The following is a 57,671-nucleotide window of genomic DNA, read 5'->3' on the forward strand; positions in this document are numbered from 1 at the left end:
GAACGCAAGCCTTGATAAAGCTTCAGAACATAATGAACGTAATGAAGTCCGCCTCACTCTTCCAGATGGCCGGAACATTGGGGTTGTTCAAATTGCAGGCCTCATTGCCCGTCGTATTCTATGTTTTGTGAAGGAAGATGACCGCTTAGAAGCAGGTGAGCGTTTTGGGTTGATACGCTTTGGCTCCAGAACAGATGTTTACCTTCCACCGGGCGTGGAACCTCTGGTTACCGAAGGTCAAACCATGATCGCTGGCGAAACTATTCTCGCAAAACTCTGAACCTATCATGACACATCCCGACAGTACCGGTCTTCTTCGCTCCGGGAAACGGCGCAAAATAAGACGTAGATTACGTAAAATAGGACGCTCTCCTCGCACACGTGTGCGAGGGCCTTCTTTTAATCGCCTTATCCCCAATATCCTGACCATGCTTGGCTTATGCTCTGGGCTCAGCAGTATGCGTTTTGCATTAAATCATTATTTTGCACATGCTGCTGTCGCACTCGTTATTGCCGCGTGTATTGATGGTTTAGATGGACGCATTGCACGGATGTTAAAAGGCACCTCCCGTTTTGGAGCCGAATTCGACAGTCTGTCAGACTTTGTTTGTTTTGGAGTTGTCCCTCCGTTTATCCTGCTTCTTTGGTGCTTACAAAATGCGGGGCGTTACGCCTTTATTCCATGCATCATGTTTACCGTTTGTATGGCCTTGCGGTTAGCCCGTTTTAACGCAAGCCTTGATGATGATACCAAACCTGATTATTCAGCCAATTTTTTTACTGGGGTTCCAGCACCAGCGGGAGCGGGTATCGTTCTTTTCCCAGTTTTTTTAGGCTTGGAAGCGAAACGTCTTCATATAAGCGCTTTATCAAATTTTGCTCATTCACCCTTTCTCGCCAGTACATGTCTGATTTTAACAGCGTTTTTACTGGTTTCTACCTTCCCCGTTTGGTCTTTTAAAAATTTCAAAGTCCCCTCTCGGTTTGTTCTGCCTCTTATGCTGGGGATTTGCTTCTTTACTGCTGTCCTTGTTGCTGACCCATGGGGAGCCTTAGCCGCAGCAAGCCTTTTTTACCTAGTACTTTTACCTTTCTCTCGCCTCTCCTACCATCGTTTAAAAAGAGCGGCTGAAGAAATGTCAGAGGCCGTTGAAGAAACTGCCTAGTTACAAAAAAGCCGCTGAAAAATATCAGCGGCTTTTTTATATATAAATTTTATTCAAAAATTATTCTGTTACATCCCATAGCCATGCAGCCCCACGAACTCCAGAACTGTCGCCATGCTTATTTTTTACAATAGCGGTATTGCATACAGGTGTAATTACATTACGGCTTAAGAGAGGTGGTACGCGTTTATAAAGTGTCTCTAAGTTGGACACTCCACCGCCCAAAACAATCACATCCGGATCTAAGAAGTTAATAACCAAAGAGCATGCACGTGCAAAACGCTCTACATATCGATTCAAGGCATCAATCGCAGCCTGATCTCCATTAGCAGCCGCTTCTTCAATTCCTGCGGTGTTACGGTTCCCTGCCCCTTTCCAATCTTCAGCCAAAGCAGGCCCACACAAATAGCGTTCCATACAGCCAGAATTACCACAGAAGCACTTACGCGGTTCTCCATCTCCTGGAATCATCCATGGCAATGGAATATGCCCCCATTCGCCAGCAACATGGTGCCTTCCTTCCATAACACGGCCATTATTAACAATCCCGGCGCCCATGCCCGTTCCGATAATAACACCAAAAACAGTGGTCGCTCCTTTCCCGGCACCATCCGCCGCTTCAGAAAGAGCAAAGCAATTTGCATCATTTTCAATACGAACGGGGCGAGACATGGCTGATTCCAAGTCACGTCCGAAAGGATTGTTATTTAACCATGTCGCATTGGCATTTTTAATTAGGCCAGTCTCTGGAGAAATCGAGCCCGGAATACCAATCCCCAATGTAGACGTTTTTTGTCCGGCAGAAACTCTATGGCTAGAGACAGAACCCAAACGTTGATCAATCTGCGTTACAAAATCACGAACTGCTTTTACAGCTTCGTCATACACTCCCGGATTAGGAATTCGTTCTCTTAGAACCAATTCACCTACACGATTAAGTGCTGCAATCTCGATCTTTGTGCCGCCGAGATCAATACCAAGCCGATAGTCAGCCATTTCATATCCTGTGTATTCGACGATACCCCCAAAGGAGCATCCCTAAAAAAGATAGTGCACTGTATGCGACCGTAAACTTGCGACGGGAAGCCCCCTTCCCGATAAGTTGTAAATTATCAATAACTTCGTTCAGAAACCATCGCTCAAAAATGGCTAATTCTCTAAGAAAAATTAATTCTCTATAATATTCCTTAATCCATTAAGAATTTCGTGAGGTGATGGTGGACACCCGGGAATCATTCTTTTCACCGCTGTCAATTTATCAAGACCACCCAATGTCGCGTAAGAATTCCCAAATATTCCACCATCAATCGCGCACTGACCAACCGCAATCAAGCTTTTGCCTTGTGGCATCGTATTCCACACACGCTCCAACATATTTACACAAGAGCGGCTCATGGCTCCCGTTACTAATAACCAATCCGCTTCCACAGGATCCGTAACCTTTTTAAAGCCGTATTTTTCAAGAGCAAAAGCACTCCCCGCTAACGTCTCTACTTCCATATGGCAGCCTTCACACCCTCCCGTTTCCAACACATATACATGAACCGTTTTTTGAGGGATTTTCCCTTTTTCCTCACGTACGGATCGCCAACGAGAGGCGTCAAGAAAAGCGTGTAATATACTGACCGCTCCAGAATGTTTTAAAATACTCACATCGCTATTCCCGCAGGAGACAGAGCAAAAGACTGAAGAGCCACAGAAAGCTGTTCAGGCGCCATACCACCTAAAACATTGGGTAAGACAGATAAAACAGACACAGAAGGATCCCGTGCTTGAAGGGCTCTAATCTTACCATCCTTTAAACGCAACCAATACCATATATCACCACGAGCCCCTTCTGCTGCACCAATTCCCTCATCCGTTGCTCTCGAAACTGGCTCATCATCTTGTGTGCCAAAATTCCCTAAAATACGCTGGAGAACAGTTAAAGAATCCCTTATTTCCAACACTCTCAAATTATCCCGTGCCGCCGCATCCCCTTGGCTTGAGCCCGTTGAACGTAATGCCTCTAAACGCATCCCAGCCTCTCGCCGACGCACATCCAAATGACGCCCACTGGCACGACCGACCAAACCGCCAATGGCAAACTTTGTTGCGAGTTCTGGCCGTAAAACCGCAATCCCCTTCAGACGGGAAGCAAATACAGACTGTAGTTCCAAAAGTGCCGATAACCGTGGCTCCAGAACAGCTATGACAGCTTGTGCTAACGGGATAATCTCTACACCTTCCCGCACACCGTCACACGTCACAATATCAGTTAAACGCCGTGACCCGAGCAGTTCATAACACACACGAGCTATCCCTTCACGCGCATGGTCACAATGCGTAGCCAACAAGCCTGCATCCACTGAACGAGCAGTCCGTGCCAAGTCAAATAAATGAACAGAAATGCGCTCAATCTCAAGTAAGATCATCCAGGCATCACGAATATCAGAGCTAATCTCTCGTCCTTGTGCCTGAGCCAGAGCACGACAAAAGGCTAATGAATGAGCAACAAACCCACCTGCCGTCATTCTTGATATAAAGGACAACGCTTTCTCTGGAGATTGACCGACAGCACGAGACAACACACCACGATGCGCTAATCCTGCTTTCATTGTTAGGGTCTGCGCCTTCCCTCTTAATAGATGATAGGAAAGCTCTAACGGCCCCGACAAGCCACTTTCTTCAGGCTTCAACCGCTCGCCTGCTGGAGACGGAAAAGGCTGGCTCCCTCCAACATTGGGAGTTGTAGATAACGGCCATGTCTCTTCCCACGCTCCTTCATCTAAGGCAGGGTACCCATCACTTTGGGCATTCATTGCTTCCACACCCCAAAGGTCAAAAGCAACCTTTTCCCCCCAATCCGCTCCAGCAAACCTTGATGAAGGTGCTAAATACCGCCGATCTTCTATAGGTGTGCTCGCTAAAAGTGGGCGGTCACGCTCCAATAAAAGAATATAAACCCGCGTTTCATCTGCCCAGCATGAAAGTAGTGGCAAGGTTGACCCCGCTGACACGAGCATTGCCTGCCATTGCGCTGTATCTAATCCATAATGAGAGAGAGAAATTCTTTCTCCACTGCGGATAATATCTCCCATCTCTGTCATGGCGTCCAACCTGAGACAGGATGCCAAGCCAGCATAAGTGGCCCACACAAACCAACAATGAGCAACAGACTTTCAATCACGGGCACCCAGCCAAACTCTTTATAAGGCCCGGCAGGAAATAAACGGATCGACTTTATTTTCTTTAATTCTGGGATCAAACACATAACCATTAGAATTAACAAAAAAGAATTTAAAGAACGCCCAATGGCAATAAGCACACAGAATATTGGCCATGGAGCCATTCCCACTGCTATCATATCGTAATTTGTGACTTTTATACGTTGATCTAAAGCGGCTAATGCGAAAGAAACAAAGAGCAGTACGATTAAAGCCGCTCCTTCCCCTACACCTGCGGCAATAGCCCCGAGTGCCGTCAAAATAGGAAGAAAAGCTTTACGCCCTTGATGAGGCCCCCACACCGTCATCATCAACGTACCAAAGCCGGCTATTAAAATGAAAAAATGAACCCAAACATACGAGCTTAAACGCAGCATTAACAGTAGCGCAGCAAAACGTAACCCCGTGTCAAGCAACGTTGCTTCTACACCTGGAAAAGATGATGGCCCTAATCCAGCCATCATACATAACCCTACTGTTAACAACACCGATCCAATGGGGGATTGCTCAACAGATAAAAGAGATACACCTAAAATAGCAATAATCACGCCACCTAAGCGTAAGCGTGCCATATCCCATATCAACGTCGCTTGCTGAGCTTTGCGCCCCTCACGCCATGCCAGTAAAACAGTCCCTGCAGCACATAGAACGATGATCACAAAAGCTGAATGAACATTCATGGCCATCAAGACACAGCCTGTTACCAAGAAAGGCAAAATATATCCCACTCGATCTTGCTGAACATTCGGTAAAAGCAAAGGCATGGCCGCTACAATACACGAACAGCAAGCTGCCAAAGCGTCAGACCGCGGGAGTAACCAAGCTGCAATGAACGTGATGATGGCGCCTGCAATTGCAAATGTTAAACTACTCGCTTTTTGGCGGCTTTGTGGTGTAATTAACAGCAATAATGCCGCAAGCAATGGCCAGACAGTTACAGCGAACAATGTAATAATAGGAGCAAATGGATGCATTTACATTTCCTCCACACGTCGCCACGCTAACCGCGGGAGAAGCGTTACTCCCAAGATTGCCAGCACACCCCATAAGACGACAGAGACTGTAAAAAGAGCCCAAGAATGTAAAACACAAGCCATAACAATTAGCCCATCAGCCGACATTAATAGGCTTGTAAACTGCACGAGGCTCGGCCCAAAAGCGGCACCACACAAACCAATTAACACAAGCCCCGAAGCCAGCACAGGTGCCAAGCCCAAGCTTGCTCCGGCCACACCAAGTGCAAGCAATAACAACAGAGCTCCAATCACAGGAAGAGCAGCCCCTTTATCTGGTGCATGAGGAGCAAACCGTTTCAACCAAGCCCAAGCCGCAATATTAAAGCTGATTAGTGCAAGCGATGTCACTAATGCAAATAAGCCATTGCATAATGTTGCTCCTGTAAAAGCAGCCATTACGCCATACAAAGGTAAGCCACGCCCATCACGCCCCAGACCGGCTAAAGCTAACAGCAATAATATCCCAAAGCCAACGATCACGCCGCATACCTTCCGGCTAAAGCCAGCACGAGAGCAACACCTGAGAACAAAGCTGTTAAACGCTCACTGCGCTCCTGCCCCGAAATCTTTAAAACCGTTACAAACATCAACATCAGAGCAACACGCCCTAAAAAGCCTGCGGCTCCTTCAAGCCACCCTCTCCAATCAGCACTTACCGTTCCAATTGAAATGGGTAACGCCAGATCGGATAAGAAAAAGATCCACGCACAATTTAACACATCAACAGTCGCGTATAGCATTCTTCGTTGATGACGAACGTTAATCTCAGACAACCGTTTCCTAAGGTCGTTCTCTCGCAGAGGAGGACAACAAATGCCCAAAGCCAATGCACAGGCGCCTAATGCACCCTCCAGCCCTGGAGATGGCTCAATGTGCAGCACTTGACTTAAGCCCGCTAATCCATTGGCTTCAGGTGCAGCCAGTGCGATTAAAGCCTCAACTAAACACAATACCAAAATAGCAGGGATAGAACGCCGTATTTCCTCTGGCACATTTGTTCTTCCAAGAAGGAAACGAGCAGACAAGAGCAAGAGGCCAATTAATAACGGGTCTGCCAAATTGGCAAAATATACTGAAACAATAATACTCGGCAGCACTGCGATAACAACAAGAGCAATCGCTATACAAAAAGCAGTCTGAGGTTCAATAGCCTCAGAATACAACGTCCGCCAGAAAGACTTCATGTCTTGAAAAGAAATGACCGCTCCAGAAACGGCCTCGCCATTCAACCATCGGGGGAAACGCGTCAGTATCCAAACCATAAAAGGGGTTATCAACAAGCAGAAAGCGATTTGAATGACTTCCTGCAGAAAGCCCCAAAGGAAGCCCAACATCATGATGCAAATCCAAGAACAGCCAATACGATGGCCAAAAGGAACAACCATATCCCAACGGCCATACGCCGCATATCAGGAAGTTCACCTTTCCATAATAAAGAAAGAGCGCTTAAACGCTTCCGATTTTCGACAATCAATCGCCTTATGAGCCATGGGAAATTCGGGATCTTCTCAAATATCACGTCATAATATTGAAATTTATTTAGCGTCGGCAAAAACGATATCAGCGCTTTTTCCAACCCTTTTTCATAACGCCAAGTTTTTACTAAAAACAACCAAACGACAAACAGCACCAAAATTAATGCAGGTATTTTTAAATATGACCCGTCCCCTGCCTCCAAAGACCAAAACGGCCAAACCCAAGCCCCACCAATAAAATGGATGACAGGACTGCATACTCCCCACACAACCATCGGCAGAAGCACAGTAGCACTTCCTACGGCCAGCACCTCCAATAAAGGCTTTTGCCGAGACACAACCTGGCTTTGACGGAACCCCAGCTTCGCGATATCCAAGATAGAGAAAAGACCAAAAATCAGAGCTGACAAAACGCCTAATACGCTCCACTCGGACGCCCCAACTGCAAGCCCTAATGCGCTATGAATTCCAAGCCAAAGAACAATAAACCCCGGTAATGGAGGGAAAGGATAGCGCAAAATGAGCAATCCTTGAAAACGATTCATAGCTGGTACAGATATAATTAACAGCACCAGATCCAAAAGTAATGCCTCGATGGCTCCTCGTGCGCTTGAAATAATCCCTTCGTGCTCAGCCGCAATCATCAAGATGATCAAGAACAAAGGCCTTATAACTCCAAAGTCTTTGGGAGGCGTTCTTTGCAAAAGATTTTTTCCAAGGACGAAAAAGACAAACCCCACCAGAATGCACGCACATAAAACCGGACTGATCACATTGGCGGCATGCCACATCATCGCGACAGATAAAATAACGGATAACGCCGGGAACAACGCACCCTGATTTTTTTGAAACTCACTCCAAAAAAGAACAGGGAACAACCCGACCCAAAGCAATGGTGTATGCGGGAATAAGGCATAAAAAAGCAGCGTGGGTAACGTCCACCATAAGGGACATATTGCGCGTTCTTGCGTTGCAAAAACACCCAATGCAACTGCACACACGGGCAAAGATGTTGATAAAACCACAACTAGGGCTGCCAATAATGCAACAGCACTATGACCAGCAGTATTACTTCTCTCTACTTTGAATGATGCCGGAATGGTTAACCCAGCCAGACATATCGAAACAGGATCTAAATAAAAGGAATGTGAGAGTATAAACAGAGTGCACGACCCATAATTAATTAAAGTTACTTATGGGCCGCAACACACTTCCCATACTAGATAACGGCCAGTGATACTTTACTACTTGGCGGCGGAAAAGCATTATCCAGAATTTTAAGGTCTTCTTCTGTCAAAGAAATGGCCTGACTTGCCACATTCGCCAACAAATGATCCGGCGTTCCTGCTTTAGGAATAGCAAGCACATTCTCTTGACGCATCACCCATGCCAGAGCGATCTGTGCAGGCTGGGCAGGTCCTAGATCCGTCTCATAACGTTGAGCTATTTCTTTAAGCACAGGGTTCTGGAGTAAATCCCCTCCCTGCCCCAAAGGAGAATAAGCCATCGTTACGGCAGAAGCTTTTTGATTATACGCTAGCAAATCAAACTCAGTGCCACGATGTTCCAGACTATAAAGAATTTGATTGACTTGGCATTCATCTGAAGCCGCTTTCAACTCTTCCATATCCGATACGTCAAAGTTGGAAACACCCCATCCTCTGATCATGCCATCTGCTTCAAGAGTTTTGAAAGCCCGTATCGTCTCTTCAAGAGGTGTAGTCCCTCTCCAATGAAGAAGATACATATCAAGCCAATCCGTATCCAAACGCTTAAGCGTCCGTCTACAAGACCTTAAAACACTATCATAAGATGCATTGGATGGAAGAACTTTACTCACCAAAAAAACATCATCCCGGATGTCAGAAATGGCTTCACCAACCAAACTTTCCGAGCGACCATCCCCGTACATTTCAGCAGTATCAATAACTCTTAAACCGACTTCTACCCCTAAGCGCAAGCTGTCTATTTCATCAGAACGACGAACAGAACTATCACCCATATTCCATGTTCCCATGCCGAGAGCTGGAACTGTTCTGCCGTTACGGAATGTGACGGTTTTCATATTATTTACTCCTGATTGGGAGAGACAAAGTAAAAGCACTCCCAAAACAATTTTTAGATCGTTTCATTATCCAGCTTTTTTCCAGCCATGCGCCTGCTGCTGCCAATATACAAGTGTATGACCCATAGATTTCAATAACTTCCAACGTTCCCGTGCACGTTGCACGCTATTAGAATTACGTCCATCAAATAAATCAAAAACCCTTGTGAATAACGAAAATTCACTCTCACCTGCTCCGTCAATACGGAACAAAAACTTTGCACCATTAGGAGCATCATTGTTGGCTGTTAACCATATCGGTTGAAACGGCGCATGCCCCATTTTCTCTGTTCCATGGGGCAGCCAAACAGGATCACGCACGTTCCACAACGCCTCATCTAGCTGCGCAACAGATGCTTCGTCAGGACAGCGGACAAGAGCCCGCTCTCCTGCATCAAGCGTTTTGCCTAGTAAAGCTGGTAAAGCTTCATCCAAAGGCGTTCGAGTTAAATGATAAAATCCAACATCCACCCTTAGGATTTTACCTCGTAAGACTGAATAAAACAATCCAGCAATCGAACACCGAAACCACTTGCTCCTTTTGGGCCAAGTGAAGACGCTTTGCTTCTCCATGCCGTGCCAGCAATATCAAGATGAGCCCAGTCTGTATCTCCAACAAAGCGCTTCAGAAATTCAGCCGCCAAAATGGCACCACCAGCACGGCCCCCAATATTTTTGACATCTGCAATGGGAGAATCAAGTTCACGATTATATGCCTCTCCCATTGGCATCCGCCAAACACCTTCACCCACCTGTTGACCAGCCTGAGTTATAGCCAAAGCCAGATTATCGTTATTGCTGAACAAACCAGCGTTTTCTTCGCCAAGGCTCACCACAATTGCTCCGGTCAACGTAGCCAAGTCTACCATCAATTTAGGCGCAAAACGGTCTTTCGTATAAGATAAAATATCAGCAAGAACCAATCGGCCTTCAGCATCAGTATTCAACACTTCGATCGTCTGACCACTATAGCTCTTTACAATATCTCCTGGACGCTGCGCACGGTCAGAAACCATGTTTTCAACCAAGCCGACCACTCCAATCGCATTAACGGCAGCCTTTCTACGGGCCAGAGCACTCATCAAACCGATAACGGTTGCAGCTCCCCCCATGTCCATTTTCATTTCATCCATACCAGCTGCAGGCTTAATTGAGATACCGCCGCTATCAAACGTGACACCCTTGCCGATAAAGGCCAAAGGTGCCTCTTCACCTCCGCCATTGTGGCGGACAATGACCGTCCGTGGACGATTAGCGCTCCCTTGAGCCACGCCCAACAAAGCGCCAAAACCAAGCTTGGTCATTTCCTCTTCGTCTAAAACCTCAACCTCTAGCCCCAGCTCTTTTAACGCTTCAATACGGGACGAAAAAGTTTCTGGGTTAAGAACGTTAGCAGGCTCACTCACCAAATCACGCGTTAGGAAAACACCGTGCGAAACCGCGTCCAGAGCCTTCCAACGATTCTGATGGTCATCGTTTTTTTGTAGGTTAGAAGCAACAATGACTGACTTAAGGCCTATTTCGGCTTCTTTTTTCTGAGTTTTATAAAGGTCAAAACTATAGCGCGCCAAACGAGCTCCCAAAGCAACTTCAGGCGCGAAAGAAGAAATATCTGCTGTTAATGCAATAAGACCTTCCTCAACGTGGTCAAAAGCTTTCGCGGCAATACCTCCTGCCTTCTCTAAAGCAACTGATGTTGCAGAAGCACTCCCTTTTTCGGCCGCCCCAACTAAAACTAACAAAGATAAAGAAGCATTCGGAGCAATCAGGGTAACTTTTTGCCCAGCTTCACCTTTGAAGTTTTTGAACTTTACGGCTCGGCCTAAAGCACCATCTGTCAGCTTATCCAACACGCTATAGGTCTCATCTTGCAAGAAAGATGACCCATGGCAGATTAATGCCACAGCCTGAAACTGCTCCTTCGAGAAATCAGGAAGTGCTTTAAAAGATATGTTAAGCATTCTATGCCTTTATAATGAAATCAGAAATCCTTCCCCTTGTTATCGGCAAGCTTCACGTCTGATACAAGACACCATCCAGTCATTTTGAAATTTTCTGCTCAGGAAAACGCCTCAACCCAGAACGCAACCTTAACCCTTAATAATAATTTAGTTTGTAAAGTGTGCTCATTGAGTAAAATCTTCGTTGCATAGACGATTTTTCTTTATTTTAGGCATAGCCAAACTTTCTCAATTCAGTAAGTTTAACGCATGATTTCTTCTGACTCTTCCCCCTCGACCGAAGACGACAATAATCTCCTTGCCTTAGCTTTTCGCTTAGCTGAAGAAGCTTCCCATATTATCAACGGCATTCGTCTTCGAGGATTTCGAACCGAAATCAAAAAAGATTTTTCGCCTGTAACAGAAGCCGATCGTGCTTCTGAAGCACATATTCTTTCTAATTTACGATTACACTACCCTTCTATTCCAGCTATTGGCGAGGAAGAGATGTCCGCTGGTATAAACATCCCGGCAGACGACACCTATTGGCTGATTGACCCTCTAGATGGAACACGAGGTTTTGCCTCCGGTGGAGAGGATTTTACCGTCAATATTGGTCTCATCCGCGGGGGGGAGCCTGTTCTTGGAGTTGTCGCTCTACCAGCATATGGGCTCATTTACTCTGGAGGGGTAAACTTAGGCGCCCATCGGTATGATGGAAAAGAGAATATCCCCATTCATACCGCCGTACCCTCTCCTGATGGCTTACGCGTACTCGCTTCGAGTCATCATAATAACAAAGAGCTTCTTGAACGCTGGTTATGTGGACGCAAGGTTCTCTCTGTTCAGCAAATTTCCTCTTCCGTAAAGTTTATGCGTGTTGCCGAAGGAGATGCTGATTTTTACCCTCGCTTCGGCCCAACCATGGAATGGGATACAGCTGCCCCACAAGCCATTTTAGAAGCGGCGGGCGGTGCTATTCTGGATCAACATGGAGAGCGTCTACGCTATGGCAAAGCAGATCGGTTAAACCCACCTTTTTACTGCACGGGCAGTAAATCATGAGGGTTACGGAGTATCTGACAGCCACTCCGGAAGGGATAGACAAAGCAGCCTTTCTCCTCAAAGAAGGCAAGCTTGTCTCTTTTGGAACAGAAACTGTTTATGGTTTAGGAGCACTCGCTTCATCTGACAAAGCCGTCGCTGGTATTTTTGCGGCTAAAGGGCGCCCACAATTCAACCCGCTCATTAGTCACTTCGCAACGGCAGAACAAGCACTTGTACATGCAAGCCTATCAGGAAAAATGAAAGAAACAGCATGGACATTAGCCGAAGCCTTCTGGCCGGGGCCTCTCACTCTTATTCTACCTCGTGCGGCTTGCTCTTCCATTTCAGACCTTGCTTCAGCCGGCCTCCCCACATTGGCACTGCGCGTTCCCAAAAGTGAGACCACTCTCACCCTTCTGCGCAAAGTAAACGCACCAATTGCCGCTCCTTCCGCTAACCGTTCTGGTGCTGTTAGCCCTTCCACTGCGGCACATGTCCTCGCCTCTTTAGATGGCCGCATTGATGCTGTGCTCGATTCTGGACCGTGTCTTGTGGGTGTAGAAAGCACTGTTCTTGACCTTACACAGGACATTCCAATTATTTTGCGCCCTGGTGGTATTACACTCGAAGCACTCACGTCTGTTTGCGGTATCGTACATCAAGCTCAAACTTTGCAAGAAGCACTTCCTTCCTCCCCTGGAATGCTGGCCTCTCACTATGCCCCCTCTTTGCCTGTACGGTTAAATGCGCATCACGTTGAAAAAGATGAAGCGCTCCTTGCATTTGGCCCCCCTGCTCCAAACGCCACTTTAGTCTGGAACCTCAGCGCAACAGAAAACCTCGAAGAAGCCGCATCCCGCTTATTTGCAGGCTTGCGTTTTTTAGATGCAGAAGGACAAAAATTAGGGCTAAAAAGAATCGCAGTTCAACCTATCCCTCCAAGAGGGCTAGGCGTCGCTATTCGTGATCGTCTTCACCGCGCAGCTGAACCACGCCCGCCGAAAAGCGTCTAAGTTCATTATGGCGAATAGTTTTGACCCAAAAGAACTCAAAATCCTATCGGATATTCTCGCGCTCGTCATTGAAGAGCCAAAAGAATCTGCTTCCAATATACTCGACACCCTCCGTCTGCGTGCGAAGCGCAACAGCATTACGGGAGGCACCTTAAAAAATATATTCATTCAACTTGCGAATGACCAAACACGACAAGACTTTAAACGCCAAAATGCCCAGCTCATCAGCCGTATTCACAAACTTGAACGGGAATTAGAGAGTAGTAAAAACACTCTGCGCTCTTTCCAGTCTGCTTTTCATCAATCGCAGCAGAAAAATTCCTCTTTGCAGAACGATCTTTTAGCCCAGCGCGTACAACGATCTTGGCGCTACGTAACCATCATTATTGGTTTTGCCGCCGGTCTGCTCATTGGTGTCGCATCCACAGAATTTTATCATACCCTTACAGATAAATCTCCTGTCGACCGCTCGGTTTATTTCCGCTAACACTCTGCCTTCATCCCGTCACAGGCTAAGGATAGATGAAGGGCATGGCCTCTTCTTCCGATAACACACGACGACATCGATTACCTTTACTCGATCGTTACGTTCTGCGGCAATTATTGATTGCCCTTCTGGCTCTAACGGGCGGTTCTGTCGCGTTAATCTGGCTAACGCAATCTTTGCATTTTATATCCATGATCGTGCAGCACGGCCTATCCTTAGGGGTTTTTATTCAACTCACCTCTCTGATGCTGCCATCTTTCGTTGCTGTTATCCTCCCTATCACAACTTTTCTTGTGGTTCTTTTTACATACCAGCGTATGTCAGGAGATCGAGAGTTAACAGTAATGCGTGCCGCCGGGCGTTCCCCTTTTGAACTCGCGCGACCGGGAATTATTTGCGCTCTTTTTTCAAGCCTGCTCTGTTACAGCCTTACCCTTTGGTTAGCGCCGGTGTCTTACCATGCCTTCCACCGTTACGAATTTCAGATTCGGAACCAAATGGCGGCTTTTCTTTTACAAGATGGAGTGTTCACAAAAACCTCCAGCAATATGACGATCTATGTTCGTTCACGAGAGGCCAATGGCTTGCTTCATGGTATTCTTGTCGAAGATGATCGGGATCCTCAGGCCCATACAACGGTTCTTGCTGAAGACGGAACACTTGTCGTCACATCGGATAATAAACCACGGGTTGTCTTATATAATGGTTCACGAGAACAGATTGACCGTCATACAGGCCGTTTAAACGTTTTAACGTTTGGTCGAAATACCATCGACCTATCATCATCAAGCCAAAATAATCATCAAGAGCGTGATGCTGCTGAAATGTCTTTAGGGGAACTCTTCAATCCCAATCCAAATGAAGTTTCAGCACGAGACCGAGGCAAATTTGCTGTTGAAGGCTGGCACCGTCTTACTTCCCCTTTAACGGTTATTTCTTTTGCAATGATTGGTCTGATTGCGGTGTTGCGAGGTGCTTTCTCACGCCATGGTAATATCACCCGCCCCATGACCGCTATTTTAACGGTTGTTGGCCTTCAGGCTCTTTCTCTCATGCTTCAAAATCTGGCGGGGCGAAACTTAGCGTTAGTTCCCCTTATCTGGATTGAAGCTGTCCTTCCTGGTATTATCTGCCTCTTTCTTCTCTTTTCTGAGCAGACTGGCAAGAAAAAACGATCCACCATTGGAAATCGCTCATGAAAAAATCTCCCAAACTCTATTGGAGCCAATTAAGAGCAATTCTCCATACTCTCCGCCCACAAGAAACAGAGGTGGGCTTTTCTACAACACTCGCCATTTATATTGCGCGTTATTTTACATTAAATAGCATCGCCATGATCCTTGCCCTCACTGGGCTTGTATCATTATTTGACTTTATCGACCTGCTACGCCGTGCCGCCACCAAGCCAAACGTTCCAGCCAGTCTGGTATTGGAAATTGCAGGGCTGCATATCCCATATTACATTATTTATGTTTTGCCTTTTGGTATCCTTCTGGGGGGAATTGTTTGTTTCTCTCGCCTCACGCGTTCTTCTGAACTCATCGTCGCACGCGCTGCTGGTATTTCGGCATGGCAGTTCCTCGCCAGCCCCCTCGCTTGCGCCATCTTTATCGGGCTGTTTACGACCACAGGCATTTCATATTTATCATCTAATATGTACAGAGAAGCAGAACTTCTCGACCAGACATATCTACGCACAGGCGGAGGACCACTTACCTTACAAGGTGGCGAGTTATGGCTGCGACAAGCGGATGAAAGCCTCACCGATCACGGTGTCGCGATTCTACATGCACAAAATGTACGCCTAACCAAAAAAACACTCGAGCTTTCCGGCGTCACGATTTTCCGCCTCGATGAACATGATCGTCTTATTTTACGAATCGAATCGCCTATCGGTGTTTTAGGAAAAAATCAGTGGATTTTTCAGAACTCTTCTCAACTTCGGCCTGATCATTTCCCTCAAAAAGTAGGCGATATTACACTTCCTTCAGACCTCACTGTCTCGCGTATTCAAGAAAGTTTTGCCTCTCCAGACACGCTTTCTGTATTTGCTTTACCTAGTTTTATTCATCTTTTAGAGCGATCTGGGTTTCCTTCTATTAGACATAGATTACATTTTCAGTCATTATTAGCTCTTCCCATTTTAGCTGGTACAATGGCATTAGTATCAGCGGGGTTCTCGATGCGTCCTGCACGACGCGGCGGGGTGGCTCGAATGTTGGGATCAGGGATTGCAGCAGGTTTTGCGCTTTTCACCGTCTCAAAAGTGGCTGAACAATTTGGTGAATCAGGTGCTTTGCCACCGGTTCTTGCAGCATGGGCGCCAACCGGTGCGGGGCTTTGTCTTGCGGTTGCGCTTCTTTTGCACATGGAGGATGGTTAATGTTGGTGCCCCGGTGGCTTCCTAAGCACACGCGTGGAAAAGGTTTTTCTCTCGCGGGTGTTGTTCTTGGAGGAACAGCTCTTGTTGCTCCAAACAATGCGTTTACGGCATCAATGCATCGGGATAATACCCATGTTATCGTTGTGGGGCGCCCAACATCGGAACGGGACCCGTTAACCTATCTGTCAGACACTGAAAGCTATGCCAAAAATGGTCTGATTACATGGTCAGGGAATGTCCGTGTTTGGCAAGGCGACCATGCGATCCGGGCGGATCAAATTACGTACGACCGTAATACCGGCATTCTTTCCGCCGATGGACACGTTGCCATCATAGAGCCTGATGGCAGCACGACCTATGCCAATCACATGGAATTTAGCCATGGAATGCGAGATGGAATAGGTAGCGCCATCTTTATGCGCATGGAAGATAATGCAAAGCTTGCCGGCACAGGAATACGCCGCACCAATGGTCTGATCAATGACCTATCACATGCTGTTTATACAGCGTGCCAAATTTGTGAACGCAACCCAGACGCGCCTCCATTCTGGCAGTTCCAAGCTTACAACGCCACACAAGACGTAGAGCACAAACGCGTTGAGTTTGATCATGCATGGTTGAAAATGATGGGAATTCCCGTCTTTTACTTCCCCTTCTTCTCCATGCCAGACCCCTCAATCAAACGCCAAAGTGGTTTCTTGATGCCTGGCATTGGCCCTCATGACCGTTACTTAGGCACATATGTTACAATCCCCTATTTCTGGGCTATCGATAAAACTCAAGATCTGACGGTCCGCGCCTTAATCGCAACGAAAACCGCTCCTGAACTTACTGCGGAATATCGTAAACGCTTTAATTTTGGCCAAGTAGATGTCACAGGCGGCGTTGCGTATGACACTCTCCATGAGAAAAGTACGGACACAAACGCTTTTGGTCTCCCGCAGTCGAATAAGGGAGAGCATGGTCTACAAGGCTTCCTGTTTGCCAAAAGTGATTTTGCACTCAATGAAAACTGGCATACAGGAACAAATATTAACGTTGCGTCCTCAGCCAACTACATGCGTGATTACCGTATCTCCGGTTATGGTCAAGAAACGCTCCAATCCAATATCTTCCTAGAAGGTTATGGCGTTGGTTCTTATGCTCGTTTTGATGCTGATGCATATCAGGGGCTCAACCAAGGCACGATCAAAAACTCTGATCTTCCTTGGGCTCTGCCACGCTTTACCTACACGTTCCAAGGTCAGCCTGATGCTCTGGGAGGTCGCTTTAGCCTACAGACGACAGACTTTAACCTCTACCGCCCCAACGGCGTGTCAGATCAGCGCGGTCAGGTACAGATGCAATGGGATCGCCCCTTTAGCAACAAGCTTGGGCAGCAATGGTTGTTAACGGCTCGTCTCAATTCTAATATTTACAACGCATCTTCTCTTGAATCTCAGCCTACATATTATACGGTTCATAGACGCTTTACGGGGCAGGTATTGCCAACTATTGCTTTGAAAATGAACTGGCCGTTCCTACGAAGTTTTGCAAAAGGGCACGGAACACAAATCTTTGAACCGATCGTTCAAGCGATTGCAGCGCCTAACACCGGTAATTCTGTCAATCGTTACATGCCAAATGAAGATAGCTTTGCCTACGAGTTTAGCGATTCCACACTCTTTGCCTTAAATCGTTACATGGGAACTGACCGTCTGGATGGCGGAGTTCGTGGGAACATTGGTATCCATCAAAACTGGAGTTGGAATGGCCATTCCATTGACATGCTCTTTGGTGAAAGCATCCAACAACATATTACACATAACCGTATCCCATTCTCTGGCCTAGATCATCATTTATCAGACCCAATTGGGCGTATTCGCTTTAACCCTAATCGCTACCTCGATGTCACCGCTCGCGGGCGTTATAACCCTTGGAGGAAGCGTTTTGACTATGGTGAAGGTGTGATTGGAGCGGGTGTCCCCCTCTTCCATGTCACCGGCGGATATATATATGAGCCTGTAACACCCTATTACTATTATTCTGGAAACTATCGTCCAAACATCCCATCTTGGAATCCTTACTGGAAAGAAATTAGTGAGCTAACAGCTGGTTTCTCAACACAATGGCGTAACTATCACGCGTCTGCCTTTATTCGTCGTAGCCTGTCACGCAAAGAACAAGTCGCTACAGGTGGAACCATTGGTTATTCAAACGATTGCTTCGGGCTTGACCTCATCGTGATTGACCAAAACACACGTATTGGTGGCCAACGTCGTTACTCCACCGTTCTGATGAACTTTACGTTTAAAACAATTGGTACATTCGGTATTAACCTATGAGCAACATGTTCAAAGCTACACGCATCGCTTCTACTGCTCTTGCTGCGGTACTTTGTGTACTATCGGCAGGAACAAGTTTTGCGGCACACCATCATGGCGTTCATAAAAAAGCTCCAGAACATGCGGCGAACACGAAACCCGTTCCGGATGATCAAATTCTGGCTGTCATCAACGGGCAGGTTCTGACGCAACGTGATGTTGATAACCGTGCAAAGTTATTTGTGCTTTCTACAGGGCTACCCATTAGCCCTGAAGTTATGCAACGCATGCGCGGACAGATTATTCATCAATTAATTGATGAGCGCCTTAAAACGCAGGAAATGCTTAAACGGCATATTAATATTGCACCGGAGCAAATTGCTGCTGCCATCAGTAATATTGAACAACGCAACGGCATGCCCCACAACGCCCTGCGTGATCATCTTGCGTCTGACGGAGTTTCCCTCACAACACTTATTGATCAGATCCGAGTTCAAATTGGCTGGATGCAAGTTTTAAGAGAACAGCTTGGAGAAAGTGGTCGCGTAACAGCCACGCAGATTTCACAACGTGAAGAAGCTCTGCAAAATGAGCAAGGCCGTCCACAATACTTAATTAGCGAGATTTTTGTTCCTGTTGCGGATCCACGCCATGATCAAAATGAACTCGCTTTCACCCGCACTATTATCTCTCAGCTCCGTGCTGGTGCTCCGTTCCCCATTGTGGCTGCTCAATTCTCCCAAGCACAATCAGCGCTTGATGGGGGGGCTATGGGCTGGGTGCAGGAGGATAACCTTGATCCACAAGTGGTAAGCGTTGTACGCCAAATGCCCGTAGGCGCTATTTCAAACCCAATTCAGGTTGCGGGTGGCTTTATTATTGCAACGGTTCAAGCCAAGCGCGTTGTCGGCAAACAAATGGGAACTCTGATTTCCATACGTCAAGCGTTCTTCCCGTTTGAAACACCTCTGAACCCTCAACAACCCACCGCTCAGCAGCAAGCCTCTCTACAAAAGGCAATGCACGCTTCGGCAAGCATCCATAGTTGTGATGAGATGGAAGCGTTGAATAAATCCTTGGGAGAAAAACACCCCAGCGATCCTGGTACGCAGGTTCTAGAGCGCCTGGCACCTCAAATGAAATCTATTCTAGAGCCTCTTCCCGTTGGCAAAGCCAGTAAACCACTTGTTTCTGTAGATGGCATTGCGCTTCTGATGGTCTGTAAACGCCAACAGAAAAACCTTGCCCAGCAATCTCCGGGAGAAATTGCGGACCAATTAATGAACGAGCGTGTCGAACAGGCATCCCGTCAGCTTCAACGCGATCTGGAGCGTCGTTCTATTATTGATATTCGTCCAGAAGCAAAACCGGCTTTAAACTAAAGTGTCTCTCCCCTCCTTAAAAGATACCATTCGCGCTTTTGGGCTTGATGCCAAAAAGTCTCTCGGGCAGCACTTTCTTCTTGATCCCAACATCTGCGAGCGCATCGTATCTTTAGGAGGGGACCTCAAAGGACGACACGTTGTTGAAGTAGGCCCTGGCCCCGGGGGATTAACCCGCGCCTTACTCAATAGCCCGGCCGACCGTATTGATGCCGTAGAAATTGATGAGCGGGCGTGGCCTCTCTTAGAAGAATTAGCGACGTTCTATCCCAATCGTCTTAACATCATTCGTGAAGATGCTCTTAAACTCGATGCAGCGTCTCTTGCGCCTGCTCCTCGGCAAATCATCGCTAATTTACCTTACAATGTTGCAACACCCCTTCTCATTCAGTGGTTACGGCAAGCCGCCAGCTGGGAACGGCTTTCCTTAATGTTTCAGCTTGAAGTCGCTGAACGGATTTGTGCAGAACCCGATACATCGGCCTATGGCCGCTTGGCGGTCTTATCTCAATGGTGCGCCTCTTGCTCCATTGCGCTACGCATTCCACCCGGCGCCTTCTCTCCACCGCCTAAAGTACATTCTGCTGTGGCTGTTATCATCCCACATGCACAACAGCCTTCTGAAAAGCTTTTCAAAGCGATGGAGCGTGTCACCGCAGCGGCTTTCGGGCAACGCAGAAAAATGCTTCGTTCTTCTCTTAAAGCCATCGGGGGAGAAAAGCTTCTAGATGCAACAGGTATTACCCCAACGCGTAGAGCTGAAACGCTCACAGTTGCTGAATTTGCGTCCTTAGCTGAACACCACCTTAACTTCTCACAAACGCTCTAACCATGAATGATGCCTTACAACGCTGTAAATGGGCATCAACTAATCCCCTCTTACAGCAGTATCATGACCATGAATGGGGTGTTCCCGTTACAGATGGGCGCTCTTTATGGGAAGCACTCATTCTTGAGACATTTCAAGCGGGGCTTTCATGGCTGGTCGTCCTCAAACGACGAGAGCATTTAAGACAAGCCTTTTGTCACTTTGACCCACACAAAATTGCTCAGTTCAACGAAGCAGACATTCAGAGACTTCTTTCCGACCCTCATATTATCCGTTCGAGAGCCAAGATTGAAGCTACGATATTAAACGCACAAGCTTACTTAAAAATGTCGGAAAAGGGAGAAGACCTTAATACCTTTCTCACCCATTATATTCCTGAACCACCCATATTAAACACATCGGATGAAATGCTTTCTCAATCCCCTCTTTCTATCACCATTTCAAAAGAGCTGAAGAAAAAAGGGTTTCGTTTTGTTGGACCTGTCGTCGTTTACTCATGGTTACAAGCAGTTGGGCAGATCCACGATCATGATCCTTTGTGTTTTCGCTCAAACATATAGTTTCGTGTGATCGGCAAAGTATCAACTGCACGTGTCAGTTGAATCTGAAAATTCATGTGGCCTTGTACACGGAAGGCTAATTCACTTCCAATCAAATACAGCTCAAACATACGCACAAAGCGTTCATCATATAAATCTGTGATAGCTGCTTTATTGGCATCAAAACGCTTTCTCCACTCAGCAATCGTCATGGCATAATGCAAACGCAAGATCTCACAGTCCGTGACCCAAAGACCGGATTTTTCAACCGCAGCAAATGTTTCACTCAAAGAAGGTGAATACCCACCCGGGAAAATATATTTCTGTAACCATGGGTTAGTTGTTCCTGGCCCATCCATACGACCGATAGAATGAATAACAGCCACACCATCTGGCTTTAGACAATCATGAACCCCTTGGAAATAACGCTGAAACTGCGCACCACCAACGTGCTCAAACATTCCAACAGACACCACCCGATCAAACTGATGCCGGACATTCCGATAGTCCATTAGTTCAAAACGAACCTGTCCTTCCAAACCTTCCTCTTTAACGCGCTGTCGAGACGTTTCCCATTGCTCACGAGAAAGCGTAATACCAACGACACGAGCCCCATATTCCTTTGCCAACGTAATGGCTAAGCCCCCCCAACCAGAACCAATATCCAGAACTTCTAGACCGGGCCTATCTAATTTTAGCTTCGCTGCGATATGATGTTTTTTGGCAAGTTGTGCTTCTTCCAGTGTCATGTCATCACGCTGAAAATACGCACAAGAATATTGCCGATCTTTATCAAGAAATAAATCGTACAATCGGCCATTCAAATCATAATGGTGCGCAACATTCCGGCGAGATTTCTTTAAAGAATTCAAACTTTTTAATGGCCGTGTAATGTAACGTAAGCGATCTTCTATTTCTTCAAAAACATGCCCTTGCTTAACGATATTCGTCATTAATACACGCATTAATGTCTCTAAATCACATCCTTGAGGAGCCAACTCCCCAGACATGTATTTTTCGCCGAAAGCAAGGCCAGAGTTAAGGACTAACGCTTTTTCTGCCTGAGATGTCTTTAAGATAAGCCCAGCTTCTGGGCCCTTTTCCCCCCCACGATATACGCATTGAGAGCCATCGCTAAACGTAACATGCAGTGTTCCAGCTTGAATAAATTTTCTTAAAACAAAATCTAAAAGCTTTCTCACAGCCCCCTCCCAGTTCCCTACCGATAATATAGTTCTTCTTCACTTTCCTAAAGCAAAAACCAACCATAAAAAAACCCAGTATGATCATACATACTGGGTCAAATTTACGGCAACTGAGAAAAATATTATTTCTTATCTTCTTCAGTTGTCGCAGCAGCTTCTGCTTCTGCCGCTTCTTCAGCAGCATTTTCAGCTTGTAGATCACCAAGGATGTTATCATCCTTTTCTTCTACGCCAACCACTTCACCGCGTGCCTGACGCTCTGCCTCTTCTTCAGAACGTGCAACGTTCACGATCAAAGGAATAGAAACTTCAGGGTGAAGAACAATGCGTGCTTCTGTCAAACCAAGAGACTTGATCGGATGAGCAAGAACAACTTGATGACGAGCGATGGTTAAACCTGCGCTTGTTGCTGCAACCGCGATATCACGCGTTGTAACAGAACCATATAAGCTGCCACTGTCACTCGCTTGACGAATAACAATAACAGACAGATCGTCCATACGTTCTGCCAAACGCTCTGCTTCTTCGCGTTTTTTCAGGTTCTGTGCTTCGAGCTGAGCACGCTCAGTTTCGAAACGTTTTTTATTTGCTTCTGTTGCACGAAGCGCCTTGCCTTGTGGAAGCAGGAAGTTACGAGCGTAACCAGGCTTCACGTGGACAAGATCACCCATCTGACCAAGGTGCTCAACGCGCTGAAGCAAAATCAATGCTGTTTGGGACATTACAATGCTCTCCTTAGCTTACGACGTAAGGGAGCAGAGCAAGGAAGCGGGCACGCTTAATCGCCTGCGCCAACTCACGCTGCTTCTTAGCCGAAACAGCTGTGATACGGCTCGGTACAATTTTACCACGCTCAGACAAGAAACGGCTGAGCAAACGTACGTCCTTATAGTCAATCTTTGGTGCGTTAGGACCAGAGAAAGGGCAGGACTTACGACGACGATAGAATGGACGACGAGCGCCAACAGCTGTACGACGTGTCGCTGGGTTTACTTCTGGGGCAGTTGTATCGGACATGTTTCTTACTCCGCTCCAGCTTCTTCACGAACATCATCATGTTCGCTACGTGCACGATATTCTTCACGGTCATCACCGCCACCGCGACGACCACCACGACCGCTCTCAAAACGACCAGAAGGCTTAGAACCACCACGGCCGCCACTGCTGCGCTCACCACGATCATCATTCTTACGAGAAAGAATCGGTGAAGGTGTTTCGTCAATTTCATCAACGCGCAAAGTTAAAACGCGTAGAACGTCTTCATTCAGACCAAGCTGACGTTCCATTTCACGAAGCGTATCAGGTGTGCAATCAATTCCGAGAAGAACATAATGTCCTTTACGGTTTTTCTTGATGCGATACGCCAAAGAACGTAGACCCCAGAATTCACGCTTCTGGATGGATCCACCGTTTTCTGTCAGCAAAGTGTTGATGGTCTCAACCAAAGCTTCAACCTGAGCTTGGGATACATCATTACGTGCAATCAGCACGCTTTCATAAAGTGGCATGTAAACTCCCTTCGGATAAGGTCAACCCAATCTATCTGCAACCCATGCTGCACATAGCGCCCTTTTGAAAAGGCATTAGGTATAGCTGGCACGACGCCACATCGCCCCAGCAGGGAAAGGCTTGGATTAATCATGCATAGAAGAGGAAATCAAGTGGAAATTATTTTCTGACGCAATTCCTCTGTAATATACTCATCCGACACATTCCAAACTTCCGGGATTACAGCTGTCTGGACAAAACCAGCTCGTCGATAATTCCTCAGAGCATGAGGATGATCCAAGGTAGAAGTATTAACCCTCAATCTCCAATTAGCATCCTCAAAAGTCTCTCTAATCGCGTGATTCAGTAAGGCCTTTCCGAGCCCTTGGCCAATCGCTTCTGGAACAAGGCCAAAATATGCTAAGTGTGCATCTGCATGTTTACGCATGTCCAATTCATAGAAACCGATTTCTTTCCCTTCAGGATTTTTTAACACCATAAAAAAAACAGAGGGGTCACTCAAAATATCTTTTAAAAGACGGTCCGGCATAGGCCGGCGCATCCACCAGCCATAATTCTCTCCAATCTTTTCATAAAGAGAACGATAAAGCGGTAAAGCACACGAAAAAAAACGTGTAACTGAATAGCCTTCTGGCAACCAGACCGGTTCAACCAATGCATCTCGCGTCATCTCGAGAAAGGTCACATTCACCTTAATCTCTGTGAATGAGCCTTTTGGTATTAACCAATCTGGAAGCATAATCAGATATTAATTATCATCCAAGAATGAACGGAGCTTACGACTACGGCTTGGATGCTTCAACTTACGCAACGCTTTTGCTTCAATTTGTCTAATACGCTCACGGGTCACGTTAAACTGCTGCCCAACTTCTTCCAAAGTATGATCTGTATTCATACCAATACCAAAACGCATACGAAGCACACGCTCTTCACGCGGCGTCAGCGAGGCAAGAACACGTGTTGTCGCCTCACGCAAATTGGTCTGAATAGCAGCATCAAGCGGGATAATTGCCGTTTTATCCTCAATGAAATCACCTAAGTGACTATCTTCTTCATCACCAATTGGCGTTTCAAGAGAGACTGGCTCTTTTGCAATCTTAAGAACTTTACGAACCTTCTCCAAAGGCATGCCCAATTTCTCGGCCAATTCTTCGGGTGCAGGTTCACGTCCAATTTCATGCAACATCTGACGAGATGTACGAACCAATTTGTTAATTGTTTCAATCATATGAACTGGAATACGAATAGTCTTCGCTTGATCAGCAATAGAGCGTGTAATCGCCTGCCTGATCCACCATGTTGCATAGGTTGAGAACTTATAACCACGGCGATATTCAAACTTATCAACCGCTTTCATCAGGCCAATATTACCTTCTTGAATCAAATCCAAGAACTGTAATCCACGATTGGTATATTTCTTTGCAATCGAAATAACCAAACGTAGGTTCGCCTCAATCATCTCTTTTTTGGCACGCGTAGAATCACGCTCACCACGCGAAATTGTCGTATAAACACGACGGAATTCGCCCACTGGCAAACCTGTCTCATGCGAAAGAACCGCTAATTCAGAACGGAGCTTACGGAGATTATCAAGATACTTTGTAGTAAGCGTCTTCCAACCTTTACCGGGCAACTTAACAATATAGTCAATCCAGTTAGGGTCCATTTCATGACCGCGATACTTCATCAAGAAGTCATCACGGGAAATTTTGCACCCTTCTGCCAGACGCAACATACGCCCTTCAATGGCATTCAACCGCTGCACATGGATCTTAATTTGAGCGACAAGCTCTTCAATTCGATTATTATGAAGATGAACCTGCTCAACAAGGCTAACGAGTTCACCCCGGAGTTCTTCATATACACGTTCAGACGTATTGGTTGCTTCTTTACCTGCTGCCAGAGCTTCAAGCCTTTTAACCTGTAGATCACGCAATTTATGGTAAAGTGGTTCAATCGCTTCAAAACGTGCTAAAATTTCTGGTTTTAGCTTCTCTTCCAAAGCAGACAAAGAGAGACCACTTCCTTCTTGTGGTTCCCCATCGCCATCTGCATCTTCTGCCTCATCGTCAGAATCATCATCAGAGTCGAGGTCTGCTTCCGCCTCCTCACCTTCTGGGCCGGGTTCATCTCCTTGGCTTGCTTCAAGGTCTACAATATCCCGCAAAAGCATCTCACCATCTTTGAGACGCTCATACCAAGAAATAATAGCACGAATTGTAAATGGGCTCTCACAAAGCCCACCAATCATTTCATTTCGACCGGCCTCAATACGTTTGGCAATCGCAATTTCACCTTCACGGGAAAGAAGCTCAACAGCCCCCATTTCCCGCAGATACATACGAACAGGATCATCCGTGCGGCTTGCGGCCTCGGCATCCACATTTCCGCCTTGAGGCTCATCACTCTCTTCGTCGGAGTTCTCTTTATTGTTCTGAGCAGTCTCACCGTCGTCCTGATCTTCATTATCCAAAACCTGGATACCCATCTCAGACAGAACGGCCATAACATCTTCAATCTGTTCAGAAGACATCTGGTCTTGTGGGAGAACCGCATTCAGCTCGTCAAACGTAATATGCCCACGTTCACGGCCTTTAGCGATCAGCCGCTTAACGGCAGCGGATTGCGTATCGAGAGAGGCGACATCTCCTTCTTGTTCCTGCGCGTTCCGTTCCGTACCAGAAGCTGTTTTCGTCGCCATTCGTCTCTCCGTCAACTCAGCCGAAAGCAAGCAACTCGGCAGCGTTGCAGGTGGTCGATCCTGCTTCAAAAGTCAAGACTTTGCTGCCGAAGAATACTACTTCGTAAAAAAATAATTCATTCCTAATCCGGGAAGTGCCCTTATATGGACTCTCCACGCCGCAAAGCTTCCAACACGCGCATCCGCGCTAACAAGCTTTCCGGAAAGGAGGATTCTACCCCATGATCTTCCGTGTACGCCTTCATGATTGCCGATTGTATATCGTTGGTCACTTCCTGCTCAAAATTACGAAAATTTACAAGCCCATAAAAATGCCACCAACTCTCTGAAACCTCAACGCTTAATACATCATCTCGGTTCTCGCTTTTCTCAATATCTCTCGGTAAAAATTTTTCGACCAGTGCTTGAGCCTCTGCGTATACTCCTTGTTTTTCCAACCATTCCCTACAATTTTCATGCGTTAAAGACTGGTTTTGATAAACCCAATCCAAAAACACTCCCCGAAGATGGTCCAAATCTTTAGGCAGATTTAAAGCCGTATAAGCCTGCTCAACATCAGGAAAAATATTAGGGTGTTGCAAAAGCAGCGCAGTAAGAATTCTCAGCCTTTTGTCAGCCCCTGCTTCAATATGCAAAGTTTTAGGAGCATCTAGGCCACTATATGAGCGTGACATTTGAGGAGAGCCATTCTTTGCTTTCCATTTTTTTCGATACCGCTCAAAAAACATATCCAGCAAAGAGCTACGATATTCCCCAGCCAATGAACGGTCAGGGACCATCTTAGATAATGAGATCAATTTATCCCGTAGAGCCGCCCTTTGTTCTGGAGTTGGATCAATCATTCCCGCCGTAACAAGCGCAAACAACTCTGAAACCAATGTTGTCGAATGAGCCAGCGCATCACGCATCGCCTCAACACCCCGTGTCCTAATCAGACTGTCAGGATCGTCTTTGGGATCTAAGCGGCAAAATCTTAACGTTCGCCCCGAAGACAACAATGGAAGTGCAACCTCGCATGTCCGCAAGGCAGCTCTTGCACCGGCGGCATCTCCATCCAGACACATGATGGGTGATGGGGACATACGCCACATCAGTTCTAGCTGTTCACTCCCCAGCGCCGTCCCTAAAGGTGCAACTCCGCCCTTAATCCCAGCCTGATCAAGAGCAATAACATCCATATACCCTTCAACAACAACGAGTTCAGCCCCATTATGAACGGCTTCACGCGCTAAATCGAGGTTGAACAACGTCCTGCGTTTGGAGAATAGAAGCGTTTCTGGGCCATTAAGGTATTTAGGTTGCCCACCCCATAAAGTACGAGCGCCAAAAGAAATCAACCGCCCTCGACGGTCTCTAATCGGGAAGGTAACCCGATTAAAAAAGAGCTCTCCCTTAGGGTTTCCATTTTCATCAACACGCATCAAACCTGCACGCACCAACATCTCAGGCGTGACATTATGCGTTCGCATTTCTTCTACTAAGGAGCGGCCATCTCCTGACCATCCCAACCCAAAACGTTCAATCGTTTCGTCCGTTAGCCCTCGCCGACGCAAATACGCCAATCCATCTTGCCCTTCATTTCTAAAAAGGCGCCGGCGATAACTGGCCTGCACCAACATAAGGACATCGGTTAACGATTTTACTTCGTTCGCTTTTTCTGCACTTTTAGGATCTTGCTTAGGAACCTCAAGCCCGGCCTCTCCAGCCAAACTCTCAACAGCCTCCAAAAAACTCCGACCTTCACTTTGCATCACATAGGAAATCGCATCCCCATGCGCCCCACATCCAAAGCAATGGAAATGATCATCATAGATATAAAATGAAGGAGTTTTTTCCCCATGAAAGGGGCAGCATATTTTCCAATTACGCCCAGACCGAACCAGCTTATTACGCCGCCCAATCAAAGACGTTAATGGCGTCCGATTACGAAGTTCATCCAAAAATGCAGAATCAAACGCCATAGAAATTATATAATCTTATCCAACAAAGGTCATCTGTTCGTATAGATAATACCTTACCTGTTAAGATAAAGCCTACATTATTTTATGTTATTTAACTGATTGGCTGGTGAACCCCATTTATTATCACGCGGCTCTGATTTTCGAGCCATTATCAAAGCCCATACAACTCCTGCAACATACATTAGAAGCTCACCTACCAATTGGATTACTACCGCAGACAAAGAGCCATCTAATTGTTCGTGCGTACCGTGCGCCGCAAGAACAACTCCCACAACCATTGCCAAGAAAGTTATAAAATTAACAAACATAAACGCCAGTAACCACCAGCCTGAGAAGCCGCAATCATGTAATCGCTTAATCGTCAAAGCAAAAGAAGGGAAACCTATAAGTATAGCACAAACCAATACTACCACCCCACCAATTAAAGGAATAGCATAGGAAGAGTTAGGTGCATCATGTAAAGAAGATAGAAGAAAAAAAAACCCTCCTATCATAGCCAACGGTAATATCAAGATATATTGATATAGAGCAAAAAGCCAGAATTCTGCGCGACTAGCTCGCCCTTTAAATTTAAAGGCATTTTTATACCCACTTTTCACAGCCTCTATAAAACCCATTTTACGCACTCCATTTAGCATCAAAAAAAATCGCCCTTCTCTAAAAAGAACGGGCGATTATTTACCATGCGAAATAGTATATAAATATTCCTAAATCAAGCAAGTTTAGCCTTAACCAAACTACTTGCCTTAGCTGGATCTAAATCTGTACCAAAGCGTTCTTTTAACTCCGCCATTATTTTACCCATGTCTTTCATACTTTCAGCCCCGACTTTGATAACAGCTTCATCTATAGCGGACTTCAAAGTATTCTCATCCAACTCGGGCGGCAGATAGGACTGAATAGTCGCAATCTCCCCCTCTTCTTTTTCCGCTAACTCAGGGCGATCACCTTTCCGATACAACTCTGCGGATTCTTTACGTGACTTAATCATTGAGCGAAGCGTTGAGATAATGTCCGCCTCACTCACTTCCCCTGTCTTTGCACGAGCTGCAACTTCAAGGTCTTTAAGCTTTGCCGTTATCCCACGGATCTGAGCTACTTTCTCAGATTGACCCGCCTTCATTGCAATTTTTAAATCATCCATAATCTTTGTACGAAGTGACATTTTTCTCGCTCCCATTCTTTTCGTCAGAGGTATAGTATGTATCTCTTTGCGCTACTTAACCAAACTGAATCATGCTTATTATAGATTACTTACCTAAATTGGGAAAATTTTTCCCACCTCAAAACAGGTCGTTGATCAAAATATTTTTCGGAAAAAACTTCCCAATCCATCCTTGATCGCCTACATTAAGCACCATACTGAACATTGGCCAAGGACCGGCAATTATGGATATTGACGGAATTATTGAAAAAGCCGGAGGAGCTGAAGAAATTGCAGCTCTAACCGGGGTGGGCTTAGAAGCCGTCCGAAAATGGCGACAATCCAAAGCGATTCCCACAAAACACTGGCCAGCTCTTCTCCATGTTCCCGGTATCACTGTTCAAGATCTTACTGATATTGAAACCTTGCAAGAAAGAGAGACAAATATGTCCACCCCTTGCCCTTCAGGCGCAACAGCTGCCCTTATTCTTGCAGATGGCACAGTCCTTTGGGGGCGAGGCTTTGGCGCCCATACAGAAGCAGCCATCGGGGAACTCTGTTTCTCTACAGGCATGACCGGATATCAGGAAACCCTTACAGACCCATCTTTCGCAGGCCAAATCGTAACGTTCACATTTCCCCATATTGGAAATGTAGGCACCAATGCAGATGATAATGAAGCCCCTCAGATGGCTGCATTAGGAGCCGTTGTTAAAGAAGATATTACAACCCCAGCCAACTGGCGCTCTCACGAGGCATTTAATACGTGGCTTGAACGCCATAACCGCACTGGTATTTGTGGTGTTGACACCCGCGCAATTACACGTTCACTCCGAGATAAAGGCCCACAAACAGGCCTTCTTACCTACCCTAAAAATGGCCAAATCGATATTGAGCCCCTTCTAAACCGTTGCCGTCAGTGGCCGGGTCTAGAAGGAATGGACCTCGCCAAAGAGGTTACGCGCCCCAAAAGAACATGGACCGAAGGCATTTGGCAAAACCCGCGCCCAGAACGCACCGAAAATCGCCGCCGTGTTGTCGCACTCGACTATGGCGCGAAAGATAATATTTTGCGCTGCCTTGTATCCGCCGGTTGTGATGTAGAGGTTCTTCCCGCCACATCTACAGGCGAAGAAATCCTTGCTCTCAAACCTGAAGGCGTCTTTCTCTCTAATGGCCCGGGCGACCCTGCAGCAACGGCTGTCTATGCTGTACCTGCAATCCAAAAAGTTCTTGATGCGAACGTTCCTGTTTTTGGAATATGCCTTGGACACCAGCTTCTTGCCCAAGCTCTTGGTGGCAAAACCTATAAGCTTGAAAAAGGTCATCGTGGAGCGAACCAGCCCGTAAAAGACCTGACCACAGGCCGAGTTGAAATCACAAGCCAAAACCACGGCTTTGCCGTTGACGAGAAATCTTTACCCTCAGATGTAAAAGTTACGCATATCAGCCTTTTTGATGGGTCCAACGAAGGAATTGCTTCCACCACGAAAGAAGCTTTCTCTGTTCAATATCACCCAGAGGCCAGCCCCGGCCCTTCAGATAGCTTTTATCTTTTTGAACGCTTTGTCGCGATCATGGATCGCCGCGCTAACGCAGGAGCTTGAACCATGCCAAAACGGACAGATATCAAATCTATTCTGATTATTGGGGCCGGCCCCATCGTCATTGGTCAAGCCAGTGAGTTTGACTACTCTGGCGCTCAAGCCTGTAAAGCCCTAAAAGAAGAGGGCTACCGCGTCATCCTGATCAACTCCAACCCCGCCACGATCATGACAGATCCGGGGTTAGCCGATGCTACCTACATTGAGCCTATTACCCCTGAATTTGTTGAACACATCATCCTACGTGAAAAACCAGATGCCGTTCTCCCAACAATGGGTGGTCAAACAGCTCTTAATGCCGCTATGGCATTGGATAAGTCAGGCTTTCTCAAAAAGCACAATGTAGAGCTGATCGGTGCAGATGCCGAAGTCATTGATCGCGCTGAAGATCGCCAGAAGTTCCGGGAAGCGATGGATGAAATTGGAATTGAAAGCCCCAAAAGCACCATTGCCCATACTTTAGAAGAAGCCCGCGCCGCACTTGAGGACGTCGGCCTTCCTGCAATTATCCGCCCCTCCTTCACCATGGGCGGTGCAGGTGGTGGTATCGCCTATAACCGAGAAGAATTCGATCAAATCGTTGCAGGCGGTCTAGATGCCTCCCCAACAACAGAAGTTCTCATCGAAGAATCTGTTCTCGGCTGGAAAGAGTACGAGATGGAAGTTGTCCGCGATAAGGCGGATAACTGCATCATCATCTGCTCTATTGAAAATATTGATCCAATGGGCGTGCATACAGGGGACTCAATCACTGTAGCTCCCGCCCTTACGTTGACGGATAAAGAATATCAACGCATGCGTGATGCCTCCATCGCATGCCTACGAAAGATTGGTGTTGAAACAGGCGGATCAAACGTTCAGTTCGGTGTAAATCCAGAAAACGGCCGTATGGTCGTGATCGAAATGAATCCACGCGTTTCGCGCTCTTCAGCTTTAGCTTCCAAAGCGACAGGTTTCCCGATTGCCAAAATCGCTGCGAAACTCGCTGTTGGCTATACGCTGGATGAGTTGAAAAACGATATTACGCGTACAACTCCAGCAAGCTTTGAACCAACCATCGACTATGTCGTAGCCAAAATCCCACGCTTTACGTTCGAAAAGTTCCCCGGTTCTCCTGCCCTTCTCTCAACATCCATGAAGTCTGTTGGAGAAGCGATGTCCGTTGGGCGCTCTTTTGCCGAAGCGATCCAAAAAGGCCTACGCTCCATGGAAACGGGCCTAACAGGACTAGACCCTGTTGAAGCCCCAGGCGATGGCTCAAAAGACGCCTATCTGGCCGCGTTAGCTGAACCACGCCCCGAGCGTATCCTTATGGCTGCTCAAGCTCTCCGTGCAGGTTTAAGCGTGGAAGAGATCCATGAAGCCTGCAAATTTGAGCCTTGGTTCCTCCGACAACTCGAAGATATCATTGCCTCCGAGCGTGAAATTGAGAAAAACGGCCTTCCACAAGACGCTTACAACCTGCGCCGCCTGAAAGCTCAAGGCTTTTCAGATGCACAATTAGCGCGTCTATCGGGACAAACCATCAAAGACGTTGTTAAACTCAGAGAAAAATTAGAAGTTTTCCCTGCTTATCGCCGCATTGATACATGTGCTGCTGAGTTCGCATCTGATACTCCTTATCTGTACTCTTCTTATGAAGGTGGTTTTGGAATACCTGAATGCGAAAGCCGGCCTACAAATAAAGATAAAATTGTTATTTTAGGAGGTGGGCCTAATCGTATCGGTCAAGGCATTGAGTTTGACTATTGCTGTGTTCACGCAGCTTATGCACTGCGTGAAGCTGGGTTTGAAACGATTATGGTCAACTGTAACCCAGAAACTGTTTCAACGGATTACGATACGTCCGATCGTCTTTATTTCGAGCCTTTAACGGCTGAAGACGTTATTGCACTTATCAAAACCGAAGCAGAAAGCGGAAAGGTTCTGGGGTGCATCGTCCAATATGGTGGACAAACCCCTCTTAAACTCTCTCGCGCTTTAGAAGAAGCGGGCATCCCTCTTCTAGGCACTCCGGCTGATGCGATTGATCGTGCAGAAGACCGTGAACGCTTCCAAGCCATGTTGCGTAAGCTAGGGTTAAGGCAGCCTAAAAATGGTATCGCACGCAATGCTGCTGAGGCTGAAAAAATTGCTGAAGAAGTCGGCTATCCTGTGGTCGCACGCCCATCCTACGTTTTGGGTGGCCGCGCTATGGAAATCGTTTACGACACGGCCGGCTTAAAGCGCTACCTTAATGAAGTGTTGCATGCCGCTGGACCGGAAGTATCAACTGGCCCTGTTCTGCTAGATCATTATTTGAATGATGCTATCGAAGCCGATGTCGACTGCATCTCGGATGGCAAAAACGTCTATGTTGCAGGCGTTATGGAACATATTGAAGAAGCAGGTATCCACTCTGGAGATTCTGCGTGTTCTCTGCCACCTTATACCCTTTCCCCAGCATTAGTGACAGAGCTACGCTCCCAAACTGAAGCCATGGCGCGTGAGTTGGGTATTCGTGGTTTAATGAACGTTCAATATGCAATCAAGAATGACGAAGTTTTTGTTCTTGAAGTTAATCCACGCGCATCGAGAACAGTCCCTTTTGTTGCTAAAGCAACAGGCATTCCGGTTGCAAAGATTGGCGCTCGTATCATGGCGGGGGCTTTATTATCCGACTGCCAGCTTGATGGAGAAGCCGTAGCACCACACGTCGCGGTTAAAGAGGCAGTATTCCCGTTCCACCGCTTCGCTAATGCAGATACAATCTTGGGGCCAGAAATGCGCTCCACTGGTGAGGTGATGGGACTAGACGCCGACTTTGAGCGTGCTTTTGCCAAATCTCAACTTGCTGCGGGCGTAAAGCTTCCTCTTGAAGGAACTGTTTTCTTATCCGTAAGAGACAGCGACAAAAAGCACGTTCAGCAAATTGCCCGTAAGCTGGTTTCCATGGGCTTTACCATTCTCGCTACAAACGGTACTGCCGCACGCCTTGAGGAAGCTAATATTCCAGTCAAACGTGTGAACAAGGTGATGCAAGGCCGACCCAATTGCGTCGATGCTATCCGCTCAGGCGATGTCCAGATGGTCATCAATACGTCTCAAGGAGGACAAGCCGCCCGTGACAGTTACGATATTCGTCGTAGCGCATTAACGATGGGGATCCCTCACTACACGACCATTGCAGGCGCTCGAGCTGCTACATATGCAATCGCTGTCTTGAAGGAAGACAACTTAGGAGTTGCCCCACTACAATCTTACTTCAAAGGCACTTTCTAAAAGTAAGCCCTTACTTATTCTCTGCCGATTTCAAATCAATCGGTAGAGAATAAACAATTATTCATCAGAAAAATAAAGTATATCTCCCGGTTGGCAGTTTAAAACACGGCATAAAGCCTCTAATGTTGAAAACCGGATTGCTTTAGCTTTTCCAGTCTTCAATATGGAAAGATTAGACAGAGTTAAACCAACCTGATCGGAAAGCTCTGTCAAAGACAGTCCTTTTTCTTTCAGAACTGCATCTAGCATAACCTTGATTGGCACCAGATACTTACCCCTTACGACTATACTTTAATCTTCAGCCTTGAGAGTCTTACCATCATTCTGTAAATGAAACCTTACTCGATTAAATCACTTTTGTATTTGCTGAATTACAATAAAAATTCGTCTAAACCTTGCAGAATTTTTACAAAAACCGTATATTGACTACACTGATTATCAGATTTTATTATGCTTTTTCGAGGATTTCAAAGTGCAGAAGATCCCCATGACCGCCAAGGGGCAACAGCGTCTTGAAGACGAATTACGCCGCCTCAAGAGCGAAGATCGTCCCGCTGTTATTCGTGCAATAGCAGAAGCTCGTGCTCACGGGGACTTGTCTGAAAATGCTGAATACCATGCTGCTCGTGATCGTCAGTCTTTCATTGAAGGCCGCGTTCTTGAACTTGAAAGCATCATTTCAAGCGCTGAAGTTATTGACCCTTCAACACTTTCAGGCACAAGCGTTAAGTTTGGCGCTCATGTTGAGCTCGTTGACGAAGAAACTGAAAAAGAAAACACGTATCAAATTGTTGGGGTCCATGAAGCGGATATCAAGCTTGGCCTGATTTCCATTTCTTCCCCATTAGCGAAAGCTCTTATTGGAAAAAATGTAGGAGATACGGTCTCTGTTCCTGCTCCAGGTGGAGATCGATCTTACGAAATTCTTAAAGTCACTTATCGCTAATGTCTGCTAAGCTGCCCCACTCGACACCGGTCGTTACTCTGGAAGAAATCAAAACGGCACATGCACGTATTTCTTCATCCGTAGTACGAACACCCACGATAGCCAGCTCTGCTCTTTCCCGCATAGCTGGAGCAGATATTGTTCTGAAACTTGAAAACCTTCAAGCAATTGGATCCTTCAAGGAGCGTGGGGCAGCAAACAAAATTGCCCTTCTTACAGCAGAAGAACGTGCAAGAGGCGTCATTACCGTTTCAGCGGGAAATCACGCGCAAGGTGTTGCCCGGCAAGCGAGCTTACTTGGCATTAATGCAAAAATTGTTATGCCAAGCTTTACTCCGGCTACGAAAGTTGCCGCAACTGAAGCGTGGGGAGCCACCGTTGTTTTAGCTGGAGAAGATTTTGCTTCAGCGGCTGCACGCGCCTCTGAGATTCAGGCCGAAGAAGGTCGTATCCTAGTTCACCCTTTTGATGACCCTGCGGTCATTGCAGGCCAAGGAACAGCTGCGTTAGAACTGCTTGAAGATGCTCCAGATATTGACACGATCGTTATCCCCATCGGAGGCGGCGGTTTATTAAGTGGTTTTGCGACGGTTCTCTCTGAACTTCGACCCGATATTGAAATCATTGGTGTTCAGATTGAATCTTATGCGTCTTTAGCCAATTTTCCGAACAAAAATGACACCCCAACCTTAGGTGGCTCGACCATTGCGGAAGGGATTGCAGTTCCGAGAGTTGGTTCTCACTGCTTTACAGCATTTAAAGATCATCTTTCTAAAGTTCTCGTCGTTAATGAACTTCAAGTTGAAAGTGCCATTACCACCTTGGCGGAGAAAGCAAAGCAAGTCTGTGAAGGAGCAGGCGCCACAGGCCTAGCCGCGGTTCTTGCATACCCTGAGCTTTTTAAAGGAAAGAAAGTCGCCCTGCCCATTTCAGGCGGCAACATTAATGCTCGTATTCTAGCCAATACGATTTTACGATCATTACTCAGAGATGGACGTATCTTACGTCTTATCTTTCAAATTCCAGACCGTCCTGGAACACTTGCAGATATTTCCACTCGCATTGGTCATTACGGTGGAAATATTATTGAAGTCTACCACCACCGCCTATTTGCGGCTCCTTCTGTTCAAACCGCAGAACTTGTTGTCATGATCGAAGCGCGTGACACACAACATGCCAAAAAAATTGAAACAGACTTGGCCCGTCATTATATCGTTCGAAGGGATTGAGCGTAAACGCTCATACCCCCTCGACAAGAACAACATCAAAAGAAGCAGCCTTCCAACGGTGTTTTACGACGTTCTGATAGGCAGAACCATGGTACCATGCCCGTGCATCATCCATTGTTGGAAATTCAAGAACGACAACACCTTCCGTTTCTTTCCCTTCCAAATTCTCGTGCTTTCCATATAGGGAAAGAACCTTTGCAGACGTGCCCTGTAAAGTTTGAGCAACGTTATCAGTATAATGTTTAAACTCAACCGGATCTGTTACTTCATTCTGCCTAAATATAATATAAGCTGACATAGCTTCTTCCTTTATCGAGTACCAAATAAACGATCGCCTGCGTCGCCCAAACCTGGGACGATATAGCCATGAGCATCCAATTTTTGATCAATGCTACATGTTACAATCTGAACATCAGGATGATGTTTCTGTAAATATGCTATCCCCTCTGGGACCGATAATAAACATGCAAATATAGGCTTATGTGCCCCCGCCTCCTTTATTCTTGTTATTGCTGCGGAAGCAGAGTGACCTGTCGCTAACATAGGGTCCAAAACAATGCATGTTCGCCCTGGGACATCTCTTGGCATATTAAAGTAGTATTCACTCACCTCTAACGTCTCATGGTCTCGTCGTAGCCCAATATGCCCGACGCGCGCAGAAGGGATAAGATCCAGCATCCCATCCAACAGACCATTGCCCGCCCTTAGGATAGAAACAAAACACAACTTTTTGCCATCAAGTTGCTCCCCCTGATATGCACCACTGGGTGTTTCAATCTTATAAGGAACCAAAGACAACGTACGCGTTGCCTCATATGCAAGCAAAAGACTCAGCTCTCGTGTCAGACGACGAAAATCTGCTGTTGAGGTATTCCGATCTCGCAAATAGGTCAGTTTATGTCTTACTAAAGGATGATCCAGCACAATCGGCGAAATCGTCTGTGTCATAATATTTTTAACCCTCTTTGGCCGGTTTAAAATTCAGAGCCAAACCATTCATGCAATACCGCAAACCTGTTGGCGGCGGCCCATCAGGAAAAACATGGCCTAAATGCCCATGACATTGGGCGCAATGCACTTCTGTACGAACCATCCCAAACCGAGAATCTTCCGTTGTTTCAACAGAGTGATCTAAAATATCAAAAAAAGAGGGCCAGCCACTTCCGCTTTCATATTTGGTTTCCGACGAAAATAAATCCCGCCCGCATGCCGCACAGGCATATATTCCTGCACGCTTTTCATCATTAAGAGGGCTTGATCCCGGTCTTTCTGTCCCATGCTCAAGTAAAATCTGCTTTTGTTCAGGCGTTAAATGAGCACCACACCCGCCAGACATGATGTATCCTCCACACTTTCATCTTTTCTGCTCCTCACTACATGGGAACTCTGAGCAATTTTGTCAGGTCAGTATGACGTCTTTCACCCTAGTTCATCCTATAAAATTGTTCTTTTTTTTAATAAATTGAATTTACAATAAAACCTGAAAAGACATTCCCTGTTTTGAGATTACATCTTTTATGAGACTTGATTTGAGCCCCCGTTCCTCTCAACACCTGCTTTGATAGGCGTTTTCTGACCTTGAAGACCACCTTCTCCTTGCCCGTATATGTGATACTTTCGCTATTAACGCCTATACATGCATTGGCTCAGTCATCTCACAAACACCATCACCGCCATTCACAATCAGGGTCTTCACTCAGTGAAGGTCAAAAGGCACTGGCGCAAGCACAAGCAGCACGAAAAGCATTACAAGCAAAACAGGCTCAAGCAGCACGAGATCTTCTTTTACAACAAGCGGCTGCACAAGCCGCCCAACGCGAAGCACAAAAAGATAAAATCCGCCAGAATGTGCTGACCCATCAATCCAATTCAGCTGAAAATGCCGTCATTTCCACCCGCGCTCATATTGCTCATCTATCAAACGAAATTCATTCCCTTCTCTATAAAAAAACGCTTGTTGAAAAAAATATTACTCAACAAAATGCAGCAATTCAGCCTCTTTTACCCATCGCTGTTCGGCTTTCCATCGCCCCGAATGCTGCTTTATTAGCAACGCCTGGAAACATTAAAAATAATGTGACAGCACTTTCTGTTCTCGCCGGATTTTCACGTCTAACCCGACAGAAAATTAATCAACTTCAAGATAATGAAACTGAATTACAATCCATTGGGAATTCGCTTGATGCTCGCCAAAAAGAGCTGGATACGCTTTTAAAAACCCAGTCACATAAACGCGACGTCATTACTGCGAAAGCTCAGATTGCTACTCAAACAGAAAATAAGGCTCGCCAAACAGCACTGCAAGCGCAACACTCCGTAGCCCTCGCTATGAAAGCATCCGCTGATCTTTCAAATGAAATTGATGCACTCGCACGGCAAGAAGCTCAAGCGAAAGCTGCATTAGAGGCTGAAGCACGCACCCTCGCCAAACGCCACCAGATGGAACAAGCCCATAAAGCGCAGGCACAAGCACAAGCACTCTCTGCCGGTAATGGTGTTTCTTCAGGAAATGGTCATGCCCCTGTTGCAGGTAGAATCGCAGTTCGATGGGGGGAGAACACAGAAGCGGGCCCATCCACCGGCATCACATACGCCACATCCTCTGCAATGCTCGTGCAAGCGCCATGTAGCGGACGAATCGTCTTCTCTGGCCCCTTTCGTTCATTTGGGGAAATGTTGATTCTCGACTGCGGTCAAAACTATCGTTTTGTTTTATCCGGATTAGGGAGTTTAAATGTTTCTATAGGCCAAAACGTTAAGAAAGCCGCCTCTCTTGGCTCTATGCCTGCAACAGACGGACTGCTTTTTGTACAATTACGACATGGCACAAAAATAGTTAGCCCAGCTCCCTTTTTGTGAAGCTATTTTCTGATGCTATAGGACATAGTAGAAGAATTTGATTAACCTTTCAGCAACCTGTTTTGTGCTTAATCACAAAATGTGAGACGCTGATATTTTGCATATGCCCCGTTCCCAAGGATGGAGATCACATGAAGTTCCGTACTGGCTTATTGCTAGGCACTGCCTTTCTTGCTGGATTAGCTGTTGGACCGGGCGCTTTGCGTCTCGTTGGGTCTCTTCCTAGCTTCCCCAGTGAAGCTCTCGCTCGTGATGTCTCTCACGATAACAGCGCCGAAACCGTTCGTCTTCTGACCTTACTGGGTACAGTGATGGACGTTGTAAAAGCAGAATATGTCCACCCAGTTTCTGATAAAGAGCTTATTAATAACGCTCTGGATGGTATGGTCGGAAACCTTGATCCACATTCATCCTATATGACAGCCGAACAATTTAAGGACATGCAAACCGAAATTTCTGGGAAATTTGGTGGGTTAGGCCTTCAGGTTCAGGGTGAGTCTGGGCACGTTCGTGTTGTATCCCCTATCGATGGCACACCAGCAGCACGCGCAGGCATTCAACCTGGTGATTTCATCACAATGGTTGATCACAAAAGTATTGATGGTCTGTCCCTTGACCAAGCCGTCAAGAAAATGCGTGGAGACCCAGGAACAAAAATCAGCCTCACAGTTATTCGCCCGAAGACAGGTAAAACACTTACTTTCGACATGAAACGTGAAATTATTCATGTTCAAATCGTCAAATCTGCTCTTTATGGTAGTACGGCTTATATTCGTCTGACAGAATTTGATGACGATCTGGAAAGCACAATGCGTACAGCTTTTGAAAAGCTCAAAGCAGAAGCGGCTCATAGTCCAGCGCATAAACTCACAGGCCTTATTCTTGATTTACGCTCCAATCCCGGTGGTAAACTTGACCAAGCAATTTCTATCTCTGATGACTTTATAAAAGACGGAGAAATTGTTTCTATCCGAGGACGTCACCCAGAAAATAACCAACGATGGGATGCACGCGGAACAGATATCACCAACGGCCTCCCTATCGTCGTCTTAACAAATGGTGGGTCAGCCTCTGCAAGTGAAATTGTTTCTGGCGCATTGAAAGATCATCACCGGGCTATAATCCTTGGAGAAAAAACCTTTGGGAAAGGATCTGTTCAAACACTTATTCCTATTGGAGACCAAGGAGCCGTTCGCTTAACAACAGCACGTTACTATACACCATCTGGCCGTTCTATTCAGGGTTTAGGCATTACACCTGATATCCCCGTATCAGAAACAAAGGATGACGATACATTTGGCTTCCGTGAAGCTGATCTTTCTCATATCCTAACCAATATTGGCGGAAACCGTACAGTAGAAAAGCCTCGTACTGATCTACCTCCTATCGCTCAAAGTATTCCAAAAGCACCTCCGGCGGATTGGCCTAAGTTTGACCCAACCAAACCATCAACAGACTTCCAGCTTCAACAAGCTATGAAAGTTGTGAATGCAATGGCAGGCATCTCCAACCCTCCAGCTGCAACAACTCAAGCAACAGAAGTCAAAAAAACATCTACAAATAGCAAAAACCCTGTTCCGCACACTCATTAAACGAACATCAAAGGCTTCCCAGACCATGGTGAAAAAACTTGTTTTTAAACCTGCTTGTATGGTCTGGGAGCACCTTCCTTTTCCAGGGCGAGCCCTTCTAATATTCTGGGCCTGTGCTCTTGTGGGCTTAAGCCTCTTATTCGCCACAAGCCCCCATATACCCACACATCGCAATAATTTAATTACGACGATTAAACATCAACCTTCTCTTCTGTCTCAAATTCCACATAAAGAGATAATAAAGCCTCCTTCTTCTCCTACGCTCGCTGAAATTCAAAAATCCAACAAAACCCCTCTTGCAATCGTGTTGGAAGGCTTTGGTTTTTCTGAAGCATTAAGCCAAGACGTTCTCTCAGAAGTGCCTACTCCTGTTGCGGTAAACGTTTCACCTTATATCGATAATATTCACGATGTTATCGCTCAAGCACAAGCAGCGAATAGGGAAATATATATCACGCTGCCTCTTCAAAATTCTTCTCCAGAATACGACAACAAACAGCCGCATATGCTTGGGTATGGCAACACCCCGAAAGATGATCTGCATGAGTTAGCTTGGTGCTTATCCCAAGCACGGGGCGCATCTGGCCTAACGGATGCTTACGGTACAAAAGATGAGCAATCTCGCGGCGGGTATGCAACCACACCTGATTTTTTACCTATCGCAAAAATAATAGAAGAACATAAGCTTCTCTATTTGAGTAGTTCACCCAATACAATCAGCCACATTAAAGGAATGACTGTTTCACAATGGATGGACGGGGACACAGACCCAGCAACGCTTGATCAAGATTTTTCCCAGCTCAGTTCTTTGTCCACCCCAACCCCATATAAGCTGCTTATGATTAGCCCCCTAACTCCATTAGCATTAGAAAAACTCAAAATCTGGCTAAATAGCCCAGAAGCAAAAAAATTTACTCTCGTGCCACCATCCACTCTTGCAGAAATCAAGTAATATATACTCTCTAATTATTGAGGATATTTATGAATAATCCACAAAGCCTTCCTTACCGCCCCAATGTCGGAATTGCTCTTTTCAACCCTCAGGGTTTACTCTTTGTCGCTCAAAGGGCAGATCTTCCCGGGGAGATTTGGCAATGCCCCCAAGGTGGAATAGATGAACAAGAAGATCCATTAAAAGCAGCTCAAAGAGAGCTCTATGAAGAGACAGGCTGTAAACAAGCCACTCTTCTTGGTGAGAAAAAAGACTGGGTTTCTTATGATCTGCCCCCTGCATTGATTGGTCGCGCTTTAGGTGGGAAATACCGAGGTCAAACCCAAAAATGGTATGTTTTCGGATTTGACGGTCATGATCATGATATTCGTTTAGACTTACACACACCCCCTGAATTTAGCGCGTGGGAATGGGTTCCCCCTCAGGAGCTTTTACAACGCAATCTTGGTTTTAAAAGAGAGCTCTATGAAAAGCTCCTTCCAGAATTAGAACATATTTATCAAGCAGCCTCTAAGGATTGGATCCGTACCAAACGCGCATAAAGCCCATCTTTACGTATCAATTCTGCATGGGGGCCTATTTCAACAATACGCCCCTCTTCCATAACAGCTATAATATCCGCTGTTTGAACTGTCGCTAAGCGATGGGCAACGATAATAGTCGTGCGTCCTGCTCTTAAAGTTGTAAGAGCTTTCTGCACAGTTGCTTCACTTTGTGAATCAAGAGCACTTGTTGCTTCGTCTAAAAGCAATACACGCGGATCTCGCAATAATGCTCGTGCGAGGGCAACACGTTGTCTCTGCCCGCCAGATAGACGCCGACCACCTGGACCAACTCTCGTTTCTAATCCATTCGGTAGATTATCAATAAAGTCTACCGCAGCCATGCGGCATGCCTCTTCAACTTCCTCTCGGCTTGCTGCCGGCCGCCCAATCCAAACATTCTCTATCAAAGAAAGATCAAAAAGCGTCGTATCCTGACTGACGTAAGCAATCGCATCTCTTAAAGAAGATAATCGCGCATCTCGAATATCCATTCCTTCTAACAAGATACGTCCATTACTAACGTCATGTAGGCGTGGAATAAGAGACAATGCTGTTGATTTTCCTGCACCGCTAGGCCCTACTAATGCAACCGTTTGTCCCGGTTGAACATCCAGAGTTAAGTTTGCAAGCCCTACTCTGCCATCTTCATACCGATATGCAACATCCTCAAAAACAAGGTGGCCTTTTCCAGAAGGAAGTTCTGTGGCTTTATCACGTTCAAGAACAGCCGGGGGCTCATCAATCACAGCAAACACACGTGCTAAGCCTGCCAAACCTTCTTGCATCGCTGTATTTAAGGATCCTAAAGCACGGATAGGCCGTGCAGCAGTTAATAGCGCTGTGATAAAAGCGGTGAAGTCCCCCAATGTCGCACCGCCCATCGCCGCACGCCATCCAGCAAATCCTAAAACAGCCGCGACAGCCGTCCCCCCCAGCACTTCAAGAACAGGGTCGACACGCGCTCTCCCCTTTGCAATCCGCAAAAAGGCAGCATGTAAAAGGCTGAGAGAATGATCAACGCGTTGGTTTTCGCGGTCTTCCATCCGATAAATACGAACTTGGCGCGCAAGAGCAAAACTCTCATTTAATAACGCAGATGTTTCTCCTATCTGCTCTTGCATACCACCTGACGCACGCCGAACTTTTTTGCCCAACTTCTGGATAGGGACCGCGGCAACAGGATACAATACAAGAGCAATCAGGCTTAGCTCCCAATCGGCCCAAAACATAGCAGCAACAAGTCCTACAACCGTCACCACATCGCCCAGCGCATTCACGACCCTAATCATGGCTTCACGTATGGAAATGGCATCCGTTGTAAACCGAGCAGCCCACTGAGCAGGTGCCTCGCGCTCAATGCAAGACACATCCGTTTGCAGTGCATGCTGAAACATTTTTGATTGCAAACCACGAATAACCGTCAAAACCAAATTCTGAACGGCAATCGTTTGCCCATATTGGGACGCAGCCTTTAAGCTCGTGACGATAACAACGAGAATTGGCACTTGGTATAAGATACGTGGATCTTGAGCTGAGAACATATCAACAGCCCTTTTAATCACGACTGGGTATAAGGCTGTTAGCCCTGCCATCACTATTGTAAGAGCAATAACCAGAAGAATTTGGCTCACATGCTTGCGCATTTCCTCGTGCCAAATCCGTCGCACTAAAACCTTACTATCAATATCAAGGGCTATTTTTTTTTTCATACAGACGGGTGTAGCAGGCATTGCCCCCAGCACGAAATGATCCATCCCCCTTTTTTACAAATTAATTTTGTAGAGGATGGTTTTTTAAATACGTTAAACACTCGTCTTTATTCGGAACACACCCCTGTGCCATCCACCATTCCTGCCCTTTTTGTAACCACATACCGATGAAACGCCCTGCAGGAATACCAGCATCTTGTGCATCTTTTCCACTTAATGGAAAAACAGGTTGCTCCAGACCAGACAGAGCTTCACGAAAAACAGACCATTGCTGATCTGGATGGCCCTGCCGTTGCGCCTGCGTTAACCAACTTTTATCTAAGATAGATTGTAAAGCGAATTTAAAGCGTAAACGTCTCATCTCATGATCAGACATATTCAGCTCTAACACAGGGTCCTCCCCGCGCATCATCGTAAGGCGTTTTTTATCAGCATTCGACAACTTTAACTGCACGCCCACATCTAAATTATCAGGGTAAAGCGCCGCCAGTCGCAAAATAGAATCTACAGGGGCATCACAGTTAAGCAAACGCTCCAACGAAACAAGATCAGGCCTTTTTAAAAGATGCGGCAATAAACCGCACTTGTCCATTGGCCGTAATGTTTCCATAACTCTTGGCCCAGCGAGGATTTTTAAAAGTTCAGACGCAATACGCTCTGCCGAAAGACCATCCATCCAATTTAAATGATCCTGAATGGCCTGATACGCCTCCCGATCGGGTGCTCCTTCTCCATAGCGCGCATAAAAGCGAAAAAACCGTAAAGCACGCAGAGCGTCTTCCTCAATCCGCTTTTCTGCTGTTCCGACAAAGCGAACATGCCCTGCTTCCAGATCTTCCTGGCCATGAAAATAATCATATAAAACCCCGTTCTGATCTAAAGACATGGCATTGATGGTAAAATCTCTTCGCGCCGCGTCCTCTTTCCAGTCCGAGGTCCATGCAACAACAGCATGACGACCATCGGTTTCTTCATCACGCCGCAATGTCGTTATTTCATATGGCTCACGATTAATGATTGCGGTAATCGTCCCATGGGAAATACCGGTTGGAATATTCGTAATCCCAGCAGCCTCTAAAAGCTCCTGAACACGCTCCGGTGGTTCTGGTGTAGCTAAATCGAGATCATTAATTTTTCGGCCGCACAACAAGTCCCGAACGGACCCTCCCACGAGGCGAGCCGTAGGCAAGACCGTCCATAAACGAGCCAACCCTTCTGATTTTTCGATATTTTTTAAAAGAGTATTTTGTAGAATCATGTTTGCCTAGATAAGGGAAAGAAACGATCTTGGCTCCATACACCCAGACAAGGCACACCATTGACGTGTCCAGAAACAGCCAATGCCGCGAGCTCAAAAAGCACAGATCGGCTTATTCGTGCGTAAATTGGGAAGTTACCATCCCCGTTCCGTAAATGGACATAGGGGATAGCCCCATGCCCTTCAGTGGGTTTGTCCCAATCACATACAATCGGGTGCTGAGGGCCAACGCAAATAATCTCATCCATATTTGTACGGAAACATAGAGCTTGATTACGGCCGCAAGTTCCTTTGAATGAAAGTTCCACCGCGATGAACGGAACATCTTCTACTTGTATCTTTCCGTACTCCGTTGGTGTTTTTAACCAATATTCCCCATCACAATCACGTGTAAGCATGGATGAGAAAAAACAAAGCATTGCTTTACGCTTTATGGGTGAGCCACGATAAAGCCATGTTCCATCCCTACGGATCAAAAAAGGAAACTGAGGAGACTGAGAAACTGATGTCACATCAGGATTGGCGCGTTCTGCCGTCGAGAAAACATCTGGTTGGGTAATCTCCCTACAGTCTTGGATGTTCAATTTTCCCTCCGGCTTTAATGACAAATTTCTCTTCTCCTACCCAATTGGGTACAAACAAGCTTTGATAAAAGCCCCACTTCTGTCAGATTGTTGATATGAGCGAACAGTATTACTCCCCCGATATCTCCCATAACACTCAAAACGAAGCCACAGATGTCGCTGCGGCTGATCGTTTAACCTCACTTCTTCAACAAGTCCGAGGTGCGATTGGTAACATCGTTTTGGGGCAAGAGCATGTCATTGATCATGTTCTAGTAACTATTTTATCAGGAGGGCACGCTCTCCTTCTTGGCGCACCGGGGCTTGGAAAAACCCTTCTGGTCAATACGACATCCCATGTTATGGGGCTCGCCTCTACACGGATTCAGTTTACACCAGACCTCATGCCATCCGATATTACTGGAGCCGAAATTCTGGATCAGGATGAAAGTGGAAGACGCGCTTTTCGTTTTCTTCCCGGCCCGATCTTTGGCCAGCTTGTCCTTGCAGATGAAATTAACCGCGCCAGTCCAAGAACTCAATCTGCTCTCCTCCAAGCAATGGCCGAGCATCATGTTACGCAGGGAGGGAAAAATTATGCTCTTCCCTCTCCTTTCCATGTGCTCGCGACACAAAACCCCATTGAGCAAGAAGGAACTTATCCTCTTCCTGAAGCACAGCTCGACCGTTTTATGCTGCGCATTCCATTGGATTTTCCTCCAAAAGATGCAGAACGCCAAATGTTGCTTCAAACCACAGGCGCTACACTTATCCAGCCTCCTGTTCTCATGAGCCCAGAAACAATCATAGAAGCTCAGCAGCTTGTCCGGCGCCTTCCGATAGGAGAGCAAGTTGTGACAGCCATTCTAGATCTTACACGCGCCTTACGCCCAGAAGATCCAACAGCTTCTCAAGAAGTGCGCGACGCTGTTACGTATGGCCCTGGCCCACGTGCTGCACAAGCCTTCATGATTGCTACCCGGGCACGCGCCCTTCTTACAGGGCGTCTTGCTCCAAGTTTGGATGATGTCATCGCTTTAGCGGAACCCATTTTAGCTCACCGCATTGGGTTGGGCTTTGGGGCTCGGACATCAGGCCTCAGAAGTGAGGCTTTAATTCGCAAACAGGCTCAAACCATCCTTTAGATTAAAAACTGTGAAAAACCCTTCTAGAACGTTTCGTAATCTCTTCTCTCGCAAGAGTACTGCCGTGCCACATTCTATCGCGGCTGAGGCTGAAAGCATTGGTCTGCCGACCTTACTGCTGCAGGCCGAAAGACTGGCTGCAAATATACAAGATGGTCGGCATGGACGCAGGCGTTCTGGAAGTGGAGAAGATTTCTGGCAGTTCCGTCCCTACCGCTCAGATGAACCCATCACAGCGATTGACTGGAAACAATCAGCTCGCTCTGCGCAAGAAGGAGCTTTGTGGGTTCGTGATAGAGAGCAAGAATCAACCCAAAATCTTCTGATCTGGTGTGATCCATCCGCATCCATGAACTGGCGCTCTTCAGAAAATTTTCCTCCCAAAAAAGAACGTGCTCAACTCTGTGCTTTGGCTCTCACCGCAGCTGCTTTGCGTGGCCATGAGCGCGTCGGTCTTTTAAACGGGCCAGAAGCAGGCCGAACATTTTCAGGTAAGCATAATCTGGAACAAATTGGGGAAGCACTCCTCTACCCCTCTTCTTCAGATGCAGACTTTCCTGATCTTGCAAGAATACCACCTCGCTCAGATATCGTCATAATCAGTGATTTTCTATGGGAAGACAATAAACTCCATACTTTCTTAAAACAAAGTTCCAATTTGCCGGCTAGGATTCATCTCTTGTGTGTTCTTGACCCAGAAGAAAGATCTTTACATCAGTCTGGACGTGTCCGTTTTTCTGGTTTGGAAGGAGGGGCTTTAGTGCTTCCTGCGATGGAAACCCTTACCGCAGAATACGAAAAAGCCATGAATGCTCATTTGGAAATACTCCAAACCCATGCGTCTCAATTTAATACACAGATGATTTTACACGAAACATCTCATAACCCCCTGCCTGCTTTGCTCGCTCTTTACGCTACATTGGGATCTGGCCAATGATTTTGCTTTCTCCCTTTGTTCTGTTGGGGCTCATTGCTCTACCCGCTATATGGTGGCTGATCCGCGCTACGCCCCCGGCTCCTCGCGAGACTACTTTTCCCTCTTTAATACTCTTAGAGCGACTAAAACTCACCCGAGAGGATGCAACGCACGCTCCCTTATGGTTATTGCTTCTACGTATACTCGCCGTTGCTCTCATTATCTTTGGGCTTGCCCGACCTATTTTACTACCGACACAAGCTTATACCCATCGTCATTCTTTAACTTTAATCATTGATAATGGCTGGGCTTCCATCCCGCATTGGAATGATCGTGTGGCTGCAGCGCAAGTTCTTGGCCAAGCATCCTTACGCCATGGCCATCCCGTCACAATTCTGCTTGCCGCTCGAACAGCTGATGGTAGTTTGCCAGAGCCTTTTACTACTCAAGATGATCGCGCCTTTTCAAACTATCTCTCTCATATCCAACCTGAACCATGGCCGGTAGATCGTAGCGCTGTTACTAAAGTAGTAACACAATACAATCTTGCTTCTCAGGATATTATCATTTTGTCTGATGGCGTTGCTTCTTCTTCGGATGAACAACTCCAGAATGCTTTGAAGAAAAGCTCCTCTGTAGAAGATATGCGATGGAAAGGATGCGGCCCTTTTGTTCTGCATATTACTCCTGACAAAGATGGAGCTTTCACCGCAAAAACAGAAACTCTTTCCCCTTGTGCCGACACTTCTTTTTCCCTTCGCGCCATGACTTCCGAAGGGAATACTCTTGCCTCTTTTCCTCTTAAGATAGGGAAAAGCTTTTCTGTTTCGTTGCCTGTATTAGCGCGTAATCAGCTGGATCATTTCTCTCTGGAAGGGATGAAAGGACCTGCCACAACCTTCCTCTTAGGGGATGCCAATCATCGTAAACCCGTTGGAGTTTTACAAACACCCGGAGATACAACACCTCTTTTAGGGTCTGCTTTTTACCTCAAACAAGCATTAGACACGCAAGCTGAACTACGCACAGGAGACGCCAATACTCTCCTTTCGTCCCCTCTTTCTGTCATCATCGCAACGGATGGGGCTCTTTCAGGGGATCAAACTAAAAGCAAAATCCTTGCTTGGGTTCGTCATGGTGGCATGCTTATTCGTTTTGCTGGACCAGACCTTGCCGCGCCATCGGAAAATCAAAATCAGACTGGAGGCACATCTCAATCCGACCCGCTCATTCCTGTTCCTTTAATGAATGGCATGCGTCAATTAGGAGGGCCTATGTCTTGGGGGAAGCCTCAAGCTCTGGCTTCTTTCCCTGCATCATCTCCTTTTGCAGAACTGACTATTCCAGCTGAAGTCAACATTTCCCGTCAGGTTTTAGCTAAACCCGACAATGACTTAAGCCAGCACGTCTGGGCGTCTCTCCAAGATGGCACCCCCCTTGTGACAGCTCGGGCAGAAGGCAATGGGGAAATCGTCTTATTCCATGTTACCTCTGCACCCGATTGGTCTAATCTGCCTCTCTCAGGCTTGTTCCCAGATATGTTGGAGCGTCTCATCAACCGCTCTGCTGGTATTAATGGAAAAACCCCTTCTTCTTTAATGCCTTGGCGGATTTTAAGTGTGGACGGAGAGCTTACTCCGCCGTCACCAGCCGCAACGTCGATACACGCAAAGGATTTTAAAACAACCGACATCAATGTGTTTCATCCTGTCGGGCTTTATGGCCCAGCGCGTGCAACTCATGCCCTTAACCTTGCAGATCATATTCCAACTTTACACACAGAGCCTTTACTCGGCACAGCTATCTCTCCCGATGGAGCGCAGCCCGAACGTCCTTTAGGGCCTTCCCTCATCTTTGCTGGTTTAATATTATTGCTCGTGGACCTTACTCTTTCTCTTAAACGTCGTGGCATCGTACCTTTTGCCATAATGCTCTTAATATGCGGCTTCCCTTATCAAGCTTACGCACAAAGCAACGCACCTTCAGCAAGCTTAGACACTCAGATTCCTCAAGCCGCACTTGAAACACGCCTTGCTTATATTATCACGGGTCATGATGATATTGATGCAGCGTCTCGTGCAGGGCTTGAAGGACTATCAAACTATACCAGCGCACGCAGCTCTGCTTCCTTAGGCCATCCAGACGGGGTCATTCCGGGAAAAGATGACCTAGCTTTCTACCCTTTATTATACTGGCCGATTACAGCAGATGCACAGCCTGATCCTGCTCGCATAAAAGCCCTCAACGCCTTTATGGAGCACGGAGGTATTCTACTCATTGACGAGCAAGGAGCGGGAACAGAAGTCAACCCAAGTTCTATGACCGCAATCCGTACTGCTTTACAACGTGTAACAGATGGTTTGACCATTCCCCCATTAACCACGTTAAACGACAAAAACGTTCTGAGTCATACTTTCTATCTGCTGCATAATAACTTCTCAGGCCGTATCAGTGGAGAGCCTGTTTACATCGCCCGTGAAGGCGATGAAGCTAATGATGACGTCAGCCCTGTTATCATTGGAAATGCTGATTGGGCGCATGCTTGGGCAACAGATACGTCTGGGAATCACCCTTATGCCGTTATTCCCGGAGGGGAAGATCAACGCACATTAGCCTATCGTTTTGGAATGAACGTTGTGCTCTATGCCTTAACGGGAAATTACAAGGCAGATCAGGCGCACTACCCAGAAATGCTCCACCGTTTAGGGCAGAATAGTCCCAATGATCCATCTTCCCAAGGCGCGGAGGGAAATGCACCATGATGTTTGACTTTGCCCCCGCTCTTCCTTTTTGGCTTCTAGGAAGTGTCGCGACTATTATTATAGGAGCCACCCTTTATGGCACCATTAAAGGAGCAAAAGGCCTCATATGGCGTGCTCTTGCTGTTTTTGTTCTGTTAATCTGGATCGCTGGGCCGCGCTCTGTTCATCCGGTTTATAAAGCAGTTCCACAAGACGCTTTGCTTATCGTTGATCAAACCCCTTCAATGCAGGAGAAAAATCGAAATACACTTGCCGATAAAGCTGCTGCACAACTCACAAAAGAAGCAACCCAACTTCCCGGCCTCACCCTTCACCGCATTAATGTTTCTGGCGGAGATAACCACGGAACGCGTTTGTTCCATGCTCTCACCCAAGCCGATATTCCGCGTAGTCATTTTGCTGGCGCCATTGTTATCACAGATGGGATGGATCATGATGTTCCCCATCATCTTCCGTCTTTATTTCAGCGCAAAAATGGCTCCCCTCTTCCGCTCCATCTTCTACTTACGGGCCAAGGGGAAGAAACTGACCGCCGTTTACGCATTCTCAACACTCCTCCTTTTGCGATTGTCGGCCAGAAAGCGACAATCCGTGTGCAGGTGGATGACCTTGGTGCACCAGAGGGAAAGACAGCAACTCTTTCTGTTCGCACGGGAGATGCAGCACCGACCACTCGGCTCATTACAGTCGGTCAGCCTCAAGATATTACCATCCCCATTCAAAAACCTGGAGAAACGCTTATTAACTTATCCGTTTCTCCTCTGGATGGTGAGGTCTCAAACTTAAACAACAGTGATGTTCTCCATATTCGTGGGGTACGTGATCGACTAAAAGTCTTGCTGGTGTCTGGTATCCCCAATCAAAGCGAACGTGTCTGGAGACGCCTCTTAAAAGCCGATCCTTCTGTTGATCTGGTGCATTTTACGATTTTACGTTCTCCTTCTGCGGATGATGACACCCCGCTGTCTGATCTCGCTCTTATTCCCTTCCCCGTTGAAGAACTTTTTCAAAATAAGATTAGCAGCTTTGACCTCATCATTTTAGATGGCTTTCGCAACACTAATATTTTGCCCGAAGAATATATTACCAATATCGCAAACTATGTTCGCAATGGAGGAGGACTACTTATCACAGCAGGCCCTGAATTTACTCAGGATGGCTCGTTACAAAACACAAGCTTAGCTCAAGTTTTGCCGGCTCATATTGCTAATAATGGCATTATCACACAATCTTTCCGCCCAGCGTTAACTGAACTTGGTGAGGTTCATCCTGTCACAGCCGGACTAGGCAACAGTCATAATTGGGGGCCATGGTACCGCGCGGCCAAAGTGGATGATTTCCACGGAGAAAACATCATGAGCGGGCCCGATCATACCCCGCTACTGCTTCTCGACCACGTCGATAAAGGACGTGTCGCTATGCTCTTATCTGATCAACTCTGGCTGTGGGCTCGTGGAGAAGGAGGCGGAGGACCACAGGCTGAACTTTTACGTCGTCTCTCTCATTGGCTCATGAAAGAACCCGATCTCGAAGAAAACCGCCTGACAGCACAAATCAGTAATAACCAGCTGATTGTTGAGCGACATATGCTCAGCAAAGGGAATGTCACTCCTGAAGCAGTCGTGATCCTTCCCAATGGCCAAAAATCATTATTGCATCTTGCCGAAGATAAAAAGGGCCTTTGGCATGGAAAAATGCCGATCCATGGATCCGGTATTTGGACGGTTCGGCAAGATGGGTTGGTTGCTTTTGCCAGCCCATCAGAACAAGACCCTCTTGAACGACAAGACCTACGCGCTACCGCCACACTTATGGGACCTCTGTCACAACACTCTGAGGGCAGTATCTCATGGATTGGCCAGAAAATGCCTGCCCTTCGCCAAGTGCAGGCTGGTCAACCTCTTTCTGGCAATGGCTGGATCGGCCTTCCCGTTTCACAAGCTGCTGTGGCAGGAGAAACGCGAACGCATAATCTTTTATCAGGATGGGTTGCCATGCTACTCTCCCTTATGTTCTTAGGAGTTGGTTGGTGGAGAGAGGGAAGATAATTTGTATCAGATTACACGTTCAGGACTCGCGCGAAATAAAAAATCCCATTATAATGGATTCATGAGACTGCCTCTGAACTTCCCCCGCCTTTTGCTTATAGCAGCCCTTAGCACAACACCAACCATCTTGGTGCCTTGGCATTCAGCACATGCCCAAGATGCGGATGACGCAGAAGCTGAGCAAGAAGCGGAAGATGCAGCCAAGAAGCAAGAAGCTCGTAAGGCTGCAAAACGTGCTGCTCCTCCCTCTGCTCTTCCTGGGGCAGAAGCATCAGACGATGATGGAGGTGGGCACGCACGTACAGACGTAAACCCAACCAATGCCCTTTTTGATGCTATTAATAATGGCTCACTCAACGCTGCAAAAGAAGCATTGAACCGTGGTGCAGATACAGGCGCACACAACGTTATCGATCAAACACCACTTGATATGGCGATTGACTTAAATCGACGTGATATCATGTTTCTGCTTCTCTCTATGCGCGCCTATAACCCTGATGGGCACATCGAATCTAATATTTCAGACGATGGTATTGTTATGAAAGATGGGAACGGCCATCTCTCTATTGGCGGGACGACAGCAAAGAAAATGGCTCCTCGCCCAGTTGCACCACGCTTTGATCAGAAAGGATCACACTCTGATCCGGCCTCTGGATTCTTAGGTTTCGCAGGAAGATAAAAACAAAAAAGCCGGGCGTTCTTTCCCGGCTTTTTTATATCTTTTCAAAGCAATTACACCTTATCCAACATTGCGCAACGCAACACTCTCCTGACGTAATACGTCAATTTGAACAAACTGCTTCTCACGTTCAAAATACCAAAACGTCCAGCCATTGCAGGATGGCGCACCCGTCAACATTGCTCCCAATTTATGGATTGAGCCACGCTGATTACCTGAGACCAAAGTGCCATCGGGCGTTACGGTTGCTTGTAATCGCTTCTGACGATCATATAATTTTGTGCCTGCTGGAAGCTGCCCTGTCTCTACAAAACTCCCAAACGGAATACGAGGCTGCTCTCTTTTTGCAGGAGTAACGGCTAACTGTTCAGACGAAAGGCATTCTTCACGCGCCACACGCTCACGGGCAGCAGCCACGTAATCAGGGTGGCGTTCGATTCCAACAAAGTGTCGTCCAAGCCGCTTGGCAACAGCCGGCGTAGTTCCTGTTCCACAAAAAGGATCCAGCACAATATCATTTGCATTCGTTGATGCGACTAAAACACGGTGCAGCAAACTTTCTGGTTTCTGCGTAGGGTGTAATTTTAACCCATGCTCGTTCTTTAAACGCTCATTGCCCGTGCATAACGGCAAGTACCAGTCCGAGCGCATTTGCAAATCATCATTCAGAGCCTTCATGGCCTGATAATTAAATCGATATCGACTTTGAGAACTTCTCGCTGCCCAAATTAATGTCTCATGCGCATTCGTAAAACGACGCCCTCTAAAATTCGGCATCGGGTTGGATTTACGCCAAATAATATCGTTTAAAATCCAAAAACCCAGATCTTGTAATAATGTCCCTAACCGAAACACATTATGATAAGAGCCGATAACCCAAATAGAGCCATCCTTATGCAAAATTCGGCGTGCTTCTGTTAGCCATTCCCGTGTGAAATGATCATACGTGGCATAATCATCAAACTTATCCCACTCGTCATCAACACCATCAACAATGGTTTCATCTGGACGGCGCAGCTCTCCACGCAATTGCAAATTATAAGGTGGATCAGCAAAAATACAGTCAACGCTTCCAGAAGGCAGCATTCTCATTGTTTCAATGCATTCGCCTCTAAGTATTTGGTCTAAGGGGAACTCACTACTCATACTGCATCTGCCTTTGCGTCAATAATACTACGAATTGGCGCAAATCCGCGCCTGTGATGAGGAGTTACCCCTCTCATCTTCAAGCCGCTCAAATGAGCAGCCGTCCCATACCCCGCGTTTCTTTCCCATCCATATCCATCATACCGCCGGGCTAAACGCTCCATCAGACGGTCTCGGGTAACTTTAGCAACGATAGAAGCTGCTGCGATGGAGAGGCTGATATGATCCCCTCCGATCACCATTTTTATAGGGCATGGCATGTTTTTGGGGGCGTGTTTCCCATCAATCAATGCCAGATCAGGTATATGACCAAGGTTCAATAGAGCACGTTTCATGGCTAAATGCGTAGCCTGTCCAATATTGATCTCTTCAATCTCTTCAACGGAAGCCGCTCCTATTCCTATGTAATAATCGGGAGCAGCCTTCAGTGCTTGATAGGCCATCATCCGTTTTTAGAGGAAAGCTTTTTGGAATCATCCAAGAGTAAAAGCATGTCCCCTTCTGGAGGAGAGGTAAAAGCCACTGCTGCAGCTACAACAGGCCCTGCCAAAGGACCACGCCCCACTTCGTCAATACCGACGACTAAACCACCATGGGCTGCTTCAAGGGCGTAATCAGGCATATTAGGGCTGTTTCTCCAGCAATCCAGTTCTACCGAATCGGTTATGAATCATAGCGACTCGGCTGGGAAGCCCTAAATTTAAAAAAATTCAAAAATATAACTTAAATGTGTCTTAAAGGACTCTCTTCAACGCTTCGTTACAACTCTGCATGATCGTCTGATTGAGGTTCATTAGAAGAATGTGACGCTCCCTCAGAGTTTTGATTGTGAATTTGGCGGATCTGTTGCTGAATCTGCGGCCATTCCTGCAAAACCTTTATCGTATTAACTCCGTACAAAACGACACTGACAGCAAAAATAAGCCGTCCCTTTTTTAAAATTTTCAGCCTTTTCCAAAAATAACCCGGTGAAAATATCCACCACCAAAAACTAGGCGGTTTTTTATTGGTTTGACGTATTAAGCTCCGATCCATTGTTAAGGCTAAAAAATAAAGAACAAATATAATAAATGAAATGACAGATGCTGCTTGCTGAGCCTGCTCAGAAGCAACATGCCGCCACTGAAAAATATAAAATGTTAACCGATCAATTGCCCATGGGCCAACCAACATAATCCATGCCCAGTATTCGGGTATCTTCCCCGAACGCAAGCGCGTTAACCCAGATAATGGCAATATTAATCCAGATTTTGCGACAGGCTTCCACTCATCTCCAAAAGAAGACGTCCATACTAACGTTTCTAACCCAATCCTCCGCTGAACAATCAGCTGCAAAATCTCATCTCGAGAGACAGGTCCTATTTGTTGCCCATTATTTTCATAGAACCATTCCATTAAAAAAGCCTCCTGGATAAACCCAAGAGGCTTCTAGCACATTTTTCTCGTATAAGAGAATTAGCTGCTTTTACGACCAAACAGCAATCCACCAACGATAATGCCAACAACAGTCGCAATGACAACAGAAATCAATGGACGGTCTTGAACGAAAGCTGTTGCAGCTTCGAGCTTTGTTTCGCCTTCATCGTAAAGATCAGCAAATTCCTGCTGAGCCATACCAGAAAGTTGGTCAAATTTACCATCAGCCTGCATTCCTAGATCACCAGAAAGACCGCCAACGCCATCTTTAACGCGGCCTTTTGCTTCATCAAGAAGACCTTCTGCCTTTGTTTTTAGTGTATCAACCACGTTCTATCTCCTCAAAACCGTGTTTCATATCTGCTTAACGAAACATGAACCACATGGATGCATTAAGATTAAGCAACGAACGCTCCAAGAGACAAGAGGTCATCACATATTGATTATCACATTGTTGAAATCTGCTTAGAGAGATCTATTGAACCCCAAATTCATTGCAAAAACTTAACATTTATTTAGCTTCCTGTCCTTCGCTATATTCAGTATCTTCTTTATCAATATGCTAAAATAGGTAAGGTCGTTTCTTCCTGTTATTATAGAATCAATCTCATATTGCTGAATACGAAAGACTAACGACTATGGATCAGCCGACGGCCGACACCACCAGCGACCGCCATCACGATAGCCATGCTCATCATGCAAAAAAAGCTTCTCGCAAACGCTGGCTGATTTGGCTTATCCTTATCGTTATTATTCTCCTAATCGGGTTTGCTTTTTTTCATCCCACAAAGCACTCCCATAAAACAAATAACCTTGCTGGCAACGTTCAGCCAGTCGCAGTAACCACCGCACATATTGATGACATGCCCGTCGTCTTACAGCTACTTGGTACTGTTGTTCCCATTACAAATGTAACCATCACACCGCGTGTCAATGGCCATATTCTGGATGTGTATTATCAAGAAGGGCAATACGTTCATAAAGGCGATTTACTTGAGCTCATTGACCCCCGCCCTTACGAAGCAACGCTAGCCCAATATCGAGGCACATTAGCTGCTGACCGCGCTCAACTCGAAAAAGCAAGAGTGGATAACGCACGTTACCAACGCCTCATCCGCCAGAACTCCACGTCTGCCATGACCGCCCGGGATCAGGAATTTACCGTTCAGCAACTGGAAGGTACGGTTCAATTCGATGAAGCGAATGTCCGTAATGCCGAACTCAATGTAATGTATTGCCACATCTTAGCCCCCGTTGATGGACGCGTCGGTATTCGCGCCCTCGATAAAGGCAACTATGTCACCGCGGGGCAATCAGGCGGATTAGCCATTCTGACCCAAATGCAACCCATCTCTGTTATCTTTACATTACCCCAAAACCAAATTGGAACTGTTGCAGACCAACTCCGGGAAGCTGGTGCTCTAACAGTAGATGCTTGGAATAGTGACAACACACAAAAAATTGCCTCTGGCACTGTTAAAGCTTTAGATAGTCAGATTGACACAGCGACGGGAACTGTTCGCTTACGTGGTATTTTCTCTAATGAAGACCTCCACCTCTTCCCTAATGAATTTGTTAATGCTCACCTCCTCGTAAAAACACTTCATAATGTTCTCATTCTCCCCGGGGAA

General features: G+C 46.5%; 54 protein-coding genes and 1 pseudogene (2 of these 55 cut by a window edge). 25 read left to right on the top strand and 30 right to left on the bottom strand.

Translation table 11 applies throughout. From position 1 onward, the window contains the following. Together E3D00_RS01580 and E3D00_RS01585 are read left to right on the top strand one after the other, a co-directional pair. Positions 1 to 280, top strand: partial view of a phosphatidylserine decarboxylase gene (locus tag E3D00_RS01580; protein WP_141459337.1) — the final stretch only. The gene continues 398 nt to the left of window position 1, outside the view; only the last 280 of its 678 coding nucleotides appear in the window; its start codon lies off the left edge, out of view; its stop codon occupies positions 278 to 280. A gap of 7 nt (positions 281 to 287) precedes the next feature. Continuing rightward, positions 288 to 1,166: a CDP-alcohol phosphatidyltransferase family protein gene (locus tag E3D00_RS01585; RefSeq protein WP_141459339.1), complete on the top strand. Its 879-nt coding sequence runs from the start codon at positions 288 to 290 to the stop codon at positions 1,164 to 1,166. A gap of 60 nt (positions 1,167 to 1,226) precedes the next feature. On the opposite strand, the gene E3D00_RS01590 is transcribed toward E3D00_RS01585, so the two are convergent. The 10 genes from E3D00_RS01590 to E3D00_RS01635 form a co-directional block, all read right to left on the bottom strand. Then, positions 1,227 to 2,162, bottom strand: coding sequence for an ROK family protein (locus E3D00_RS01590; protein ID WP_141459341.1), 936 nt, complete (start codon positions 2,160 to 2,162; stop codon positions 1,227 to 1,229). 171 nt (positions 2,163 to 2,333) lie between these two features. Then, entirely contained in the window at positions 2,334 to 2,819 is a 486-nt protein-coding gene (locus E3D00_RS01595) for an NADH-quinone oxidoreductase subunit B family protein (protein ID WP_181441975.1), read from the bottom strand. Further along, positions 2,816 to 4,255, bottom strand: coding sequence for an NADH-quinone oxidoreductase subunit D-related protein (locus E3D00_RS01600; protein ID WP_181441976.1), 1,440 nt, complete (start codon positions 4,253 to 4,255; stop codon positions 2,816 to 2,818). Before E3D00_RS01600 ends, E3D00_RS01595 begins: the two co-directional genes overlap by 4 nt. Continuing rightward, positions 4,252 to 5,346 carry a hypothetical protein gene (locus E3D00_RS01605; RefSeq protein ID WP_141459345.1) on the bottom strand — a complete coding sequence of 365 codons (1,095 nt, stop codon included), beginning with the start codon at positions 5,344 to 5,346 and terminating at the stop codon, positions 4,252 to 4,254. Before E3D00_RS01605 ends, E3D00_RS01600 begins: the two co-directional genes overlap by 4 nt. Continuing rightward, a complete protein-coding gene (locus tag E3D00_RS01610; protein ID WP_141459347.1) occupies positions 5,347 to 5,868 on the bottom strand; it encodes a hypothetical protein in 522 nt (173 codons plus the stop codon). Further along, positions 5,865 to 6,725 carry a hypothetical protein gene (locus E3D00_RS01615; RefSeq protein ID WP_141462323.1) on the bottom strand — a complete coding sequence of 287 codons (861 nt, stop codon included), beginning with the start codon at positions 6,723 to 6,725 and terminating at the stop codon, positions 5,865 to 5,867. The genes E3D00_RS01610 and E3D00_RS01615 overlap by 4 nt, the downstream gene beginning before the upstream one ends. Then, positions 6,722 to 7,888, bottom strand: coding sequence for a hypothetical protein (locus E3D00_RS01620; protein WP_246091460.1), 1,167 nt, complete (start codon positions 7,886 to 7,888; stop codon positions 6,722 to 6,724). The genes E3D00_RS01615 and E3D00_RS01620 overlap by 4 nt, the downstream gene beginning before the upstream one ends. A 194-nt stretch (positions 7,889 to 8,082) precedes the next feature. Further along, a complete protein-coding gene (locus E3D00_RS01625; RefSeq protein WP_141459351.1) occupies positions 8,083 to 8,928 on the bottom strand; it encodes an aldo/keto reductase in 846 nt (281 codons plus the stop codon). 66 nt (positions 8,929 to 8,994) lie between these two features. Continuing rightward, positions 8,995 to 9,438 (bottom strand): DNA polymerase III subunit chi, encoded by a 444-nt coding sequence (locus E3D00_RS01630; protein ID WP_141459353.1) that lies wholly within the window; start codon positions 9,436 to 9,438, stop codon positions 8,995 to 8,997. A 2-nt stretch (positions 9,439 to 9,440) separates the two neighbouring features. Then, positions 9,441 to 10,928, bottom strand: coding sequence for a leucyl aminopeptidase (locus E3D00_RS01635; protein ID WP_141459355.1), 1,488 nt, complete (start codon positions 10,926 to 10,928; stop codon positions 9,441 to 9,443). 249 nt (positions 10,929 to 11,177) lie between these two features. Between E3D00_RS01635 and E3D00_RS01640 the strand changes: the two genes are divergently transcribed. The 9 genes from E3D00_RS01640 to E3D00_RS01680 are packed head-to-tail and all read left to right on the top strand — an operon-like array spanning position 11,178 to position 20,911. Continuing rightward, positions 11,178 to 11,972, top strand: a complete 795-nt coding sequence (locus E3D00_RS01640) for a 3'(2'),5'-bisphosphate nucleotidase CysQ family protein (RefSeq protein ID WP_141459357.1) — start codon at positions 11,178 to 11,180, stop codon at positions 11,970 to 11,972. Then, positions 11,969 to 12,967, top strand: coding sequence for an L-threonylcarbamoyladenylate synthase (locus tag E3D00_RS01645; protein ID WP_141459359.1), 999 nt, complete (start codon positions 11,969 to 11,971; stop codon positions 12,965 to 12,967). Before E3D00_RS01640 ends, E3D00_RS01645 begins: the two co-directional genes overlap by 4 nt. A gap of 7 nt (positions 12,968 to 12,974) precedes the next feature. After that, positions 12,975 to 13,454 carry a hypothetical protein gene (locus E3D00_RS01650; protein ID WP_141459361.1) on the top strand — a complete coding sequence of 160 codons (480 nt, stop codon included), beginning with the start codon at positions 12,975 to 12,977 and terminating at the stop codon, positions 13,452 to 13,454. A 44-nt stretch (positions 13,455 to 13,498) separates the two neighbouring features. After that, a complete protein-coding gene (gene lptF / locus E3D00_RS01655) occupies positions 13,499 to 14,653 on the top strand; it encodes an LPS export ABC transporter permease LptF (protein ID WP_141459363.1) in 1,155 nt (384 codons plus the stop codon). After that, a complete protein-coding gene (gene lptG / locus E3D00_RS01660; RefSeq protein ID WP_408909350.1) occupies positions 14,650 to 15,837 on the top strand; it encodes an LPS export ABC transporter permease LptG in 1,188 nt (395 codons plus the stop codon). Before lptF ends, lptG begins: the two co-directional genes overlap by 4 nt. Then, the gene (locus E3D00_RS01665; protein WP_141459365.1) at positions 15,837 to 18,161 is read left to right on the top strand and encodes an LPS-assembly protein LptD; all 2,325 of its coding nucleotides are present in this window, start codon (positions 15,837 to 15,839) and stop codon (positions 18,159 to 18,161) included. The genes lptG and E3D00_RS01665 overlap by 1 nt, the downstream gene beginning before the upstream one ends. Beyond that, a complete protein-coding gene (locus tag E3D00_RS01670) occupies positions 18,158 to 19,522 on the top strand; it encodes a peptidylprolyl isomerase (protein ID WP_408909351.1) in 1,365 nt (454 codons plus the stop codon). Before E3D00_RS01665 ends, E3D00_RS01670 begins: the two co-directional genes overlap by 4 nt. A gap of 1 nt (position 19,523) precedes the next feature. Continuing rightward, the gene (rsmA, locus tag E3D00_RS01675) at positions 19,524 to 20,351 is read left to right on the top strand and encodes a 16S rRNA (adenine(1518)-N(6)/adenine(1519)-N(6))-dimethyltransferase RsmA (protein WP_141459369.1); all 828 of its coding nucleotides are present in this window, start codon (positions 19,524 to 19,526) and stop codon (positions 20,349 to 20,351) included. Between the two features lie 2 nt (positions 20,352 to 20,353). Continuing rightward, positions 20,354 to 20,911 (top strand): DNA-3-methyladenine glycosylase I, encoded by a 558-nt coding sequence (locus E3D00_RS01680; protein ID WP_141459371.1) that lies wholly within the window; start codon positions 20,354 to 20,356, stop codon positions 20,909 to 20,911. Here the strand turns inward: E3D00_RS01680 and E3D00_RS01685 are convergent. The 9 genes from E3D00_RS01685 to E3D00_RS01725 form a co-directional block, all read right to left on the bottom strand. Beyond that, complete coding sequence (locus E3D00_RS01685; protein ID WP_141459373.1) at positions 20,878 to 22,092, bottom strand: SAM-dependent methyltransferase; 1,215 nt, start codon at positions 22,090 to 22,092, stop codon at positions 20,878 to 20,880. The genes E3D00_RS01680 and E3D00_RS01685 overlap by 34 nt on opposite strands. 125 nt (positions 22,093 to 22,217) lie before the next feature. Continuing rightward, positions 22,218 to 22,817, bottom strand: a complete 600-nt coding sequence (gene rplI, locus E3D00_RS01690) for a 50S ribosomal protein L9 (RefSeq protein ID WP_141459375.1) — start codon at positions 22,815 to 22,817, stop codon at positions 22,218 to 22,220. Positions 22,818 to 22,830: 13 nt separating this feature from the next. Beyond that, positions 22,831 to 23,112 (bottom strand): 30S ribosomal protein S18, encoded by a 282-nt coding sequence (gene rpsR / locus E3D00_RS01695; RefSeq protein ID WP_141459377.1) that lies wholly within the window; start codon positions 23,110 to 23,112, stop codon positions 22,831 to 22,833. Positions 23,113 to 23,117: 5 nt separating this feature from the next. Continuing rightward, complete coding sequence (gene rpsF, locus E3D00_RS01700) at positions 23,118 to 23,603, bottom strand: 30S ribosomal protein S6 (protein WP_141459379.1); 486 nt, start codon at positions 23,601 to 23,603, stop codon at positions 23,118 to 23,120. 149 nt (positions 23,604 to 23,752) lie between these two features. Then, positions 23,753 to 24,289: a GNAT family N-acetyltransferase gene (locus tag E3D00_RS01705; RefSeq protein ID WP_246091461.1), complete on the bottom strand. Its 537-nt coding sequence runs from the start codon at positions 24,287 to 24,289 to the stop codon at positions 23,753 to 23,755. A gap of 63 nt (positions 24,290 to 24,352) precedes the next feature. Next, entirely contained in the window at positions 24,353 to 26,305 is a 1,953-nt protein-coding gene (rpoD, locus tag E3D00_RS01710) for an RNA polymerase sigma factor RpoD (RefSeq protein WP_141459383.1), read from the bottom strand. A 140-nt stretch (positions 26,306 to 26,445) separates the two neighbouring features. Further along, positions 26,446 to 28,266 carry a DNA primase gene (gene dnaG, locus E3D00_RS01715; protein ID WP_141459384.1) on the bottom strand — a complete coding sequence of 607 codons (1,821 nt, stop codon included), beginning with the start codon at positions 28,264 to 28,266 and terminating at the stop codon, positions 26,446 to 26,448. Between the two features lie 77 nt (positions 28,267 to 28,343). Next, entirely contained in the window at positions 28,344 to 28,883 is a 540-nt protein-coding gene (locus tag E3D00_RS01720; RefSeq protein WP_181441978.1) for a DUF805 domain-containing protein, read from the bottom strand. A gap of 95 nt (positions 28,884 to 28,978) precedes the next feature. Next, positions 28,979 to 29,431 (bottom strand): GatB/YqeY domain-containing protein, encoded by a 453-nt coding sequence (locus E3D00_RS01725; protein ID WP_141459388.1) that lies wholly within the window; start codon positions 29,429 to 29,431, stop codon positions 28,979 to 28,981. A 224-nt stretch (positions 29,432 to 29,655) separates the two neighbouring features. Between E3D00_RS01725 and carA the strand changes: the two genes are divergently transcribed. Together carA and carB are read left to right on the top strand one after the other, a co-directional pair. Next, the gene (carA, locus tag E3D00_RS01730; RefSeq protein ID WP_141459390.1) at positions 29,656 to 31,017 is read left to right on the top strand and encodes a glutamine-hydrolyzing carbamoyl-phosphate synthase small subunit; all 1,362 of its coding nucleotides are present in this window, start codon (positions 29,656 to 29,658) and stop codon (positions 31,015 to 31,017) included. 3 nt (positions 31,018 to 31,020) lie between these two features. Further along, positions 31,021 to 34,275: a carbamoyl-phosphate synthase large subunit gene (carB, locus tag E3D00_RS01735; RefSeq protein ID WP_141459392.1), complete on the top strand. Its 3,255-nt coding sequence runs from the start codon at positions 31,021 to 31,023 to the stop codon at positions 34,273 to 34,275. Between the two features lie 57 nt (positions 34,276 to 34,332). On the opposite strand, the gene E3D00_RS01740 is transcribed toward carB, so the two are convergent. Further along, positions 34,333 to 34,539: a helix-turn-helix domain-containing protein gene (locus tag E3D00_RS01740; RefSeq protein ID WP_141459394.1), complete on the bottom strand. Its 207-nt coding sequence runs from the start codon at positions 34,537 to 34,539 to the stop codon at positions 34,333 to 34,335. Between the two features lie 208 nt (positions 34,540 to 34,747). Between E3D00_RS01740 and greA the strand changes: the two genes are divergently transcribed. Together greA and E3D00_RS01750 are read left to right on the top strand one after the other, a co-directional pair. After that, entirely contained in the window at positions 34,748 to 35,221 is a 474-nt protein-coding gene (gene greA / locus E3D00_RS01745) for a transcription elongation factor GreA (RefSeq protein WP_141459396.1), read from the top strand. Beyond that, the gene (locus E3D00_RS01750) at positions 35,221 to 36,450 is read left to right on the top strand and encodes a threonine ammonia-lyase (RefSeq protein ID WP_141459398.1); all 1,230 of its coding nucleotides are present in this window, start codon (positions 35,221 to 35,223) and stop codon (positions 36,448 to 36,450) included. The genes greA and E3D00_RS01750 overlap by 1 nt, the downstream gene beginning before the upstream one ends. 10 nt (positions 36,451 to 36,460) lie before the next feature. Here the strand turns inward: E3D00_RS01750 and E3D00_RS01755 are convergent, their stop codons facing one another. From E3D00_RS01755 to msrB, 3 genes are read right to left on the bottom strand one after another with little or no spacing between them, the layout of a single operon-like run. Further along, entirely contained in the window at positions 36,461 to 36,748 is a 288-nt protein-coding gene (locus E3D00_RS01755) for a DUF1330 domain-containing protein (protein WP_141459400.1), read from the bottom strand. A gap of 11 nt (positions 36,749 to 36,759) precedes the next feature. Next, a complete protein-coding gene (upp, locus tag E3D00_RS01760) occupies positions 36,760 to 37,398 on the bottom strand; it encodes a uracil phosphoribosyltransferase (protein ID WP_141459402.1) in 639 nt (212 codons plus the stop codon). Between the two features lie 7 nt (positions 37,399 to 37,405). Then, a complete protein-coding gene (gene msrB, locus E3D00_RS01765) occupies positions 37,406 to 37,786 on the bottom strand; it encodes a peptide-methionine (R)-S-oxide reductase MsrB (protein WP_141459404.1) in 381 nt (126 codons plus the stop codon). A 272-nt stretch (positions 37,787 to 38,058) separates the two neighbouring features. Here msrB and E3D00_RS01770 point away from each other — a divergent pair, with 272 nt between their 5' ends. The 4 genes from E3D00_RS01770 to E3D00_RS01785 all read left to right on the top strand — a co-directional run bounded on the left by E3D00_RS01770 (position 38,059) and on the right by E3D00_RS01785 (position 42,395). After that, complete coding sequence (locus E3D00_RS01770; RefSeq protein WP_246091462.1) at positions 38,059 to 39,309, top strand: murein hydrolase activator EnvC family protein; 1,251 nt, start codon at positions 38,059 to 38,061, stop codon at positions 39,307 to 39,309. 131 nt (positions 39,310 to 39,440) lie between these two features. After that, positions 39,441 to 40,901, top strand: a complete 1,461-nt coding sequence (locus tag E3D00_RS01775; protein WP_141459408.1) for a S41 family peptidase — start codon at positions 39,441 to 39,443, stop codon at positions 40,899 to 40,901. A gap of 25 nt (positions 40,902 to 40,926) precedes the next feature. Beyond that, positions 40,927 to 41,853, top strand: coding sequence for a divergent polysaccharide deacetylase family protein (locus tag E3D00_RS01780; protein ID WP_181441979.1), 927 nt, complete (start codon positions 40,927 to 40,929; stop codon positions 41,851 to 41,853). A 29-nt stretch (positions 41,854 to 41,882) separates the two neighbouring features. Continuing rightward, positions 41,883 to 42,395 carry an RNA pyrophosphohydrolase gene (locus tag E3D00_RS01785; protein WP_141459412.1) on the top strand — a complete coding sequence of 171 codons (513 nt, stop codon included), beginning with the start codon at positions 41,883 to 41,885 and terminating at the stop codon, positions 42,393 to 42,395. Here E3D00_RS01785 and E3D00_RS01790 read toward each other — a convergent pair. The 3 genes from E3D00_RS01790 to E3D00_RS01800 form a co-directional block, all read right to left on the bottom strand. Continuing rightward, positions 42,353 to 44,107 carry an ABC transporter ATP-binding protein gene (locus E3D00_RS01790; protein ID WP_141462325.1) on the bottom strand — a complete coding sequence of 585 codons (1,755 nt, stop codon included), beginning with the start codon at positions 44,105 to 44,107 and terminating at the stop codon, positions 42,353 to 42,355. The two genes, E3D00_RS01785 and E3D00_RS01790, sit on opposite strands and share 43 nt — an antisense overlap. Positions 44,108 to 44,168: 61 nt before the next feature. Next, positions 44,169 to 45,365 (bottom strand): CCA tRNA nucleotidyltransferase, encoded by a 1,197-nt coding sequence (locus tag E3D00_RS01795; protein WP_141459414.1) that lies wholly within the window; start codon positions 45,363 to 45,365, stop codon positions 44,169 to 44,171. After that, positions 45,362 to 45,877 carry a DUF1285 domain-containing protein gene (locus E3D00_RS01800; RefSeq protein WP_246091505.1) on the bottom strand — a complete coding sequence of 172 codons (516 nt, stop codon included), beginning with the start codon at positions 45,875 to 45,877 and terminating at the stop codon, positions 45,362 to 45,364. The genes E3D00_RS01795 and E3D00_RS01800 overlap by 4 nt, the downstream gene beginning before the upstream one ends. Positions 45,878 to 46,044: 167 nt before the next feature. Between E3D00_RS01800 and E3D00_RS01805 the strand changes: the two genes are divergently transcribed. The 5 genes from E3D00_RS01805 (at position 46,045) to E3D00_RS01825 (ending at position 53,478) form a co-directional block, all read left to right on the top strand. Then, positions 46,045 to 47,073 (top strand): AAA family ATPase, encoded by a 1,029-nt coding sequence (locus E3D00_RS01805; RefSeq protein ID WP_141459416.1) that lies wholly within the window; start codon positions 46,045 to 46,047, stop codon positions 47,071 to 47,073. 64 nt (positions 47,074 to 47,137) lie between these two features. Continuing rightward, the gene (locus E3D00_RS01810) at positions 47,138 to 48,010 is read left to right on the top strand and encodes a DUF58 domain-containing protein (protein ID WP_246091463.1); all 873 of its coding nucleotides are present in this window, start codon (positions 47,138 to 47,140) and stop codon (positions 48,008 to 48,010) included. Continuing rightward, the gene (locus tag E3D00_RS01815) at positions 48,007 to 50,751 is read left to right on the top strand and encodes a DUF4159 domain-containing protein (protein WP_141459420.1); all 2,745 of its coding nucleotides are present in this window, start codon (positions 48,007 to 48,009) and stop codon (positions 50,749 to 50,751) included. The genes E3D00_RS01810 and E3D00_RS01815 overlap by 4 nt, the downstream gene beginning before the upstream one ends. Continuing rightward, positions 50,748 to 52,799: a VWA domain-containing protein gene (locus E3D00_RS01820; RefSeq protein WP_141459421.1), complete on the top strand. Its 2,052-nt coding sequence runs from the start codon at positions 50,748 to 50,750 to the stop codon at positions 52,797 to 52,799. The genes E3D00_RS01815 and E3D00_RS01820 overlap by 4 nt, the downstream gene beginning before the upstream one ends. A 61-nt stretch (positions 52,800 to 52,860) precedes the next feature. After that, positions 52,861 to 53,478, top strand: a complete 618-nt coding sequence (locus E3D00_RS01825; protein WP_141459423.1) for an ankyrin repeat domain-containing protein — start codon at positions 52,861 to 52,863, stop codon at positions 53,476 to 53,478. A 60-nt stretch (positions 53,479 to 53,538) separates the two neighbouring features. Here E3D00_RS01825 and E3D00_RS01830 read toward each other — a convergent pair whose 3' ends face one another. The 4 genes and pseudogenes from E3D00_RS01830 to E3D00_RS01845 form a co-directional block, all read right to left on the bottom strand. Beyond that, positions 53,539 to 54,624, bottom strand: a complete 1,086-nt coding sequence (locus E3D00_RS01830) for a site-specific DNA-methyltransferase (RefSeq protein WP_141459424.1) — start codon at positions 54,622 to 54,624, stop codon at positions 53,539 to 53,541. Then, positions 54,621 to 55,246: pseudogene (locus E3D00_RS01835) on the bottom strand (ribonuclease HII). The gene E3D00_RS01830 and the pseudogene E3D00_RS01835 overlap by 4 nt, the downstream one beginning before the upstream one ends. Before the next feature lie 137 nt (positions 55,247 to 55,383). Further along, on the bottom strand, positions 55,384 to 56,019 hold the full coding sequence (locus tag E3D00_RS01840) for a DUF4339 domain-containing protein (RefSeq protein ID WP_141459426.1): 636 nt from the start codon (positions 56,017 to 56,019) through the stop codon (positions 55,384 to 55,386). 60 nt (positions 56,020 to 56,079) lie between these two features. Beyond that, positions 56,080 to 56,370 (bottom strand): CsbD family protein, encoded by a 291-nt coding sequence (locus E3D00_RS01845; protein WP_141459428.1) that lies wholly within the window; start codon positions 56,368 to 56,370, stop codon positions 56,080 to 56,082. Between the two features lie 308 nt (positions 56,371 to 56,678). Here E3D00_RS01845 and E3D00_RS01850 point away from each other — a divergent pair, with 308 nt between their 5' ends. After that, positions 56,679 to 57,671 carry the 5' portion of an efflux RND transporter periplasmic adaptor subunit gene (locus tag E3D00_RS01850; RefSeq protein WP_141459430.1) on the top strand. The gene runs 210 nt beyond the window's last position, so only the first 993 of its 1,203 coding nucleotides appear in the window; the start codon lies at positions 56,679 to 56,681; its stop codon lies off the right edge, out of view.

This window comes from Swingsia samuiensis, assembly GCF_006542355.1.
Classification (GTDB): Bacteria; Pseudomonadota; Alphaproteobacteria; order Acetobacterales; family Acetobacteraceae; genus Gluconobacter; species Gluconobacter samuiensis.

Coding starts and splice junctions, on each gene's coding strand:
- E3D00_RS01585 (WP_141459339.1), top strand. CDS start 288: ATGACACATCCCGACAGTACCGGTCTTCTTCGCTCCGGGAAACGGCGC.
- E3D00_RS01590 (WP_141459341.1), bottom strand. CDS start 2,162: ATGGCTGACTATCGGCTTGGTATTGATCTCGGCGGCACAAAGATCGAG.
- E3D00_RS01600 (WP_181441976.1), bottom strand. CDS start 4,255: ATGACAGAGATGGGAGATATTATCCGCAGTGGAGAAAGAATTTCTCTC.
- E3D00_RS01605 (WP_141459345.1), bottom strand. CDS start 5,346: ATGCATCCATTTGCTCCTATTATTACATTGTTCGCTGTAACTGTCTGG.
- E3D00_RS01615 (WP_141462323.1), bottom strand. CDS start 6,725: ATGATGTTGGGCTTCCTTTGGGGCTTTCTGCAGGAAGTCATTCAAATC.
- E3D00_RS01625 (WP_141459351.1), bottom strand. CDS start 8,928: ATGAAAACCGTCACATTCCGTAACGGCAGAACAGTTCCAGCTCTCGGC.
- E3D00_RS01635 (WP_141459355.1), bottom strand. CDS start 10,928: ATGCTTAACATATCTTTTAAAGCACTTCCTGATTTCTCGAAGGAGCAG.
- E3D00_RS01640 (WP_141459357.1), top strand. CDS start 11,178: ATGATTTCTTCTGACTCTTCCCCCTCGACCGAAGACGACAATAATCTC.
- E3D00_RS01645 (WP_141459359.1), top strand. CDS start 11,969: ATGAGGGTTACGGAGTATCTGACAGCCACTCCGGAAGGGATAGACAAA.
- E3D00_RS01650 (WP_141459361.1), top strand. CDS start 12,975: ATGGCGAATAGTTTTGACCCAAAAGAACTCAAAATCCTATCGGATATT.
- lptF (WP_141459363.1), top strand. CDS start 13,499: ATGGCCTCTTCTTCCGATAACACACGACGACATCGATTACCTTTACTC.
- lptG (WP_408909350.1), top strand. CDS start 14,650: ATGAAAAAATCTCCCAAACTCTATTGGAGCCAATTAAGAGCAATTCTC.
- E3D00_RS01665 (WP_141459365.1), top strand. CDS start 15,837: ATGTTGGTGCCCCGGTGGCTTCCTAAGCACACGCGTGGAAAAGGTTTT.
- E3D00_RS01670 (WP_408909351.1), top strand. CDS start 18,158: ATGAGCAACATGTTCAAAGCTACACGCATCGCTTCTACTGCTCTTGCT.
- E3D00_RS01680 (WP_141459371.1), top strand. CDS start 20,354: ATGAATGATGCCTTACAACGCTGTAAATGGGCATCAACTAATCCCCTC.
- rplI (WP_141459375.1), bottom strand. CDS start 22,817: ATGTCCCAAACAGCATTGATTTTGCTTCAGCGCGTTGAGCACCTTGGT.
- rpsR (WP_141459377.1), bottom strand. CDS start 23,112: ATGTCCGATACAACTGCCCCAGAAGTAAACCCAGCGACACGTCGTACA.
- rpsF (WP_141459379.1), bottom strand. CDS start 23,603: ATGCCACTTTATGAAAGCGTGCTGATTGCACGTAATGATGTATCCCAA.
- rpoD (WP_141459383.1), bottom strand. CDS start 26,305: ATGGCGACGAAAACAGCTTCTGGTACGGAACGGAACGCGCAGGAACAA.
- dnaG (WP_141459384.1), bottom strand. CDS start 28,266: ATGGCGTTTGATTCTGCATTTTTGGATGAACTTCGTAATCGGACGCCA.
- E3D00_RS01720 (WP_181441978.1), bottom strand. CDS start 28,883: ATGGGTTTTATAGAGGCTGTGAAAAGTGGGTATAAAAATGCCTTTAAA.
- E3D00_RS01725 (WP_141459388.1), bottom strand. CDS start 29,431: ATGTCACTTCGTACAAAGATTATGGATGATTTAAAAATTGCAATGAAG.
- carA (WP_141459390.1), top strand. CDS start 29,656: ATGGATATTGACGGAATTATTGAAAAAGCCGGAGGAGCTGAAGAAATT.
- carB (WP_141459392.1), top strand. CDS start 31,021: ATGCCAAAACGGACAGATATCAAATCTATTCTGATTATTGGGGCCGGC.
- E3D00_RS01750 (WP_141459398.1), top strand. CDS start 35,221: ATGTCTGCTAAGCTGCCCCACTCGACACCGGTCGTTACTCTGGAAGAA.
- E3D00_RS01755 (WP_141459400.1), bottom strand. CDS start 36,748: ATGTCAGCTTATATTATATTTAGGCAGAATGAAGTAACAGATCCGGTT.
- upp (WP_141459402.1), bottom strand. CDS start 37,398: ATGACACAGACGATTTCGCCGATTGTGCTGGATCATCCTTTAGTAAGA.
- msrB (WP_141459404.1), bottom strand. CDS start 37,786: ATGTCTGGCGGGTGTGGTGCTCATTTAACGCCTGAACAAAAGCAGATT.
- E3D00_RS01775 (WP_141459408.1), top strand. CDS start 39,441: ATGAAGTTCCGTACTGGCTTATTGCTAGGCACTGCCTTTCTTGCTGGA.
- E3D00_RS01780 (WP_181441979.1), top strand. CDS start 40,927: ATGGTGAAAAAACTTGTTTTTAAACCTGCTTGTATGGTCTGGGAGCAC.
- E3D00_RS01785 (WP_141459412.1), top strand. CDS start 41,883: ATGAATAATCCACAAAGCCTTCCTTACCGCCCCAATGTCGGAATTGCT.
- E3D00_RS01790 (WP_141462325.1), bottom strand. CDS start 44,107: ATGAAAAAAAAAATAGCCCTTGATATTGATAGTAAGGTTTTAGTGCGA.
- E3D00_RS01795 (WP_141459414.1), bottom strand. CDS start 45,365: ATGATTCTACAAAATACTCTTTTAAAAAATATCGAAAAATCAGAAGGG.
- E3D00_RS01805 (WP_141459416.1), top strand. CDS start 46,045: ATGAGCGAACAGTATTACTCCCCCGATATCTCCCATAACACTCAAAAC.
- E3D00_RS01815 (WP_141459420.1), top strand. CDS start 48,007: ATGATTTTGCTTTCTCCCTTTGTTCTGTTGGGGCTCATTGCTCTACCC.
- E3D00_RS01820 (WP_141459421.1), top strand. CDS start 50,748: ATGATGTTTGACTTTGCCCCCGCTCTTCCTTTTTGGCTTCTAGGAAGT.
- E3D00_RS01825 (WP_141459423.1), top strand. CDS start 52,861: ATGAGACTGCCTCTGAACTTCCCCCGCCTTTTGCTTATAGCAGCCCTT.
- E3D00_RS01830 (WP_141459424.1), bottom strand. CDS start 54,624: ATGAGTAGTGAGTTCCCCTTAGACCAAATACTTAGAGGCGAATGCATT.
- E3D00_RS01840 (WP_141459426.1), bottom strand. CDS start 56,019: ATGGAATGGTTCTATGAAAATAATGGGCAACAAATAGGACCTGTCTCT.